At 72.9% G+C, this 57671-nt stretch carries 45 protein-coding genes (1 of these 45 only partly in view); 27 read left to right on the forward strand and 18 right to left on the reverse strand.

Annotation, left to right across the window (positions count from 1 at the left end; all coding sequences use genetic code 11):
• Nucleotides 1-47 precede the first annotated feature (47 nt).
• Together NLX94_RS24035 and NLX94_RS24040 are read left to right on the forward strand one after the other, a co-directional pair.
• Entirely contained in the window at nt 48-845 is a 798-nt protein-coding gene (locus NLX94_RS24035; RefSeq protein ID WP_254385092.1) for an N-formylglutamate amidohydrolase, read from the forward strand.
• A gap of 131 nt (nt 846-976) precedes the next feature.
• Complete coding sequence (locus NLX94_RS24040; protein ID WP_254385093.1) at nt 977-1711, forward strand: intradiol ring-cleavage dioxygenase; 735 nt, start codon at nt 977-979, stop codon at nt 1709-1711.
• On the opposite strand, the gene NLX94_RS24045 is transcribed toward NLX94_RS24040, so the two are convergent.
• Nucleotides 1704-2369 carry a GNAT family N-acetyltransferase gene (locus tag NLX94_RS24045; RefSeq protein WP_254385094.1) on the reverse strand — a complete coding sequence of 222 codons (666 nt, stop codon included), beginning with the start codon at nt 2367-2369 and terminating at the stop codon, nt 1704-1706. The genes NLX94_RS24040 and NLX94_RS24045 overlap by 8 nt on opposite strands.
• 158 nt (nt 2370-2527) lie before the next feature.
• Here NLX94_RS24045 and NLX94_RS24050 point away from each other — a divergent pair, with 158 nt between their 5' ends.
• Nucleotides 2528-2941: a cytidine deaminase gene (locus tag NLX94_RS24050; protein ID WP_254385095.1), complete on the forward strand. Its 414-nt coding sequence runs from the start codon at nt 2528-2530 to the stop codon at nt 2939-2941.
• A gap of 14 nt (nt 2942-2955) precedes the next feature.
• Here NLX94_RS24050 and NLX94_RS24055 read toward each other — a convergent pair whose 3' ends face one another.
• Nucleotides 2956-3972: an alpha/beta fold hydrolase gene (locus tag NLX94_RS24055; protein ID WP_254385096.1), complete on the reverse strand. Its 1017-nt coding sequence runs from the start codon at nt 3970-3972 to the stop codon at nt 2956-2958.
• Between the two features lie 145 nt (nt 3973-4117).
• Between NLX94_RS24055 and NLX94_RS24060 the strand changes: the two genes are divergently transcribed.
• The 8 genes from NLX94_RS24060 to NLX94_RS24095 all read left to right on the forward strand — a co-directional run bounded on the left by NLX94_RS24060 (nt 4118) and on the right by NLX94_RS24095 (nt 14306).
• Nucleotides 4118-4753 carry a TetR/AcrR family transcriptional regulator gene (locus NLX94_RS24060; protein ID WP_254385097.1) on the forward strand — a complete coding sequence of 212 codons (636 nt, stop codon included), beginning with the start codon at nt 4118-4120 and terminating at the stop codon, nt 4751-4753.
• 157 nt (nt 4754-4910) lie between these two features.
• The gene (locus NLX94_RS24065; protein ID WP_254385098.1) at nt 4911-6494 is read left to right on the forward strand and encodes an MFS transporter; all 1584 of its coding nucleotides are present in this window, start codon (nt 4911-4913) and stop codon (nt 6492-6494) included.
• 164 nt (nt 6495-6658) lie between these two features.
• On the forward strand, nt 6659-7618 hold the full coding sequence (locus tag NLX94_RS24070; RefSeq protein ID WP_254385099.1) for a fumarylacetoacetate hydrolase family protein: 960 nt from the start codon (nt 6659-6661) through the stop codon (nt 7616-7618).
• Complete coding sequence (locus tag NLX94_RS24075) at nt 7615-9540, forward strand: acyl-CoA synthetase (protein WP_254385100.1); 1926 nt, start codon at nt 7615-7617, stop codon at nt 9538-9540. Before NLX94_RS24070 ends, NLX94_RS24075 begins: the two co-directional genes overlap by 4 nt.
• A gap of 23 nt (nt 9541-9563) precedes the next feature.
• The gene (locus NLX94_RS24080) at nt 9564-10709 is read left to right on the forward strand and encodes a VOC family protein (protein ID WP_254385101.1); all 1146 of its coding nucleotides are present in this window, start codon (nt 9564-9566) and stop codon (nt 10707-10709) included.
• Complete coding sequence (locus tag NLX94_RS24085; RefSeq protein WP_254385102.1) at nt 10706-12337, forward strand: bifunctional 3-(3-hydroxy-phenyl)propionate/3-hydroxycinnamic acid hydroxylase; 1632 nt, start codon at nt 10706-10708, stop codon at nt 12335-12337. The genes NLX94_RS24080 and NLX94_RS24085 overlap by 4 nt, the downstream gene beginning before the upstream one ends.
• Nucleotides 12338-12425: 88 nt before the next feature.
• A complete protein-coding gene (locus NLX94_RS24090; protein ID WP_254385103.1) occupies nt 12426-13124 on the forward strand; it encodes a beta-glucanase in 699 nt (232 codons plus the stop codon).
• A gap of 117 nt (nt 13125-13241) precedes the next feature.
• Nucleotides 13242-14306: a WD40/YVTN/BNR-like repeat-containing protein gene (locus NLX94_RS24095; protein WP_374684019.1), complete on the forward strand. Its 1065-nt coding sequence runs from the start codon at nt 13242-13244 to the stop codon at nt 14304-14306.
• Nucleotides 14307-14312: 6 nt separating this feature from the next.
• On the opposite strand, the gene NLX94_RS24100 is transcribed toward NLX94_RS24095, so the two are convergent.
• The 5 genes from NLX94_RS24100 to NLX94_RS24120 all read right to left on the reverse strand — a co-directional run bounded on the left by NLX94_RS24100 (nt 14313) and on the right by NLX94_RS24120 (nt 22135).
• Entirely contained in the window at nt 14313-14978 is a 666-nt protein-coding gene (locus tag NLX94_RS24100; protein ID WP_254385105.1) for a hypothetical protein, read from the reverse strand.
• A gap of 13 nt (nt 14979-14991) precedes the next feature.
• Entirely contained in the window at nt 14992-16242 is a 1251-nt protein-coding gene (locus tag NLX94_RS24105) for a 2-isopropylmalate synthase (RefSeq protein ID WP_254385195.1), read from the reverse strand.
• Nucleotides 16243-16563: 321 nt separating this feature from the next.
• Nucleotides 16564-17250, reverse strand: coding sequence for a DUF4230 domain-containing protein (locus tag NLX94_RS24110; RefSeq protein ID WP_254385106.1), 687 nt, complete (start codon nt 17248-17250; stop codon nt 16564-16566).
• Nucleotides 17251-17308: 58 nt separating this feature from the next.
• Nucleotides 17309-18238 carry a hypothetical protein gene (locus NLX94_RS24115; RefSeq protein ID WP_254385107.1) on the reverse strand — a complete coding sequence of 310 codons (930 nt, stop codon included), beginning with the start codon at nt 18236-18238 and terminating at the stop codon, nt 17309-17311.
• 132 nt (nt 18239-18370) lie between these two features.
• Complete coding sequence (locus NLX94_RS24120) at nt 18371-22135, reverse strand: hypothetical protein (protein WP_254385108.1); 3765 nt, start codon at nt 22133-22135, stop codon at nt 18371-18373.
• A 135-nt stretch (nt 22136-22270) separates the two neighbouring features.
• On the opposite strand from NLX94_RS24120, the gene NLX94_RS24125 reads away from it, so the two are divergent.
• A complete protein-coding gene (locus NLX94_RS24125) occupies nt 22271-23176 on the forward strand; it encodes a D-hexose-6-phosphate mutarotase (RefSeq protein ID WP_254385109.1) in 906 nt (301 codons plus the stop codon).
• A gap of 49 nt (nt 23177-23225) precedes the next feature.
• Here the strand turns inward: NLX94_RS24125 and bla are convergent, their stop codons facing one another.
• On the reverse strand, nt 23226-24170 hold the full coding sequence (bla, locus tag NLX94_RS24130; protein ID WP_254385110.1) for a class A beta-lactamase: 945 nt from the start codon (nt 24168-24170) through the stop codon (nt 23226-23228).
• A 503-nt stretch (nt 24171-24673) separates the two neighbouring features.
• Between bla and NLX94_RS24135 the strand changes: the two genes are divergently transcribed.
• Nucleotides 24674-25078, forward strand: coding sequence for a transglycosylase SLT domain-containing protein (locus tag NLX94_RS24135; RefSeq protein ID WP_254385111.1), 405 nt, complete (start codon nt 24674-24676; stop codon nt 25076-25078).
• A 75-nt stretch (nt 25079-25153) separates the two neighbouring features.
• Here the strand turns inward: NLX94_RS24135 and NLX94_RS24140 are convergent, their stop codons facing one another.
• The 3 genes from NLX94_RS24140 to NLX94_RS24150 form a co-directional block, all read right to left on the reverse strand.
• A complete protein-coding gene (locus NLX94_RS24140; RefSeq protein WP_254385112.1) occupies nt 25154-28060 on the reverse strand; it encodes a LuxR family transcriptional regulator in 2907 nt (968 codons plus the stop codon).
• Nucleotides 28061-28155: 95 nt separating this feature from the next.
• On the reverse strand, nt 28156-29004 hold the full coding sequence (locus tag NLX94_RS24145) for a dienelactone hydrolase family protein (RefSeq protein ID WP_302170417.1): 849 nt from the start codon (nt 29002-29004) through the stop codon (nt 28156-28158).
• A 363-nt stretch (nt 29005-29367) separates the two neighbouring features.
• A complete protein-coding gene (locus NLX94_RS24150; RefSeq protein WP_254385113.1) occupies nt 29368-30555 on the reverse strand; it encodes a CdaR family transcriptional regulator in 1188 nt (395 codons plus the stop codon).
• A 187-nt stretch (nt 30556-30742) separates the two neighbouring features.
• On the opposite strand from NLX94_RS24150, the gene NLX94_RS24155 reads away from it, so the two are divergent.
• From NLX94_RS24155 to NLX94_RS24175, 5 genes are read left to right on the forward strand one after another with little or no spacing between them, the layout of a single operon-like run.
• A complete protein-coding gene (locus tag NLX94_RS24155) occupies nt 30743-31540 on the forward strand; it encodes an ABC transporter ATP-binding protein (RefSeq protein WP_254385114.1) in 798 nt (265 codons plus the stop codon).
• Nucleotides 31537-32358: an ABC transporter ATP-binding protein gene (locus NLX94_RS24160; RefSeq protein ID WP_374684016.1), complete on the forward strand. Its 822-nt coding sequence runs from the start codon at nt 31537-31539 to the stop codon at nt 32356-32358. Before NLX94_RS24155 ends, NLX94_RS24160 begins: the two co-directional genes overlap by 4 nt.
• The gene (locus tag NLX94_RS24165; protein ID WP_254385115.1) at nt 32355-33245 is read left to right on the forward strand and encodes a branched-chain amino acid ABC transporter permease; all 891 of its coding nucleotides are present in this window, start codon (nt 32355-32357) and stop codon (nt 33243-33245) included. Before NLX94_RS24160 ends, NLX94_RS24165 begins: the two co-directional genes overlap by 4 nt.
• Nucleotides 33238-34380: a branched-chain amino acid ABC transporter permease gene (locus NLX94_RS24170; RefSeq protein WP_374684017.1), complete on the forward strand. Its 1143-nt coding sequence runs from the start codon at nt 33238-33240 to the stop codon at nt 34378-34380. Before NLX94_RS24165 ends, NLX94_RS24170 begins: the two co-directional genes overlap by 8 nt.
• Nucleotides 34377-35639, forward strand: coding sequence for an ABC transporter substrate-binding protein (locus NLX94_RS24175; RefSeq protein ID WP_254385116.1), 1263 nt, complete (start codon nt 34377-34379; stop codon nt 35637-35639). Before NLX94_RS24170 ends, NLX94_RS24175 begins: the two co-directional genes overlap by 4 nt.
• Before the next feature lie 83 nt (nt 35640-35722).
• Here the strand turns inward: NLX94_RS24175 and NLX94_RS24180 are convergent, their stop codons facing one another.
• Together NLX94_RS24180 and NLX94_RS24185 are read right to left on the reverse strand one after the other, a co-directional pair.
• Entirely contained in the window at nt 35723-36511 is a 789-nt protein-coding gene (locus tag NLX94_RS24180) for a GNAT family N-acetyltransferase (RefSeq protein WP_254385117.1), read from the reverse strand.
• 149 nt (nt 36512-36660) lie between these two features.
• Nucleotides 36661-36864, reverse strand: coding sequence for a cold-shock protein (locus NLX94_RS24185; RefSeq protein ID WP_243336897.1), 204 nt, complete (start codon nt 36862-36864; stop codon nt 36661-36663).
• A gap of 272 nt (nt 36865-37136) precedes the next feature.
• On the opposite strand from NLX94_RS24185, the gene NLX94_RS24190 reads away from it, so the two are divergent.
• Entirely contained in the window at nt 37137-37529 is a 393-nt protein-coding gene (locus tag NLX94_RS24190; protein ID WP_254385118.1) for a molybdopterin-binding protein, read from the forward strand.
• 41 nt (nt 37530-37570) lie between these two features.
• Here the strand turns inward: NLX94_RS24190 and NLX94_RS24195 are convergent, their stop codons facing one another.
• The gene (locus tag NLX94_RS24195) at nt 37571-38170 is read right to left on the reverse strand and encodes a hypothetical protein (RefSeq protein ID WP_254385119.1); all 600 of its coding nucleotides are present in this window, start codon (nt 38168-38170) and stop codon (nt 37571-37573) included.
• Nucleotides 38167-38541: a PadR family transcriptional regulator gene (locus tag NLX94_RS24200; RefSeq protein WP_254385120.1), complete on the reverse strand. Its 375-nt coding sequence runs from the start codon at nt 38539-38541 to the stop codon at nt 38167-38169. The genes NLX94_RS24195 and NLX94_RS24200 overlap by 4 nt, the downstream gene beginning before the upstream one ends.
• 153 nt (nt 38542-38694) lie before the next feature.
• Here NLX94_RS24200 and NLX94_RS24205 point away from each other — a divergent pair, with 153 nt between their 5' ends.
• The 4 genes from NLX94_RS24205 to NLX94_RS24220 all read left to right on the forward strand — a co-directional run bounded on the left by NLX94_RS24205 (nt 38695) and on the right by NLX94_RS24220 (nt 43707).
• Entirely contained in the window at nt 38695-39696 is a 1002-nt protein-coding gene (locus tag NLX94_RS24205) for a helix-turn-helix domain-containing protein (RefSeq protein WP_254385121.1), read from the forward strand.
• 10 nt (nt 39697-39706) lie between these two features.
• On the forward strand, nt 39707-40342 hold the full coding sequence (locus NLX94_RS24210) for a class I SAM-dependent methyltransferase (protein WP_254385122.1): 636 nt from the start codon (nt 39707-39709) through the stop codon (nt 40340-40342).
• Nucleotides 40343-40628: 286 nt separating this feature from the next.
• Nucleotides 40629-42728, forward strand: a complete 2100-nt coding sequence (locus NLX94_RS24215; RefSeq protein ID WP_254385123.1) for a glucose PTS transporter subunit IIA — start codon at nt 40629-40631, stop codon at nt 42726-42728.
• 127 nt (nt 42729-42855) lie between these two features.
• Entirely contained in the window at nt 42856-43707 is an 852-nt protein-coding gene (locus tag NLX94_RS24220; RefSeq protein ID WP_254385124.1) for a PRD domain-containing protein, read from the forward strand.
• A 24-nt stretch (nt 43708-43731) separates the two neighbouring features.
• Here the strand turns inward: NLX94_RS24220 and NLX94_RS24225 are convergent, their stop codons facing one another.
• Nucleotides 43732-47556 (reverse strand): WD40 repeat domain-containing protein, encoded by a 3825-nt coding sequence (locus NLX94_RS24225; protein WP_254385125.1) that lies wholly within the window; start codon nt 47554-47556, stop codon nt 43732-43734.
• A 227-nt stretch (nt 47557-47783) separates the two neighbouring features.
• Here NLX94_RS24225 and NLX94_RS24230 point away from each other — a divergent pair, with 227 nt between their 5' ends.
• The 3 genes from NLX94_RS24230 (at nt 47784) to NLX94_RS24240 (ending at nt 52603) form a co-directional block, all read left to right on the forward strand.
• Nucleotides 47784-49424, forward strand: a complete 1641-nt coding sequence (locus NLX94_RS24230) for a phospholipase A2 (protein ID WP_254385126.1) — start codon at nt 47784-47786, stop codon at nt 49422-49424.
• A gap of 110 nt (nt 49425-49534) precedes the next feature.
• The gene (locus NLX94_RS24235; RefSeq protein WP_254385127.1) at nt 49535-51976 is read left to right on the forward strand and encodes a proprotein convertase P-domain-containing protein; all 2442 of its coding nucleotides are present in this window, start codon (nt 49535-49537) and stop codon (nt 51974-51976) included.
• A 177-nt stretch (nt 51977-52153) separates the two neighbouring features.
• Entirely contained in the window at nt 52154-52603 is a 450-nt protein-coding gene (locus NLX94_RS24240; protein WP_254385128.1) for a hypothetical protein, read from the forward strand.
• Nucleotides 52604-52679: 76 nt separating this feature from the next.
• Here NLX94_RS24240 and NLX94_RS24245 read toward each other — a convergent pair whose 3' ends face one another.
• Together NLX94_RS24245 and NLX94_RS24250 are read right to left on the reverse strand one after the other, a co-directional pair.
• On the reverse strand, nt 52680-55022 hold the full coding sequence (locus NLX94_RS24245) for a M9 family metallopeptidase (RefSeq protein ID WP_254385129.1): 2343 nt from the start codon (nt 55020-55022) through the stop codon (nt 52680-52682).
• Nucleotides 55023-55197: 175 nt separating this feature from the next.
• The gene (locus NLX94_RS24250) at nt 55198-55842 is read right to left on the reverse strand and encodes a dihydrofolate reductase family protein (RefSeq protein WP_254385130.1); all 645 of its coding nucleotides are present in this window, start codon (nt 55840-55842) and stop codon (nt 55198-55200) included.
• A gap of 199 nt (nt 55843-56041) precedes the next feature.
• Here NLX94_RS24250 and NLX94_RS24255 point away from each other — a divergent pair, with 199 nt between their 5' ends.
• Nucleotides 56042-57671: the 5' portion of a serine/threonine-protein kinase gene (locus NLX94_RS24255; RefSeq protein WP_254385131.1), read on the forward strand. 305 nt of this gene lie beyond the right edge of the window; 1630 of the gene's 1935 nt are visible here — the first part of the coding sequence; it begins with the start codon at nt 56042-56044; its stop codon lies off the right edge, out of view.

Consider the following 57671-nt stretch of genomic DNA (forward strand, 5'->3'; position numbering starts at 1 on the left):
CCGGGCGGCTCGCCTCCACGGGCCGGCCATCGACAGAGGAGCTACGCGTGAACCATCGGCCCGAGCCTTTCGAGATCCTCCCCGGCGCAGCCACGTCGCCGGTGATCCTGCACGTGCCGCACTCCTCGCGGGTCATACCGGAGTCCGTCCGCCGGGGAATCCGTCTCTCCGACCGCGCGCTCGACCGGGAGCTCGACCACATCACCGACTCCCACACCGCAGAGATCGCCGCGGCGGCCGCGGCCGCCTGCGCCGTCACGCCGTGGCGGTTCGTCAACGGGCTGTCCCGGCTGGTCGTCGACCCGGAGCGGTTCCCCGACGAGCGCGAGGAGATGCTCGCCGTGGGCATGGGCGCGGTGTACACGCACTCCACGCACCGGGAGCGCCTGCGCCCCGAGGGGTTCGACGCCCGCCCCTTGCTCGACCGCTACTTCCACCCGTACGCGGAGGCGATGACGCGGGCCGTGGAGGACCGGCTGCAGGCCGCCGGACGAGCGGTGATCATCGACGTTCACTCGTACCCGACGGAGCCCCTCCCGTACGAACTCCACGGTGAGGGCGACCGGCCGCCGATCTGCCTGGGCACGGCCCCTTTCCACACCCCGCCCGCCCTCCTGGCCGCCGCCGAGAAGGCGTTCGAGGGCTTCGGCGGCACCGGGCTCGACAGTCCCTTCGCCGGCACGTACGTGCCGCTGGAGTACTACGGCAAGGACGACCGGGTGGGCGCGCTGGTGATCGAGATCCGCCGGGACACGTACATGTCGGAGCCCGGCGGCCCCGCCGGCCCCGGCCTCGCCGCGCTGGCGGAGGCCCTGACGGAACTCGTGGACGAGCTGGCGACCTGATCCGGTCCGGGCGGGGGATCGCGGCGCCCCGAGGCGTGTCGGTCCTGGTCCGGGCCGCTGCCGTCCGGCACGGTGGGCGCGGCCAGTGGCCGTCCGCCACGACGGCCCCAGAACCGTGCGAAGGGGTGCGCATGACGGAGAACGGCACCTCCCGGACCAGCCGCCGCACCCTCCTGCTGGCCGCCGGATCGGCCGGCGCCGCCGCACTGGCGGCGGCCTGCTCGGGTCCGGCGACCACCCGGGGTGCGGCGGGCCGGCCCGAGGGCCCCGCGTCCCCGGCCTCGAACGCGACCCCGACCGCGACCGCGGCCGCAACGGGATCGTCCAGCCCGGCGTGCGTGCTGACCACGGAAGCCGGCGAGGGCCCGTACTACCTCGACCTGGACCGGGTGCGGTCCGACATCACGGAAGGCCGGGCCGGCGTGCCGTTCCGCCTGGACCTGACCGTGCTCCAGGCATCGGCCGGCTGCCGCCCGGTCCCCGGCGCCGCGGTCGACATCTGGCACGCGGACAGCTCGGGCACCTACTCCACCGGCAAGGACACCTTCCTGCGCGGCACCCAGCTCACGGACGCCGCCGGGCGGTGCACCTTCCGCACCGTCGTGCCGGGCTGGTACCGGGGTTTGGCGCCCCACATCCACTTCAAGGTGCGCCCCGACCGGGACACCGAGACGACCTCGCAGTTCTTCTTCCCCGAGGAACTCCTGCTGCGCGTGTACGCGCTCCAGCCCTACGCCCGCCGCAAGGCCCCGGCCCACCCCAACACCCGGGACGGCCGCTACCGGGACTCGGGCGCCGCGATGACCCTGAACCCGTCACCGGACGCGGCCGGCTACCGGGCGGCGTTCACCGTCGGCATCAGCTGACATCCGCCGACGGCTCGTACCAGAGGCTCGTCATCGGGGAGTGCGCGGTCCAGCCCAGCGCGGAGTAGAGCGCCCGGCCGTCGGGCGTGCCGACCAGGAGGCCGGTCCGTGCACCGGCTTCGTACGCGGTGTTCTGGAGCGTGCGCATCACCAGGCCGCCGAGGCCCTTGCGCCGGTGCTCGGCGGCGGTCTCGACCTGGTCGACCACGACATGGGCGCCGGCAGGGGAGCCGGCATGGGCGATCTGTCCCCGGGCGGCGAAGTGCCCCTCGCGCGTACGGACCAGCACCCGGCTGACGCCGCCCCGGGTCCAGCGGGTGAGCGCGTAACCGGCCGGCACCTCGGGGTGCTCCGGTACGAGGCGACAGGTCATCAAGAAGCCCGGGATGTCGCTCCGCCACCCCGGACCGACCCAGGGCAGGACCGCCTGCTCCTCGGCGAACAGCTTCAGCCAGGTCCCGGGCGCGCTCGTCGCGGCGGCGATCTTGCGCACATCGGCTTCGGAGGGTTCCGGCAGCACGTGCCGGGCTACGTGCTTGGGCTGCCCGACGTCGATCGTCCACCCCCACGGCTCGTCGATCGGGTCCGAGCCGCCGCGGGAGACCACCCAGCCGCTGATCCACATCCGCACGAGCTCACTGATCCCGCTGTCCGGCATCGCCGCCATCCCCCTCGGTAGGTAATAAGTGATAGCCCCAAAGGGACCTTACGTAACGAGGGTGAGTCTTGGCCATAGACGGGGTGATACCCGCTTGCGCAAGATCGCCACGCGGGGCAACGTGGCCTGACATCGCACGAAGGCAGGAAACAGGAAAGATGACCGCGCAGGCTCACCCCGCAGACCACGAACTAGTCCAGGCCGCGGCCGACGTCGCGCGCACCCGATGCCGCGGCGACAACCACACCATGGCGGCCGCGGCCCGGGCCCGCGACGGCCGGATCATCACCGCGGTGAACGCCTATCACTTCACCGGAGGCCCCTGCGCCGAGCTGGTCCTCATCGGCACGGCAGCGGCGCAGGGAGCCTACGAGCTGGACACGATCGTCGCCGTGGGCGACCGCGACCGGGGGGTCGTCCCCCCGTGCGGCCGGTATCGGCAAGTCCTCCTCGACTACTTCCCCGCCCTGAAGGTCATCGTCGGCCAGGGCGACCGCGTCCGAACCGTCCTCATCGCCGACTTGCTGCCCGAAAGCTACGTATGGGCCGACCACCAGCTCGACGCCGGGTAGGTGCTCCCGGCCGGCTACTGCGTGAGGAACGCGCGGAGCACGGCGACCGTCTCCTCCGGTGCCTCGAAGGGCCAGAAGTGGCCCGAGTCGAAGAGGTGGACGCCGCTCCCCTCCGGGAGTTGCGCGAGGACGTCCGGATCGGTGTAGAACTCGCGGGGCTGCAGCGGGTCGCCCGCTCCCTGCAGGAGCAGGACCGGGCACCTCCACCGGGGGATGAGCCGCGTGCGCCGCTCGATCCATTCCTGGCGGAACGAAGAGGAGTGGAAGTAGCGGGGGACCGCCGTGCTGATCCCGTCGTGGCCGAACTCCTGCACGGTGCGCGCGAGGTCCGAGGTCTTCACCGCGCGCTCGGTGAGCAGGAGGTAGGCGGTGGCCACGAACCGGCGGGCGTCGGCCAGCATCGAAGGAGCCTCGGGCGAGGTGAACATGGCCTGCTGCGGGTGGAGTTCGGGGTTCAAGTGCCAGAGGTGCTGCTGTCCCCGGCCGTAGCGGACGACGCGGTCGCCCGACCGGGCCACGAGATGGTCTCCGACCGGAGTGCCCCGGTCGTGCGTGATCAGACTGAACCGCTCGATCCGGAGCTGGTCCAGGAGGGCCTCCAGCTGGATGGCGACACCTTCTTGGCGGAAGTCGCCGGTGCCCTTCTCCGACTGGCCGTAGCCCTTCAGATCGATGGCCAGGCAGCGGTGGTCGGAGCCGAGCGCTTCGAGCGCGTAGTGCCACTGCCACCAGGAGTCGGGCACGCCGTGGAGGAACACCACGACGGGACCGTCCGCGGGTCCTGCCTCGACGTAGTGCCAGCGCACGCTTTCGCCGTCGCCGGGAGCCTCTGCGATGCGGTGGGTGACGGTGACGTTCCCGAGCTGCTCCTGGTCGCCGTCGGCGTCGAGGGCGCGGGGCGGTGTCTGTGGCAGGTCGACGATGAGCTCGTCGACCGTGGCGAGTCTGGAGAAGCCCTCCTCCAGTCCCGCGTGGACCCGTTGCGGAAGCGGGGAGTATGCGTGCTGGATCGCGTTGCCCTCGGACGGCATGGCCGGTCCTCTCTCGAAGTGGCTAACTGATGAAAGCATCAGTTACGCGAGAGTCGTCAGTCAATGGGTCGCGGCCATGTATCGGGGGAGAGGGTCGGGGCTTCCTGATACTTCCATCAATTGTGCTATCGACTAGAGTCGAGCCATGCAGCAGCCGCCTCCCCAGCCCGTCAATCGCTTCGAGCGCCGTCGGGCCCAGACCCGTCAGGCCCTCATCGGGGCGGCCCGCGCGATCCTCGCCGAGCGGGGCAATGCCGAGGTGAGCATCCAGGTCATCGCCGAACGCGCGGACGTGGGGTTCGGCACCTTCTACAACCACTTCGAGACCAAGGAAGCCCTCTTCGACGCGGCGGTCGCCGACGCGCTGGAGGAGTACGGGCAACTGCTGGACGCCGCGACGGGGTCGATCGACGATCCGGCCGAGACCTTCGCGACCAGCGTCCGGCTCGCGCTGCGCCTGGCGGCCAGCCATCCGGAGATCACGGGAATCCTCCGCTTCCGAGGTCTGCAGCACGTGCACAGCGGGACCGGTCTCGGCCCGCGCGCCCTGCGCGACCTGGAGGTCGGCAGGGCGTCCGGCCGGTTCCGCGTCGCGGACGCGCAGGTCGCGCTGAGCGCCGTCGGCGGGGCCGTCCTCGGGATGGTCCAGCTGGGAGCCACCACCGACCTCGCCGAGGCGGCGGGCGAGCAGACGGCCGAGATGATCCTGCGCATGCTCGGCGTGCCCGCCGACGAGGCCCGCGAACTGGCGACCCGACCCCTGCCGGCCTTGGGGCGGTAGGGCGGGGGCGCCGCCCCGAGGGCGGGGCCGGGCGCGAAGCAGAGTGACGAGCGGGTGGAGTGGACTCCACCCGCTCGTCGCGTTGTGGCCCCTGATCCCCTCCTCCTGAATGATGGATAAATCGTAACTGATGAATACCTCAGTTACGATGGATCCCATGAAGCCTGTAATCGGGGACACCCCCCTCCGAGTGGGCCGCGCCGGCACCCGTGGCGTTCTCTTCGCCATGTGCCTGTCGCTGGTCCTGGTCGTCGCGTCGGTCTCCGCGCTCAATCTGGCCCTGCCGGACCTCGCCGTGGACCTCGACGCCTCGAACTCCTCGCTGACCTGGATAGCCGACGGCTACACCGTCGCCCTGGCCGCGCTCGTCCTGCCCTTCGGCGCGCTCGGCGACCTGTTCGGCCGCCGCAAGATGCTGATCCTCGGCAATCTGGTGTTCGGGGTGGCGGCCCTGTTCGCCGCCTTCGCCGACTCCACCACTCACCTGATCGTCTGGCGCGTCCTGATGGGCGTCGGTGCGGCCATGATCATGCCGGGCACCCTGTCCACGATCACCTCCGTCTTCCCGGCCGACAAGAAGGACCGCGGGGTGGCCACCTGGTCGGGATTCGCCGCCGCCGGTGCCATCATCGGCATGCTGGTCGCCGGTGGTCTGCTGGAGCAGTGGACCTGGAAGTCGATCTTCGTCGTCAGTGCGGCCACCTCGCTGGTCTGCGCCCTGGCGGCCTTGTTCCTGGCACCGGAGACCAGGAGTTCCACGCCGGAGCCCTTCGACCGGGGCGGCTCCGTGGCCACCGCGCTCATGGTGGGCACCCTCGTCTACGGCATCATCGAGGGCAGCGACCGCGGCTGGACCCGGCCCGAAGCCCTCGTCGCCTTCGGTGTCTCCGCCCTCGCCCTGATCGCGTACGTCGCCCTCGGGCTGCGCAGCCGCCACCCGATCCTCGACCCGCGCCTGTTCCTCCTGCGCGGCTTCCGCGCCGGCACGATCGCGATCATGACCCAGTTCATGGCCGTCTTCGGGTTCTTCTTCGTCGGCCTGCAGTTCCTCCAGCTCATCCTCGGCTACAGCCCCCTCAAGAGCGCCGTCGCCCTCATCCCGGTCGCCGCCGTGGTCCTGCCCACCTCGCAGATCACGCCCCGGCTCGTCCGCCGGCTCGGCTACAAGACCGTGCTGCCCGTGGGTCTGCTGTGCCTGGCCGGCGGGATGTTCTGGCTGACCTTCCTGGATGCCGGGAGCGGCTACCCCGCCTTCCTCGTGGCCCTCGTCGTCGCAGGGCTCGGCATCGGCCTGATCGGCTCCGCCGGAACCAGCTCGATCGTCGACTCCCTCGGCCCCGACCGCCAGGGCGTGGCCTCCGCCATGAACGACACCACCCGTGAGGTCGGCTCCGCCGTCGGCATCGCCATCATGGGCTCGGTCTTCTCCTCCCAGTACCGCTCCGCCCTCCCCGACAGCATCATCCGCGGGCTCCCGGCCGACGCCGCCGAAACGGTGCGCCACTCCGCCGCCGGAGGGCTCCAGGTCGCCTCTCGCCTCGGAGAGCGCGGACTGCAGCTCGCCGACGGGGTGCGCGACGCCTTCATGAACGGCTTCACCGACGCCATGAGCGTCATCGCCGTGATCCTGGCCGTGGCCGCCGTCGCCTGCCTGGTCTTCGCCCCGGCCCGTCATCGGAGCCCCGCGGGCCCGGACGGGGAACCGCAGGCTGTCGGGTCATCCGCAGAAGCGCACTGTTGACAGATTGATCGGTCAAGACTGATGCTTTCATCAATTAAGTCGGGGGAGGCATCCGCCGCCTCAGGGGACGCCGATCCGGCGTGCCGCGCGCCTGCTCATCGCGTGCGTGCCCCCTCGCCGGGTCCGTCCGAGGACCCCTGGCCATTTCCGAGCAGGAGAATCCCATGAGCACAGCCGTTGTCCGGACGCATGAGGGCTGGTGGGTCCAGCGGGCCGACGGCCGGATCCGTCCGGTCGAGACCGACGCCGCCACCACCGCCGAGCTCCTGGCCGACCGTCCTGCCGTCGAGCGGGCCTCCCGCGCGGAGGGCGGCTGGGAGGAGCCCGGCCCGCGCGAGCTGCTCTCCCCGGTCACCACGCCGTGCCGCGTGGTCGCCCAGATGGTGAACTACCGCTCGCACGCGGTCGATTCCGGATTCGACCCCGACCTGGTCCCCACCGCGTTCTTCCGCAAGGCCTCCGGATCGGTGACGGGACCGGCCTCGGAGATCGTCCGCCCCGAGCACGTCCGGCTCCTGGACTACGAGGTCGAACTCGGTCTGGTCTTCGGGGCGCCGCTCCCCCTGAACAGCGACGTCACGCCCGGCTCGCTGCCGCGGTACATCGCGGCCCTGGTCGTGGCCAACGACATCAGCGCCCGCGACCTCCAGCTGCCCAAGACCCAGTTCTACGAGAGCAAGTCCTACCCGACCTTCACCCCGCTCGGCCCGCGCCTCGTCCTCGTCGACGAGCAGGACCTCGCGAGCCTGGACCGCCTGCGTCTGCTCTGCACGGTCAACGGCGAGGTCCGCCAGGACAGCACGCCCGCCGACATGATCACCAAGCCGGACCGTGCGCTGACCGCACTCGCCCGGTTCCAGACGATGGCCCCCGGAGACGTTCTGCTGACGGGAACTCCCGGGGGGACCGCCCTGCGCTCCCCGGGCAAGGCCCTCGAACTGATCGGCTCCCTGCTGCCGCCCGCGAAGAAGTGGCGGGCCTTCTTCGCCCGGCAGGAGAGGAACCCCGCCTACCTCAAGCCCGGCGACATGGTGACGACCTCCATCGCCGCCCCCGACGAATCCCTGGACCTCGGCACCCAGCGGACCCCGGTCCGCGCCGCGACCGCGAAGGAACGCGCATGACCACGCCCCCGCTCCCGCCCCCGGACCTCCTGTGGCCGGAGTACTCCACCCCGAGCTCGCTCGCCGCGATCGAACAGGTGGCGCTGGCGGACCGGAACCTGCCCGCCTCCACCTACGCCGTCCTGACCCGGGCCGCCGAACTCTGGCCCGACCGGCCGGCCATGACCTTCCTGCCGGGTGCCGACGCCTGGGAATCGGGAAGGACCCGTACCTACGCCGACCTGCGCGCGGAAGTCGACCGCATCGCCGCTCTCTTCCGCTCCCACGCCGTCAGCCGCGGGGTCACCGTGGGCCTGCTGTCCCCGAACACCGCCCTGCTGCCCTCCGCGTTCCTGGCCGCCCAGGCCACCGGCCTCGCGGCCCCGGTCAATCCGCACCTCCCCGCCGAGCACATCACCCGGCTGCTGGAACGGGCCCGGGCCCGGGTCCTGATCGCCGCCGGACCAGAACTCGACCCCGAGGTCTGGGCCACCGCCCGCACCGTGGCCGCGGAACTGCACGCGACCGCCCTGTACGCACTGAGGCCCACCGGCGCCGAAGGCGCCGGCCCCCGCCTGGAACCCCTGCCGGGAACCGTCGTCGGCCACCTCGACGCCGCAGCGGCCGGACTCCCGGACGCGGCGCATCCGCAGCCGCCCACGGCCGGCGACCTCGCGGCCCTCTTCCACACCGGAGGCACCACCGGCGCCCCGAAGCTCGCCGCGCACACCCACGCCAACCAGGTCGTCGACGCGTGGAGCATCGCGGCGAACTCCCTCCTCGGCGAGGACTCCACCGTGTTCGCCGGACTTCCCCTTTTCCACGTCAACGCCCTGGTCGTCACCCTCATCGCCCCCATGCTCCGCGGCCAGCACGTGGTGTGGGCGGGCCCGCTCGGCTACCGGGAACCGGCCCTCTACAGCCGGATCTGGAAGATCATCGAGCGCTACCGGATCTCCGCGATGTCCGCGGTTCCCACGGTCTACTCCGTCCTGGCACACGTCTCCGTGGACGCGGACATCAGCTCCATGCGGTTCGCCGCCGTAGGCGCCTCGGCCCTTCCCGACACGGTCCGCACGGCCTTCACGGCCAACACCGGAATCGAACTCTGCGAGGGATACGGACTGACCGAGGCGACCTGCGCCACGGCCCGCAGTTTCACCGGCGCCGACCGCCGCCCCGGGTCCGTCGGACAACGCCTGCCCTACCAGCAGGTGCGGACCGCGCTGGTCGACACCCAGGGCAACTGGCTGAGCCTGCCCGACGGCGCACCGGGCGTGCTCCTGGTCAAGGGCCCCACCGTGTTCCCGGGTTACGTCACCGGCCACGGCCCGACCGGCCCGCGCCTGGACAGCCAGGCGACCGTGCGCGACGGCTGGCTCAACACCGGCGACCTCGCCCGGGTGGACAAGGACGGGTTCATCCACCTCCTCGGCCGCGCCAAGGACCTGATCATCAGGGGCGGACACAACATCGACCCCGCCGCGATCGAGGACGCCCTCCTGCAACACCCCTACGTCACCGGCGCGAGCGCCGTGGGCCGCCCCGACCCCCACGCCGGCGAGGTCCCCATCGCCTACGTCACCCTCGCCCCGGGCGCGCCCGAGGCCATGACCGGATCCGGCGCACTGATCGCGCACGCCAGGACCTTCCTGCAGGAGAAGGCAGCCGTGCCCAAGGACGTCATCGTCCTGGACAGCCTGCCGGTCACCGCCGTGGGCAAGCCCACCAAAGTCCCGCTGCGGATGCGCACCCTGACGCAGACCGCCCTCGACGAACTCGCCGCCATCGGCCTGCCCTGCCGGCCCGACCGCGTCCGCTGCCACCTCGACGGACCACGACTGACGGTCACCGTCCCCAGGCCCGCCGACATCGCCGACGCCGACCGGATCGCCGCCGCCCTCGGCCGGTACACCTTCGACTGGACCTTCACCGAGCGCTGAGCGCCACCCGTCTGGAGCCACCCATGACCACCAACCCCACTCCCACTCCCACCCCGCCGGATCCCCACCAAGGGCTGCACAGCCAGGACGGAGCCCGCCGCGGCGAACACCCCGGACGGGACCCGCAGCCCGTCATCAAGGTCCTCGACCTGGCCTGGCTGGAGTTCGTCAAGCCCGACCTGGAGCGGGCGGAAACCTTCGCCCGGGACTTCGGCTTCGCCGTCGCCGCCCGGACCCCGGGGGCCCTCTACCTGCGCGCCACCCTGCCCGGACCGCACTGCCTCGTCATCCGCAAAGGCCCGGTCTCCCGATTCCTGGGCCCGGCCTTCCTCGCCGCCGACCACTCCGACCTCGACCGCCTCGCCGAAGCCACGGGCCGACGCGTCCACGCGCTCCACGAATACGGAGGCGGTCGCGCGGTGGACCTCCTGGACCCCTCGGGCATCCCCGTCCGGGTCGTCCACGGCGTCACCGACCACCCGGCCCTTCCCGTCCAGCAGCCGCTGCCGCTCAACTCGGGCGGAAGCCGCGTACGGATCAACGTGACCCAGCGACCGCCCCTGGAGCCGGCCCGCGTCGAACGCCTCGGCCACCTCGTGCTCTCCACCCCCGTCTTCCGGCGCGCCCTGGACTGGTACCTGCACCACCTCGGCCTCATCGTCAGCGACTTCCTCCACCTCGACGGACAGCGCGAGCGCGGCCCCACCATGGCCTTCCTCCGGTGCGACCGCGGCAGCCTGCCGGCGGACCACCACACCCTCGCCCTGCACCTGGGCCCCGACACCGGCTACGTCCACTCCGCCTACCAGGTCGCGGACTTGGACGCCCTCGCGGCCGGCGGCACCTACCTCGCCCAGCGCGGCTACCGCCGCTCCTGGGGCATCGGCCGCCACATCCAGGGCAGCCAGATCTTCGACTACTGGCGCGACCCCGACCGCTTCCTCGTCGAGCACTTCACCGACGGCGACCTCTTCGACCACACCCTCGAACCCGGCTGGGCCGCCATGTCCGCCTCGGGACTGGCCCAGTGGGGACCGCCCGCCACCCGGGACTTCCTCGGAGCCACCCCCTCACCCGCCCTGCTGCGCACCGTGCTCACCGCCCTGCGCCAGGACAACGAGCTCGACCCGGCCCGGCTGACCGCCCTGATGAAAGCCATGAACTCATGACCCGCCTCCCCGGCGAACGCCGGGCGGCAGGCCCGGTCGCCGTCATCGGAGCGGGCCCGGTAGGGCTGGTGGCAGCCCTCCTGCTGGGGCGATACGGCGTGCCCTGCGAGGTGTTCGAGCGACACGGGGCCCCCTACCCCCTGCCCCGCGCCGTCCACATGGACGACGAGGTCGTGCGGATCCTCCAGGCCGTCGGAGCGGCGGAGCCCTTCGCCGCCCGCAGTCGCCCGGCCCTCGGCATGCAGCTCGTGGACTCCCGGCACCGCGTCCTGGCCCGGTTCCTGCGCGATGCCCCCACGGGAGCCCACGGATACCCCCAGGCCAACATGTTCGACCAGCCCGAACTCGAAGAAGCCCTCCGCGACCTGCTCGAACAGCACCCCTCGATACGCCTGCACGGGAACACCGAGGTCCTCGGCCTGACCCTGCCGCCCTCCGGTACCAGCGGTCCCGCAGCCCTGCGCGTCAAAGACCTCGCCACCGGGGCCGAACGCACCCTGCACGCCGCCGCAGTCCTCGGATGCGACGGCGCCACGAGCCTGACCCGCCGGGCCATCGGCTCCCGGTCGCAGGTCCTCGGCACACCTCAGCACTGGTTCGTGGTCGACGTCCGGTGTCCCGTCCCGCTCCCCGCCTGGGACGGCGTACACCAGGTGTGCGACCCCGCGCGCCCCGCCTCCTACATGCGCATCGGCGAGGACCGCTACCGCTGGGAGTTCCGCCTCGCCGACCAGGAAGCCGAAGCGGCCATGGCGGACCGTGTCCGCACCCTGCGGCTCCTCGCGCCGTGGACCGGGCCGATCCCCGAGCGCCATCTCGATGTGGTCCGCACGGCCCGCTACACCTTCCGCGCGCAGGTCGCCGACCGCTGGCGCCACGACCGCGCCTTCCTCCTCGGCGACGCCGCCCACCTCACTCCGCCCTTCATCGGCCAAGGCCTCGGTGCGGGCCTGCGCGACGCCCACAACCTGGCCTGGAAACTCGCACGGGTGCTCAACGGGCACAGCCCCGAATCCCTCCTCGACACCTACGAGAGCGAACGCCGCCCGCACGCGGTGCACCTGGTCCGCACCGCGGTCCTCATCGGCGGGGCCATGACCAGCGCTCACCCCGCCGCCCGGATCGCACGCCGCGCAGGTCTCGCGATCGGCCGCCATGCCCGGCTGCCGGCCCGCGCCGTGCCGGCCACCCTCAGCCCCGCCCTGCGCGGAGGAACGCTCGCCGGGCGAACCCCCGTCCCCACACGGGGCCCGCGCCCGGGCGACCTCGCGCCCCAGCCCCCGATCCGTACACCCGACGGACGCCCCGCACGCCTCGACGACCTGCTCGGCGACGGTTTCGCGCTCCTCGCCTGCCGACCCCTCACCCCCGGCGAGGACCGTCTCGCACGTGCCGTGCCCGCCCGGATCCTCACCGTGCTCCCGCCCGGCGCCGCATGTCCGGGCACCGCGAACACCTCGTACGCGATCGACACCACGGGCGCGCTCGGCAACTGGCTCCGCGGAGGCGCGGTCCTGCTCCGCCCGGACCGGGTGGTGCTCGCCGCCCAGCACGGAGAGGGGGAGTCGCTCGTAGAGTCGGCGCACGCGTGGGCCCGGGTACTGGCACCGCCCGGCCCCGCCGCGTAGGAACGCAAAGTGTTCGCGCGGTCGCGATGCGTGAGAATCCAGGTGTGCGGGGGCTCCTGGCGGGCAGATAGCCCGCATGCTCTCGGACATGATCGACCGGTTGAGGGTCCTGCCCCGCCCACGCCGAACTCCCGTCTTCACCGCCGACTTCACCTCGCCCACCCAGTGGATCGCCGGCCGCTCCTGGGCCTATCCCGACGGCGGCCCCGTCAACCCGGGCGACAACAAGCTCGACCACCTCACCGACGACCCCGCCTACAGCCGTGGCGGGGTCTTCCGGGCGACACCGCGCTCCGACGGCAACTGGGACTGCGGGCTGCTCACCACCGAGGGCAGTGACGAGGGCTTCCAAGTGCGCACCGGAGACGTGCTGGAGGCCCGGGTGAAGCTGCCGGTACAGCTCGGCGCCTGGCCCGCCATCTGGACCTGGCGCGACGGCGGCCAGGAGATCGACGTCTTCGAGTACCACCCCGACAACCCCGACCTCCTCGAACTCTCCAACCACGTCCGGGAGGCCCACCGCTACCACCGCGACCCGGCGGTCCGGCCCGGAGCGTGGATCGACGTGAAGGTCGAGTTCGGGAAGGGCTCGGTCGTCTGGTGGGTCAACGGCGACCGGGTCTTCAGCGACGGCAGGGGAGTGGGCCGTCGCTGGTCCGCCTACCTCATCGTCAACCTCTCGGTCTGCGCGGGCCGGTACCACCCGGCGCCGGAGTCCGGGGTCGCGGAGCTGTCCTACGAGGTCGCGCAATTGCGGGTGTACCGGACGCTCCGGGGGCTGTTCTAGAGCGGCGACGCAGCGGCGGCGGCCGGATCCGAGGGGCAGGCGGTGGCCGGGACACGCCCTGGACGCCGAATCCGGGGTGCGTTAGCTTCCGGCGCCATGAGACTTCTGGGAGTTGGCATGTGCGCGGCGGCTCTGCTGCTGGGGGTGGTGGCCGCCCCGGCGCAGGCCGCAGACGGGTCACGGGACCTCCGCAGTGCGCGCTGGGCACTGAAGGAGACCGGCAAGGACGCCCGCTTCCGGGGACTGGCGGCCGTGAGCCGGTCCACGGCCTGGGTGGCCGGCTCGAAGGGGACCGTACTGCGCACCTCGGACGGCGGCCGCAGCTGGCGCGACGTCTCACCGCCCGGGGCCGTCGCGGAGGGACTGGAGCTGCGGGACATCGAGGCCTTCGACGCGCGGCGCGCCGTGGCCCTGTCCATCGGCGAGGGCGAGGCCTCCCGGGTGCTGCGCACCGAGGACGGCGGCGCCACCTGGACGGAGACCTTCCGCAATCCCGACCCGCGGGCCTTCTACGACTGCCTCACCTTCTTCGACTCCCGCCACGGGCTCGCGATGAGCGACCCGGTGGACGGCAAGTTCCGCATCCTGTCCACGGATGACGGCGGCCGCAGCTGGCGGGTGCTGCCGAACGCCGGGATGCCGGACGCGCTGCCGGGCGAGGCGGGGTTCGCGGCGAGCGGCCAGTGCCTGGTGTCCGCCGGGCCGCGCGACGTCTGGCTGGCCACCGGCGGGGGCGCGGTCGCGCGGGTGCTGCACTCGGCGGACCGCGGCCTGACCTGGCGGGCGGCCGAGTCCACCCTCCCCGGGGGCGACCCGGCGCGCGGGGTCTTCGCCCTCGCCTTCAGGGACCGTACGAAGGGCCTGGCGGTCGGCGGCGACTACCGCACCGGGCAGGCCTCCCCGCAGGCCGCGGCCGTGTCCTCGGATGCGGGCCGGAGCTGGCGCCCGGCGTCGACCCCGCCGCCGGCCTACCGTTCGGGCGCGGCCTGGTTCCCGTACGGGGCCGGCGCGGCCCTGGCGGTGGGCCCGACGGGCACGGACGTGACCGGGGACGGCGGTCGCACCTGGCGGGCGCTCGACCCGGGTTCCTTCGACACGGTCGCCTGTACGGCGGACGGCGCCTGCTGGGCGTCGGGGGAGAAGGGGCGGGTCGGGCGCCTGGAACGGGCGCGCCGGGGCTGATCGGTCTCACCTGCCGCCGTGCGCCGCCCGCAGGTGTGCCAGATAGGCCTCGGGTTCGGGGCCGTGTGCCTGGTCCTGGACTCCCCGCCGGACGTGCGCCAGGTCTCCGCCGGAGCCGATGCGCAGCATGGTGGTGGCCGCGTGGGGAGTGCCGGGGCGGCGCAGTGCGTCGGCGTCGACGACCGGGATGCCGGGCCCGAACATCGCCGTGGCCCGGGCCGCGGTGTCCGCCGGGGGCTGCCCGGTCCGGTTGGCGCTGCTGACGTAGAGCTGCGGAAAGCCCGTCAGCAGGGCGGACAGCGGCCCCCAGTGTGCGCCGAACAGCAGGAGGTGGCCGTCGCGGAGGGCGGGTCCGGTCCAGGGCGACGGCCGCGCGTCTGCGCGTACGGGCACCAGGAGCGTGACCCGCTCCTCGCGCAGCAGGGCGAACGCGGTGCGGAGCGCGGCCGGTGGCAGGGCCAGTTCCGTGCCGAGGTCGTGCCAGACGGCGTCGTCGTGGACCCAGAGGGCGACTTCCTGGCCGGTCGGGCGGCCCTTCGCGTCGTTGACGGCCCCGGGAGTGGTGGCGGCGACGACGTAGGTGAGCGGGCTGGGGTTGGGCAGGATGACGGCCCCTCCGGCCCGCAAGGCGTCGGCGGCGGCGCCGGTGTCCGGGAGGCGGGTGTCCGACATGCGGTGAGTCCGATCAGGGTGCGGGTGCGGGCGTTGGCGTGGGCGTGGCGGTGGTGAGGGCTTCGAGGTACGCGCCGAAGTCCGCGTCGGGGACCTCGGCCTGGTTCAGGCGGTAGGCGCGGTCCTTGACCCAGGCCAGGGCCTCGCCGGTCCGGTCCGGATCCAGGTGGTGGCCCAGGCGCTCGGCGACCGCGCGCAGCACGCGCCGGCTGGCGAGGTGGGTCAGCACCACGGTCGGCGCGAGGCCCAAATGGTGCTCGGGGTCGTAGGGCTGGAAGGTCCGCGGGTGGGTGAAGGGGGTTCCGGTGGAGATCGTGGCGACCCCGCTGCCCACGATCGGAGTGGTGACGGTGAGCGGCACCCCGGTCTCCGCGGACACCATCCGGGCGATGCCCGGCAGCCGCGTCAGATCCGGCTGCGTCCACCACGGCTCGCAGTCGGGCCCCAGGACGTACGCGGCCTTGGCCGGGTCGTGCGCGAGGAGGAAGAGCAGCTGTTCGGTGGCGACCATTCCGCTGCGCTCGGCCATGCCCAGCCAGGAACAGGCCGCGACCCGCGCACCGCTCTCGAGGGCGGCCAGGGTGTTGGCCAGGCCGAGGCCGAGGTCGTTGTGGAGGTGCGAGACCAGGACCGTGTCCCGACCGGCGCCGGCGGCGACCCGCCGGAAGAGGTCCCGGGTCTGGCCGGGCAGCAGGTCGCCGACCGTGTCGGCCAGCACGATCGTGGCCGCCCCCTGTGCCGTCATCCGGCCCGCGTACTCGGCCACCAAGGCGTGGTCCGCGCGCGGCGCGTCCACCAGGCACACGTCCACCGCCGTGCCGTCGGCGCGGTCCACGGCCTCCTTGACCACGTCCAGGCCCCGGTCCAGGGCCGTGCGGGCGTCACTGTGCACCAGGGCGCGGGCCGTGGCCTCCGAGGCGGCCACGATCACCATGATCCGCCCGTGCGCCGCACCGCGTACCGCGCTCAGCGCGAGCCGTACGTCCTCCACCGTGCCCCGGCAGATCGCGGACGGGCTCACCGACTCCTGTGCTTCCAGAGCTACTTGCCGGGTCGCCTCGTATTCCTGACCGCACACGGAGGGGAACCCCGCGGCGAAGACCACGTGCCGGGGGCCGTCGGCCCCGAACACCGCCCCCTGCTCGCGGGCGAGCCGCACCCGGAAGTCGGCGCTCATCAGCGTCTTCGCCTGTGCGCCGTCCCGCGCCGACTCCTCGAAGAACACGACCCGTCCGGCCCGTGCCGACTCCCGCACCACGTCCACGTCTGACAACGGTCAAGCTCCCCTTCAAGCGCGGCACTTGAGCGCCCGCGTGCGCCGTGGAGATCCACTGGGAGGGATCGTACGGGGCGGGGCATCCCCGGTTGCGCGATACACGGATGTTCGAGTCGGTGATCGAAATGGAGATGCGTCCGGGATCGCCCATGTCGATCACCCGATAAAGTCCCCGCTCGACGACGACTCGGTACGCCGGCTCCGGAGGCCGTCGAGATGTTCGGGGACCTGGCCGACCTGGCGACCACCGTGGCTTCGTTTCCCTGGTGCTGCGTCAGACGTCAAGCTGAAGCCGCGCGTTCGGCAGCGTCACACGTAGCCGACCGTGACCTCCCGGAAGCCCAGGGAGCGGAGCAGGCCCTCCAGCATCGTCGTGGTGTTCTTCTCGGTGCGCTCCACGAGCCCGCTGTCGCGAGCCGCTTCCGTGATGTGCTGAACGGCCAGGCGCTGTACGGCCTGTTCACCGGCCGGATTGTCGGTGAACAGGTCGCCCAGCCGGTCCAGCAGGCCCCGCTGCTTGGACACGGCGTAGGAACGGTCCAGATCCAGCGCCGCCGTGCCGAGAACGGCGTGGGGCAGGCGGAGCGAAACCTTGGTGCGCTCCTCGTTCACGGTGACGGCCTGCTCGCCGAGCCCGCCCAGGTCCACGTAACCGCTGACGGAGCCCGCTCCGACGTAGAGGGTCCGCGTTCCCCGGACGGAGTCCGGCAGGAAGGCCGCGTCCTTCTCCAGGTCCACCACGACCTGGAAGTTGCCGGCGGCCCCCTCGTAACGGTGCATGTCCTGGATGGACTTGAGCAGGACCGGCCCCGAGCGGTCCACGGTGTCCTCGCGGAACAGGTCGCCGAAGCCGGGCAGGAGACTGAAACGGCCGGCCAGGACCAGGACCACCGCGAGCACTGCCAGCCCGGCGACGGCCCGTCCCCACCACGGCAGCCGCCGCGGCTCTCTTCGCGGTGCGGGTTCGCGCTCCGCGTCGTGCGATGAGTTGTCCATGTCCTGCGGATGCCCAACGCGCGCGGCCCCACTCCCCGGAGCCGGAAGAGGCCCGGGGCTACCAGGTGCCGCCCGGTGCGGCCTCGGCGTGGGCGGAGCGGCCGGGGGCGAAGGACATCCGGTTCCAGGTGTGGCGGCGGCCGCGGATGGCCACCGAGTAGGCGTACATGACCTCGGGGTCGCACATGCCGGGGAGGTAGGAGTCGCCGAAGTGGTGGGCGTCGAAGCCGGCTTCCTTGGCGTTGAGGGCGAGCTGCGGCACCACGTTCGCGTGCGAGCCCTCCTGGCTGGTGCCGATGGCGCCCATGACGATCGCGCCCGCGTCCTGGACCGCGGCGACGGCCGTCGCGGCCAGCTCTCGGGTCATGCCGGGCAGCGTGCCCGGCAGCGGGGCGACCACGCCGTCCGCTCCGGCATCGACAAGGGCGGTCAGCCGTGCGGGGGTGACGCGTTCGGGGCAGCCCGCGTGGTGCATCTTGCCCGACCACAGGGCCGCGTCGTCACCGAGCCCCTTGCGCAGTTCCTCGGTGACCCGCGCCATGCCGTCGTAGGTGCCGCCCGTTCCGGGGTTGGCGGTGATGCACAGCAGTGCGGCGCCCATGTCGATGAGGCGCCGGGCGTGCTCGGACGTGGCGCGGCGGATCTCCGGGACGTCGCCGGGCTCCAGGTTCACGCCCACGGGGCGACCGATCAGGCGGGCGAGATCGGTGAAGGACGTGAAGGTCCCGAGTCCGGGCATGACGAGACGCTCCCCGTCCCAGGCCCGCTCGATGAGGTTGAGTATGACGATGTCGGCGCCGAAGGCGGCGACCAGCTCGGCGTTGTGCACGCCGCGGCCGTCGGGGTGCGGGGAGAGCGCGGCGCGCTCGGCGAAGACCTCGGCCACCATGGTCCGGCCCTCGGCGGCGGCCACCGCCCGGGTCAGATCGCGGCCGCGCAGGGCGGAGAGCGCGTCGCGGTCGAGGTCGAGGATGCGCTGAGTGGTCATGCCTACGACCCTAGCCAGGGGGGAACCCACCCCCGAGCCGCCGATGGTCCCCCCGAGCAGGGCCCTTGGCCCCGGCCCCCGTTCCCACTGCCGCACGGCCCCTGCGGCGTCGTGAGAGAGGGGCGCGGCCCCTCAGGTGCGTTCCCACGTCGTGAGTGCCTCGTCCGCCGCGTCGCGGACCTCCGCGACGGAGTGGGCTCGCAGGTCTCGCAGCACCCTGAGGGCCGGGCCGAGTTCGCCGCCCGTCGACGACGCCCGGCTCGCGTGGTCCTCCGCCAGCGCCACCGCGTACAGGCCCGCGAACAGCCCGTCCCGGGGCGGGAGCGTGCCGTTCCGGCGCTGCGTGAACCACCGCGGCCCCGACGCGCCGGTCGCCAGCGCCGCGTCGCGCGCCTCCGCCAGCTCGGCCGGGGAGACCCGGGGCGAGCGGCGGGCCAACGCCACCGCCGTACGGGCCGCGAGCAGCGGCCGGTCGCGTACCGCCCGGGCCTGCGCCCGTAGCTCCCGGGCCCGCTCGGCCGGCGGAACGGCGGGGTCCCACAGCGCCGTCCGGGCCGCCACCGCCCACCGCAGGCTCGCGTCCTGCTCCGCGATCAGCGCGATCGCGTGCTGCCAGACGGGCCGGCAGGCCTCGGGCAGGCCCTGCCCGGCCGTTCGTTCGAGGCACCCCGCCAGCACCGCGATCCGGTGCAGGGCGTTGCGCGGGTCCCGCTGCGCCGATTCGGCCGGCGCGCCCCGCCCCCGCGCCCGGGCGTCCGCCCCGGCCTCCCGTACGTACCGGCCCAGCAGCGCCGCCGTGACCGCTTCCAGCGGCGGACCGTACGTGTCCGGGTCGACCCGTGCCGCGTCCACGACCGCCTCCACCGCGGCCCGCCACACGACGGCGTGGCTCCGGGGCTCGACCGCCAGGCGCGACAGCAGGCCCGCGTCCACGGCGGACGGCACCTCGAGGGCCCAACGGCGCAGCACTCGGCAGGCCTCGGCGACCGTCCGCGCGTCGGGCGCCTCCTTGGACGCCCCGTCAGGGGCCCGGCCCGCGCCCTCGGGGGAGGCGCCGTGCGCGGGCTCCTCCGTGAGGAACCGGTGGCACACCTCGGCCACGAGTTTCCCGTAAGGCTCCCGCGCCGCCGCCGGCAGGGCGAGCGGGGCCACCCGCAGCAGCGCCTCCCGCTCCGCCCTCGAACCCTCCCGCGCCGTCGTACGGAGGCACGCCTCCACCGGCCCCAGCGTCACGAGCTGCGCCGCTCGCGTCACCGCCGCCGCCCGGACGTCCCGGTGCTGCCCCGGCGCAGAGAAGGCCGCCACCAGCAACTCGCCCGCCAGCGCCGCCGGCAGCCGGTCCGCCGCCAGCCGGACGATCTCCTTGCGGCTCGTCACCTTCGTGCCCGTGGCCCGCTCCAGCACGGGCCGGAACCGCTCCGCGAGTTCCGCCGGCGGTACGTGCGCGCAGACCCGTCCGATCCCGTACACGGCGACCCGCGCCCGCTCGCCGTCGGCCCGCGCGAGCAGGTCGGGCAGGACCAGGCCGGGCCGGTCGGCGCCGGGCAGCGCGGCGAGGGCCGCCTCGGCCGTCGGTACGTGTTCCGATTCCGCGGCCTCCCGTACCGCCGCCAGCCCGCCGCCGCCCGGCACCGCCGCGAGCTCCCGCAGGAGCACGTCACCGGGGGACCGCTCCGGATGCGCCCGGGCCCGCAGCCCGGCCGCGAGCCAGTCGGCCACAGCTGCGCACGTCGCGTCGGTCCACCGGTGCGCGTAGGCCCGTACCGGGGGCAGGACCTGCCGCAGGGACCCGCCCACGATCCGCTCCGGGTCGTAGAAGCGGCCGCGGGGAGGCGAGTCCAGTGGCGTGGAGGCGAATGCCGGCAGCAAGTCGTCGGCCTGCCGCGCCACGAGCTCCACCACACGGGGCAGCACGACGGCCGACGGATCCGCGGCGAGCAGGGTGCGGATGCGCTCGGCACGCGGACCCGCCGAGGCCAGCCACAGCACACAGGCGCGTTCCGCCGGCCCGCGCGCGCCGGTCAGCGCGATCCGCTCCACGACCTCCGCCAGCCAGGGCTCGGCCCGCTCCCAACGCGGGTCCGGCGAAAGGGACTCGGCGAGGGAGAGCGCGGGGACGGGATCGCCCGCATCGAGGGACTCCGTCACCACGGGACGCACGGCGTCGAGCAGCGCCCGGGCCGCGGCGGCCGGCGGCTCCGTACGCAGGGCCTGCGTCACGAACCTGCCGAACCCGCCGCCGGGCGTGTCGGGGCCGTCGGCGCGGACCAGCGTACGGACCGCCCACGCGGCGAGCGCAGACAGCGCGGCATCCCCGGTTCCGGAGGGCTCCGCAGCGGAGCGCGTCCCGTCCGCGGTCGTGTGCAGCAGGCTGCCCGCGAGACGGGTGAGGGCGGCGAGCGTGCCGTACGAGAGGTCCCGCGCGGCGAGCGCGTCCGAGGCGATCCGCTCCAGCGCCGGCACCGCGGCCGCAGTGAAAGTCCACGTGGGCAGGACGCTCAGAGCGCCCAAGGCGGTCTGGCGCACCGGGTCCTGCTCGGAGCGCAGGCGGGTCAGTTCCGTCAGCACCTCGGTGGTCACCTCCGGACGCCGGGCCCGCGCGGCCGCGTGCACCAGAGCCCGCCAGGCGGCCGCGCGCCCGTCGGAGTCCGCCCGTCGGGTGTCCGCCCGGAGCGCCTCGGCCTCGTCCTCGTACGGCAGGAAGGCCCTCAGCGCCAGCAGCTCGACCGGCTCGGCGCCCCGGGTCCGCGCCCGTTCGAGGGCGTGGAGAGCGAAGGGCGCGGCGTCCCGGGCGGGCAGTAGGCGCATCAGCTCGGCCGGGAGCACCGCCGTCTCGGAGGCGGCGGAGGCGTTGGAGCCGGCGGTTGCGGAGCCCTCTTCCGCCCGGACCGCGTCGAGCACCGCCCGGCGCCGACCTGGCGGGAGCGCGGGCAGGAGCACCGCGAGCACGGGCGCGGGGACCGCCGCCGCACGCACCGCTGCGACGAGTTCGTCCTCGGGGACGGCGGTGGCGAACCGGCGCGCGCCGCTGCCGGACAGGGTCCTCGGCGCGAGGACGAGACGGCCCTGCCCCCACAACCGCGCCGCGAGCCGGGGCCGGTGGGCGACCAACGCGGGCAGGTGCGGAACCAGCCCGGCCGGGAGCCGCTCGGGGCCGACCCGCTCGAACAGGTCCAGCGTCGCGCCCGGGTCGACCTGCGCCAGCGCGGCCAGCGGGTCGCGGGCCGCCAGCAGCCACCAGAGCTCGCGGGCGGCCGGTGCCTGCGCCTCGGCCTCCCGTACGACCGTCTCGTACACGACCTCGGGCACCCGGCGCGCCAACGGCAGCCAGGAATGCAGGGCGTGCCGGAGCTCCGGCAGCAGACGCCGTACCGTCGCGGGGGAGCAGGCGGGCAGCAGCCGGGCCGCCTCGCGGTCGCCCCAGGTCGCGCGGACGGAGTCGATCAGGGCATCGGGGAGCGAGCCCGGGGCGCGGTGGAGGGAGGCGACGAGCTGTTCCCTGGCCGCGGCCGTGACCCGGTCGGTCACCAGGACCTCGGCGGTCGGACGTATGCGGCCGGTGCGCAGCGCGGCCAGCGCCTGGACGCGTACGGCCCCGTGCGGGTCGGTGAGTCCGGCGACGAGCAGGTCCGCGAGCCGCTCACCGTGGGCCGGGTCGCAGGGGACGGAGCGTGCGCAGATCAGGGCCGTGGCCCGGGTCTCCGGCACGTGCCGGGCGGGGTCGGCGAGCTCCGCGAGCAGACCGGGCACCTCGGCCGGGGGCAGCGCACGCACCTGGGCGACGGCAGCGCGGATCCGCTCGCGGTGAGCGAGCGGAGCGAGCGAGGCGAGGAGCCGTGCCGCGGCCTCCCGACCGGGCCTGGCTGAAGGGTGCGGGGGCTGCGGGGAGGTGCTCATGCGGCCATCGTGCAACAAGGGGTGGACGAGGAGCGAGGCAATTGAAGGACACCGGCCACAAGCACCACGAAGAGAACAAATCTCCCCAACCATGGTGATTTGACCGGGTCGATGCCGTGCAGCAAGGTCGGGGGCATGGATCAGATCTTCGAGAAGTTCCGGACCCTGCCCGTCGAGGAGCAGCTCTCCCCGTCCCTCACCCGCCGCAGGTACGCGGACTTCCCCGTCCTCGTCGTGGACCACCCGCGCGCGGGACAGGCCTGTCTGAGCCTCCAGGGCGGACAGCTCGTCACCTGGCGCCCGGCCGCGGCCCGTCCCGGCGATCCCGGCGTGCTGTGGTCCGCCGACCCCGGCCTGTGGCGGCGCGGAACCGCCGTGCGCGGCGGCGTCCCGCTGTGCTGGCCGTGGTTCGGCCCGAACGGCCCCGAGGGCTCGCCCTCGCACGGGTTCGCGCGGACCAGCGACTGGGAGCTGACGGCGTGGGAGGAGGAGGCGGACCGGGTCGTCGTGGAATGCACGCTGCGGCCTTCGCCGGCGACCCTCGCGATGTGGCCCGAGGAGTTCGTCCTCGTGGCGCGGTACACCCTGACCGACACCTGCCTCATCGAGATCGAGGACCGGGGCGACCACACCACCACCGCCGCCCTCCACACCTACGTACGGATCGGCGACCTCGGCCGGGCCCACCTCGCGGGCCTCGGCCCCGAACACACCGACGGGCTCACCCGGCGCCGCTACGAGGAAGAGGACGGCACGCTGACCCCCGTGGACCACGTCGAGCGGTTCCAGACGGCGCCGGCGCCCGTCACCACGGTGCGCGACGAGGTGCTGGGCAGGGTCGTCGCCCTCACCCATCACGACCACAGCGACGTGGTGGTGTGGAACCCGGGCGCCGAACTCGCGCGGGGCATGGCCGATCTCGCTCCGCAGGAGCACCGGCACTTCCTGTGCGCGGAGACCGCCCGGGTGGGGCGGCCGCTGGTGGCGGAGAAGGGGAGGCCGGGCCGGCTGGCGGTGGAGCTGCGGATGTCGGAGGGCTGAGAGCGGGCGACTCCGGCCGGAAACGACCCGCCGGCGGCTCAGGTGTGGATCAGCTCTCGGTCAGCGCCGTGGCCAGGAGCGCGGCGGTCCGGGCGATGAGGAGGTCGTCGGCCGGGTCGCCGGGGTGGGGCCGGGTCGTCAGGACGGCGATGACAAGGCCCGGCCGGCCGGGGGGCCAGGCGACGGCCACGTCGTTGTTGGTGCCGTACGCGCCCGCGCCGGTCTTGTCCGCGACGGACCAGGCGTCCGGCAGGCCGGCCCGCAGCCGCTTTCCGCCCGTGGTGTTGCCCAGCAGCCAGCCGGTGAGCCGCCGCCGGTCCGCCGCTCCGAGCACGGTGCCGAGGACGAGGCGCCCGTAGGTCCGCCCGATCGCGTACGGGGTGGTGGTGTCGGTGACCCGCCAGGGCTCGGCGCTGTTCAGGTCCGGTTCCCACCGGTCCAGCCGGGTGACCGTGTCCCCGGTCGAGCGGGCGAAGCGGGTGACGGCGGCCGGGCCGCCCAGCTCGCGCAGGAGGAGGTTGGCCGCGGCGTTGTCGCTGAAGCGGATCGCGGCATCGCTCAGCTCCGCGACCGTCATCCCCCGGGCGAGGTTCTCGGGCCGCCCGGTGACCGGGGCGTGACCGGAGGCGGCGGCCTCGTGCGCGGTGTAGTGGACCCGCTTGGCCAGGAACTCCCCGTCCCGGTCGAGGTCGCGCAGCACGGCGGCCACGGCCAGGGTCTTGAAGACCGAACAGAGGGGGAAGCGCTCCTGCGCCCGGTACTGCACGGTGCGGCCGGTGGCGGTGTCGTGGGCGTAGACGCCCAGGCGGGCGTCGTGCTCCCGTTCCAGCTCCGCCAGCCGACGGGCGACCGGGCCGCTGGCGGAGGGGGCGCCGGATACGGCTGGTACGACGGCCGAGACGCTCCCGCCCGCCGGCAGGGAGGCCGCGAGCGCGCCTCCGGCCGCCAGGGTGAGCAGGGCGCGCCGGGACGGGGTCTTCCCTGTGGTGTTCACGGTCCTCCCCTTCCTCTCCGGCGGTGGCGCGAAACGGAGGGTTCCGTGCGAATGCGGCCTTCGACGCGCCCGTGACCTTCGATCCGGGGGCCGGACCGGCGCCGAAACCTTCCCCGGAAAGGGACATGACCGGCCACGGAGGGTGAGATCCGGGCCTCCCGGCGGTGACCCGCCCCACAGGACCTAGGTCACATACGAACCGGGATAGTAGTCCTTAAGCATCCCATATGCACCCCTTCATGCCGCCTCTCACCTGCGCGGATGCTTGCCCGGGTCTTCGGGGGCCGTTCCTCCCCGGCTGCGAGGACCACTAGTAAGAGGGGTCGTTGCCAGACGCCGTCTACCCCCGTAGAACTGGATGAGTCGCAGGGCGGACGGAGATCCCCCGGGTTCACACCCGGTTCTCCTGCTCCCGCCGCCGATCCCCTCTCCTCCGCGTGAGTGGCTCACGCACGTCTCCGGCGTGCCTGTGACCGTCCTTGTCCCCTTCGGAAGGTCAGTCCGTGTCCAACGCCGTCATCCGCCGCATCGCCGCTTCGAAGAAGACCCTCGCGGGTACCGTCCTCGCCCTGGGCGTCGCCGGTTCCATGCTGGCCGCGGTTCCCGCGCAGGCCGCCCCGATGAGCGCCAAGGCGATCGCCCAGCAGATGATCAAGGACCCGGCCCAGTTCGCGGCGTTCAACAACATCGTGTCCCACGAGTCGGGCTGGGACTACACCGCGACGAACGCCTCCTCCGGCGCCTACGGCCTGGTCCAGGCCCTCCCGGCCTCGAAGATGGCCTCCGCGGGCTCGGACTGGAAGACCAACCCGGCCACCCAGATCAAGTGGGGCCTGGACTACATGAACTCCCGCTACGGCAGCCCCGCGGGCGCCTGGACGTTCTGGCAGAACAACCACTGGTACTAAACCACCAGCGGAACACGAAGACACGAAGCGCCCGACCGGTACCCCCGGCCGGGCGCTTTTGCATGCCCCCATCCCTCACGGCCGCGCTCCGCCCCTTTCGGCGCGGTCCACCAGCCGCGAGAGCTCCGTCCGCGAACGCACTCCGAGCAGCGCGAAGACGTTGCGCAGGTGATGGTCCACGGTGCGCGGGCTGACGGAGAGGGTCAGTGCCACCTCCCGGTTGGTGGCGCCCTCGGCCACACAGCGTGCGATCCGCAATTGCTGCGGTGTCAGCAGGGCCAGCCCGCCCTCCGCTGCGGGGGCGGGTGCCTCACCGGTCGCCCGCAGTTCGGCACGGGTCTGATCGGCCCAGGCCGGGGCCCCGCAGCGCTCGAAAGTGACCAGCGCGTCCCGCAGCCGGTTCTTCGCCTCGGCCGGACGGCGCCGGCGCCGCAGCCACTTCCCGTACAGCAACTGGGTGCGGGCCCGCTCGAAGTCACCGTGCACCGTCTCGTGCAGGTCCAGTGCCAGGGAGTAGAGCGCGTCGGCCGTGTCGTTCGGCGGGGCGATCAGGGCGCGGCACCGGGCCAACTGAGCCGGTGCCTGCGGGTCGGTGCCCTGGGCGGCCCAGAGGGTGAACTCCTCGACGGCCGCCTTCGCTTCCGCGGAGGCCCCTGACTGTACGGCCGCTTCCACGAAGCACGGCAGGGCGAGCATGCGGACGGCGAAGTGGCCGCGCCCGGGCCCCGGCCGGGTCAGCGGGCCGAGCCGGGCGGCGGCCTCGAAGGGCCGGCCGCGGCACAGGTCGGCGCGCGCCGAGGCCCACTCGGCCAGGGTGACGGTTTGCAGCAGCCCGTGCGGGCGTGCGATCTCCACGGCGGCTCCGGCGTGCGCGGCGACGGCTGCTGCGTCGTCCTCGACCGAGGCGACCAGGGCCAGGATCGCGTGCTGACCGGCGGCCACGTTGCGCTGGCCCGCCCGGTGGGCGGCGCGGAGACCTTCCTGCGCGTGGGCCCGCGCCCGCGCGTGCTGACCGGCCCGCAGCTCGGCGTACGCGAGGTGTTCGAGGATCCGCGGAGTGAGCGAGGCCAGCCCCCGCGACCGGGACACGGCCAGGGCCCGCGCATTGGTCCGGCATGCCGCCGCGATGTCGCCGAGCACGAGCGCGGCGACCCCGGCCCGCAGCAGCCGGGTGGGGTCGTCGTCGTGCCGCGCACGGTCGAGGACCCGGCGCAGGGGCGGTTCGGCCTCGGACAGGTGCCCGTCGATCGCCGTGCGCAGCCCCGCTCGGTAGTCGAGCATCGGATGCCGAGGAGCGGCGGCGGGCTGTGGCTGTGGCTGTGACTGGGTCTGGGTCTGGGGATACGGATGGGGGCCGGATCGTACGGACGCCACCACACGCCGGACCGGCGAGAACGGGTCGGCCGGCCCCGTCGGCGCGTAGGCGAAGGCGGAGTCCCGTGGTGGAGCCGCGAGCGGGGCCTCGGCGAGGGCCGCGATGCAGGCGGCGGCGTCGCCCGCGGCCCACGCCGCGTCCATCGCCTCCATCCTGGCTTCCAGGGCCGCCTCCGCGTCGGTCGGGTCGAGGCGCTCCGCGGCCATGAGCAGCGCCTGGTAGGCGTCGCCGACCGGGCCGTCCCGCAAGGCCATGCTGCCCCGGACGAGTTCCGTGCGGCCCTGCACCGCAGCGGGGGACGCGCCCTCCCGAGTGGCCGCCAGCAGCAGGTGCGCCCTGCGGGGATGTCCCGACAGGCGGGCGTAGTCCGCCGCGGCGGTGAGGCGTGCGGTACGGGCATCCCCGTGGGCGGTGAGCTCGGCGGCCCTGGACAGGGCGGCCGACCGTTCCATGCCCGACGTCGGCGTGCCGGGAGCGGCCGCATCGACGAGGCCGGCTGCGAGGACGGCGTCGGGCCCTCGCACGGCCAGGGCGAGGTGGAGGAGGTGGCGCAGACGGAAGCGGTCGGCGTCGATGACCGAGGCGAGCAGGGCGTGGGCGGCCCGGCGCTGCGAGGACGGCGCGCCGGAGTAGACGGTCCGGCGGAGCAAGGAACCCGCGAAGGTGATGCGGTCCCCGTCGTGGTGCACCAGCCTCGCCGCCTCGGCAGGGTCCAGCGCGGCCGGGTCCAGTCCGGCCTTGCGGGCGGCGCGCAGGACCAGGGAGGCATCCGCGCCCGCCGCGTCGGGATCGGGCTCCTGCGCTGCCGCCGCGAGGAGCAGGAACTGCCGGGCGGGAGGCGGCAGCGGGGCGAGGCGGCTCCCGAAGGTGGCCCACAGGGCGCCACCGTCCGTGAGCGGGCGGGGCAGCGGCCGTCGGCCGCCCAGTTGATCCGGCGTCAGGCGCTGGGCCAGGGCCGTCAGAACGGCGGGATTTCCCTCGGCCTCGGAGAGCAACTCCACACGCACGGCGGGATCCAGGCACCCCCCGGTGAGGTCGCGGAGCAGGGCGGCCGCCGCGTTGTCGTCCAGCGGGCCGAGACGGACCACGGTCCACCCGGTGAACTCGGTTTCCTCCGCGCGGTGTTCCGCCAACGAGAGCAGGAGTCCGATCGGGCGTCCCGGGTCGGGGTGCCGCGCGGCGGCGCCGAGAACGGCCCGCGAGGGCGCGTCCCACAGGTGTACGTCGTCCACGCAGACGAGCAGCGGCTCTCCCCCGGGGAGGAGCTGCCTCAACAGCGTGGGCAGTTCGTCCGTCCGGCCCGCTCCGAACGAGACCGGCGGCGGTGCCGCGCCCCGCACTCCGGCCGCCTCGCCCAGCAGCGCGCGCAGGCCGTCGTAGGGCCGGAGGTTCCGGGGGAGGGGTCGGGGACGCAGGACGGGCCCGAGCGTGAACTCCCGGGCGGCCCCCGCCAGCAGCGTGCTCCGGCCCAGGCCCGGCTCCGCCGCGAGCAGGAGCGCTCCGACTCGTTGGGGCCGGAGCTGGTCCGACAGGGCTGCCACCGCGGCCAGTTCGGTCGTCCGGCCGTATATCCGGCAAGGACTGTCCACACCTGTGTGTCCGGTCACGCCGGTGAGGTTACTGCCGTGGAAACAGGGGCGGAAGACCGGACGCAGCAGGTGGGAGGCCGCAGCGTACGGGCCTCCCACCTGCCGGGTCAGGCTCAGGAGGTATGGGGGCAGTTGCCCCGGTACTCCTCGATGGTCAGGCTCGGGCTCGGCACCGGGCAGAGGAACTGCTCGTAGCGGGTGTCGTTGTCGATGAACCGCTTGAGCCACGAAATGCTGTACTTCGCGATGGTGGTGTCCGAGCTGTTCGGGGTGAAGTGCGTGGCGTTGTTGAGTTCCAGGTACGCCTTGTCGAGCGAGCCGGGGAGGCTCGTGTAGAAGGGCTCCGAGTGCGTGAGGACCGGTGCGACCGTGTCGCCGTCGGCCCCGACGATCAGGGTTGGCGTCTGGATCTCGGGCCAGGACTTGTCGGTGTTCCAGCCCGTGAGCGCGATCGCCGCCTGCAGCGAGGGCCGGCTCTTGGCGGCCTCCAGGGTGCCGCCGCCGCCCATGGAATGGCCCATCACGCCGAGCCGGCTGCTGTCGATCCTGGTGCGGACGGTGCTGCGCTGCGTCAAGTAGTCCAGGGCGGAGAGCAGTTGGCGGCCCCTGCTGTCGGGCTGGTCGAGGGTGGTGAGCGTGTCGATGGTCAGGACGACGAAGCCCTGGGAAGCCAGGCGCGGGCCCAGCCAGGCGATGGAAGACTGGTAGGCCGTGAAGCCGGGTGAGATCACCACGGCGCCGAAGGTCCCGTCCGCGGTGGAGGTCGGATAGTAGATGGTGCCGCCGCCGAAGCCGGTGACCACCAGGGAGGAGACGTTGGTCTGCGACACCGAGTAGGAGCCGCGGAGGGCCTCGATGCTCGACGTGGTCGGCGCGGGGCCGCGCTCGTACGGGTTGGCCGCGGCCTGCGCCCCGGAGGCCGTGAACGTGGCGAGTGCGCCGATGCTCACGAGCGCCGCCAGTGCGGCCACGAGCGAACGGAGCCGCGTTCCGCCGCCGGCGGGGCTGTCGACGGCGCCGTGGTCGGGGGCGGCCTGGTGGGTGTTCTCGGTGTGTTCCTGCTGCACGACGGAGTCGTCCTCTCGGTCGTGGCGGAGCCGTCCCGGCGGTGGCCGGTACCCGGCTGTGCGCCGAGGTCCGTGCCGCCTGACGGTGGTTCCCGCCGCTGTCGCTGGCCGGACCACTGTCACGGCGCACCCCGCGACCGCACATCGGTGGAATCACCGGTCTCGCCGAGGGAAGCCCCGATCACGTCGGCGGACGTACCGGGGCGCCGCCGGACGTACCGGCTTCGTAGGTGGCGGACCGCCCGCCGGTCGGCGTCCTCAGCCGCCCGACAGCCGGTACGCGTCCCGCGCCAGGGTCAGCGCGATCAGGTCCCGGGGGCGGGACAGCGACTTCGACGTCAGGTGCTCCAGCCTGCGCAGCCGGTTGAAGACCGTGTTGCGGTGGCAGTACAGGCGGCTCGCCGCGCGGCCCGCCGACCCCTCCGCCGACAGCCAGGCGTCGAGGGTCTCCAGGAGCATCGCCCGGTCCGCCGGGTCCAGGTCCAGCAGCGGGCCGAGCACCGCCTGGACCAGCTCCGCCGACAGCTCGGGCTGGCGCACCACCAGGGCCGTGGGCAGCCGGTCGGCCAGCTGCACCAGTACCCGTTCGTCCTGCCCGCAGGTCCGCAGCGCCGTCTCCGCGAGCCGCCGGGCCCGGCCCAGCTCGGCCAGTCCGTCCACCACCGGGCTGATACCGCCCGGCCCCGGGCAGCGGTCCTCGAGCTCCGCCGCCAGATCGGCCGGCGAGGAGTCGCCCAGCGCCACCACGGCGAGCTCCCGCTCCGTGCGCATCCGCCAGAACAGCCGCATCCCGCCCGCCGTCACCACCCGGTGCACCGCGTCGCCCCGGTCGGCCGGCAGCACCACCACCGCGTACCGCCCCTGCTCCGGCAGGTCCAGGGCCAGCGCCACCTGGGCGGCCAGGGCCGGCGCCGTGTCCCCCTCCAGCAGGGCGTCCAGCAGGGCCTGCGCCCGCTCGTCGCTGCGCCGGCGCATTTCCACCTCCGCGGTGCGGTACGCCTCCGCGGTCGCGGCCGCCTGCTGCTCGATCCCCGCCCACATGGCCCCGGCCGCGCGGGCCAGTACGGGCAGCGCCTCCGGGTCCTTCTCGGTGACGATGTCCAGCAGCGCGTCCCAGGTGAGCCGGCCCGCCCTGCGGTAGGCGTAGAGCAGCAGGTCCAGCGGCAGTCCCTGCTCGGCCCGCCGCCGGCCCAGCTCCTCCGCGTACGCGAGGTCCTTGCGCGGGCCGGTCCGGGGCGCGGCGAAGGCCTCGATCCCGTAGTGCATGGCCTCGCTGACCTGGCTCCAGTGCTCGTCCCGCGGAACGGCCAGGTCGAACAGCGGGGAGTGCTTCGTCAGATCCCTGATGAGCTGGTCGGTGAGCCCGGGGATGTCGGCGATCAGCACCTCCGCCGCCGATACCAGGACCGACCACTCCTGTTCCGTGCGCGTTCTGCGTCCACCCATGGCCGCTGAGGATGTCACCCCGTCTCCGCCGCCGTAAGGGGCCCGCACGACAGGTCTGTGCTCGTGCACAACACGCCCCTGTCCGGGCTGGTCATCGGCAGCGATTCCGGTTCTGCCCGTGGACGCCCGCCCCGGCCCGGTGCTGGTCTGTGCGCCAGCACAAGGCCGCCCAGAGGAAGGAGAGGACGTGGGTTCGCTGCACGTGCGTGCGCTGTCCATCGGCTACGGGCCGGTCCGGGCCCTGCGCTCCGTATCGCTCGACGTGCCCGCCGGCGCGGTGGTCGTCGTACTCGGCGGGAACGGTGCCGGGAAGTCCACGCTGCTGCGCGCGGTGTCCCGGACGCTCGGGTTCCACCGGGGCGCCGTCACCGGCGGGAGCATCACCTTCGACGGGCGGCCGCTGGACGGGCTCACCCCGGACCGGGTCGTCGCCGCCGGAGTGGTTCAAGTACCCGAGGGGCGCCAGGTGTTCACCCGGATGACCGTCGCGGACAACCTGCGCGCCGGGGCCCTGGGAGGCCGTGCGGGCTCCCGCGCCGACACCGCGCGCTCCCTGGCCCGGGTGCACGAGCTGTTCCCCGTACTGGCCCAGCGGGCGCGGCAGCGTGCCGGGCTGCTGTCCGGCGGAGAACAGCAGATGCTGGCCCTGGGCCGGGCCCTGATGGCCCGCCCGCGCCTGCTGCTCCTGGACGAACCCACCCTCGGGCTCGCGCCGAAGATGGCCGCCACCATCGCCGAGACCATCACCGAGATCAACGCCTCGGGCGCCTCGGTCCTCCTCGTCGAACAGAACGCGGCCCTGGCCCTGCGGCTCTCCTCCCACGCCTACGTCCTGGAGGTCGGCGAGGTGACCCTCGACGGCCCGGCCGCCGAGCTGGCCGCCTCGGACGAGGTACGGCGCCGCTACCTCGGCATCACCGACGAGGCCGCGCCGGAGCCGGGGTCCACCGGGGCACGGCGGGAACTGCGCAGGTGGTCGGCATGAACGCGAACTCCGGCATGAACGCCACCCCGCACGCGGACACCGCCCCGCCCCCGCTGACCGTCACCGACGTCACCGTCCGCTTCTCCGGCCTCACCGCGCTCGACTCGGTCTCCTTCACGGTGGACCCCGGAAGCGTGCACGCCGTCATCGGACCCAACGGAGCGGGCAAGTCCACCTGCTTCAACGTGCTGTCCGGGGTCTACCGGGCCACCGGCGGAAGCGTCCGCTTCGGAGACACCGAGCTCACCGGCCTCGCCCCGCACTCCGTCGCGGCCCTCGGAATCGCCCGCACCTTCCAGAACCTGGCCCTGCCCCCGCACACCACCGTCGCCGACAGCCTCCTCCTGGGGCGCCACCGGCTGATGCGGACCGGCTTCCTGGCCGCCGGACTGCGGCTGCCCGCCGCCGCCCGCGAGGACCGCCGGCACCGCGAACGGGTACGGGAGATCGCCGAGTTCGTCGGCCTGGAGGGCGACCTCGCGGCGCCCGCCGGCTCCCTCCCGTACGGCAAGCAGAAACTCGTCGAGCTGGCCCGGGCCCTGTGCATGGAGCCCCGGCTGCTGCTCCTCGACGAACCCGTCGCCGGCATGACCGCCGACGAGAGGCAGCGCACGGCCGCCGTCATCGCGGGCGTCCGGGACGGCCTCGGCATATCGATCGTGCTGGTCGAACACGACATGGGGGTGGTGATGCGGCTCGCGGACGCGGTGACCGTACTCGACTTCGGCAGGCGCATCGGCGGCGGGACTCCCGCGCAGGTGCAGAACGATCCCGCGGTGGTCCGCGCGTACCTCGGAGAGGAGGAGCCGGCCGCATGACCACCTTCCTGGAACTGCTGCTCGGCGGGCTCTCCATGGGCTCCGTCTACGCGCTGATCGCCCTCGGCTTCGTCGTCATCTTCAAGGCCACCGAAGTGGTCAACTTCGCCCACGCCTCCCTGCTGCTGGCCGGCGGGTACGTCACCGCGACCCTCCACGAGGAACTCGGGTTCTGGGGCGCGCTGCTGGCCGGCGCCCTCTCGGCGGCCGCGGTGGGGGCGGGGATCGAGTTCCTGGTGATGCGGCGCTACCGGGGCCAGGACCAGAGCGTGCTGGCCATCGTCACCATCGGCGTCGACATCCTCCTCATCACCGACCTCACCCGGCGCCTCGGCACCGACGTGCTCTCGCTCGGCGACCCGTGGGGCGACCGCGTGGTCCACCTCGGTGCGGTCACGGTGCCCCAGACCCGGATCGCCGCCATCCTCGCCGCCGGGCTGCTGATCACCGTGTTCCTGCTCGTGTTCCGGCACACCTCCTGGGGCGTGGCCATGCGGGCCGCCGCCGAACAGCCGGAAACGGCCGCGCTGATGGGCGTACGGCTGGGCCGGGTCTCGCTCGCGGCCTGGGCCGTGGCCGGGGCCCTGGCCGCCGTCGCCGCGCTCTTCCTGACGGTCTTCCCCACGCCGGGCCTGGAGCGGGCCACCTCTCTCGCCGCCCTGAAGGCCTTCCCGGCCGCGATCCTCGGCGGCCTCGACTCCACCTCCGGCGCCCTGGCCGGGGGGCTGATCGTGGGCGTCACCGAGGCGCTGGCCACCGGCTACCAGGGCCAGTTGGCCTTCCTCGGCCGGGGTATCGGCGACCTGGCCCCGTACCTGGTGATGGTCGCGGTCCTGCTGATCCGTCCCGCCGGACTCCTCGGTACGAAGGAGCTCGCCCGTGTCTGACACCCGCAGCCCCGTGCTGCAACCCGAGGCCGCAGCCCCGGTGGCGGCCCCCCGGCCGCGGCTGCTCGGCGCCCGTACCGCGGCCGCGGCGGCCGCCGGACTGGTGCTCCTCGCGCTGCCCTTCTACCTCGACCGGTTCTGGCTGCAGGCCGGGCTGTTCGCCATCGCCGCCGCCATCGGGGCGATCGGGCTCAACCTGCTCACCGGAGCCACCGGCCAGCTGTCGATGGGCCACGGCTTCTTCCTCGCGGTGGGGGCCTACGGGTACTGCGCGCTCGCCGGGGACGGCAGCACGGCGGGCGGTCACACCCTGGTCGGGCTCGGCCTGCCCAGCTGGCTCGCCGCCGTCCTGGCCGTCGGCCTCGCCGGGGCGGCGGGTGGCATCTTCAGCCCCATCGCCGGCCGCCTGCGCGGCGCGTACCTCGGCATCGCCACGCTCGCGCTGATCTTCATCGGCCAGCACGTGCTGTTCAACGCCACCAGCGTCACCGGCGGGTTCAACGGCCGGGAGGTGGAGCCGCTGTCCCTCTTCGGCCTCACCTTCGACGACACCGAGACGGTCATCGCCGCCGTCCCCTTCCAGTCCGCCGAGAAGCTCTGGTACGTGGGCCTCGCGGCCCTCCTCTGCGGAGCCCTGTTCGCGCGTGGCGTCCTGCGCGGCCGGCCCGGCCGGGCCATGAACGCCCTGCGCGACCACAGCATCGCCGCCGGGGTGATGGGCGTACCGGTCGCCCGGTACCGGGCCGCCGTCTTCGTCCTGTCGTCCATGTACGCGGGGCTGGCCGGAGTGCTGCTCGCCCTGGTCTTCCAGCGGACCGTGCCCGACTACTTCGGCATGGTGCTGTCCCTGGAGTACCTCGCCATGATCGTGATCGGTGGCCTGGGCACCGTCGCCGGAGCCGTCGTGGGCGCCGTCTTCGTCTCCCTCCTGCCCCAGCTCCTCACCCGCTACAGCGACGCCCTCCCGCTGGTGTCCGCCCCCGGAACCGGCGGGGTCTCGCCGGGCGAGGCCTCGCGCTACCTGTACGGAGCCGCCGTCGTGGTGGCCGTCCTGTTCCTCCCCGGCGGCCTCACCGGCATCACCCGGATCGTCCGGGCCCGAACCCGCACCACACCCCCGAAGGAGCGAACGTGAACAGAAGAAGGCACGCCGCCGCGGTCCTGGCGGCCGTACTCGTGGTGACCGGCGCCGCCGGGTGCAGTGGCAAGGCCAAGACCGCCGACGGGGACAAGCCCGCCGCGGGCGGGGTCAAGGCCGGAGCCGGGGTGAGCGACAAGACCATCAAGCTCGGCGCGCTCACCGACATGACCGGGGTCTACGCCTCCCTCGGCAAGAGCGTCACCCAGGCCCAGCAGCTGTGGGTCAAGCAGACCAACGCAGCGGGCGGCATCTGCGGCCGCACGATCGAGCTGACGGTCCGCGACCACGGCTACGACCCGCAGAAGGCCCTCGCCGCCTACACCGAACTGGAGCCCTCGGTCCTGGGCTTCGCCCAGTTCATCGGCTCCCCGTTCGTCGCCGCCGTCAAGCAGCGGATCGACGGCCAGGACAAGGGGCTGGTCATCCCGCAGGCCTGGTCCGCCTCGCTGCTCGGCAGCCCGTACATCCGTACGGTGGGTGCCACGTACGACGTGGAGACCATCAACGCCGTGGGCTACCTCCTGGACCAGAAGCGGATCGCCTCGGGCGACAAGATCGGGCACGTCTACTTCGAGGGCGACTACGGCGAGAACTCCCTGACCGGCGCCAAGGCCATCGCCGCGGAGGCGGGGCTGACCGTCGTCGAGCAGAAGATCAAGCCGACCGACAACGACATGACGGCCCAGGTCGCCGCGCTCAAGCAGGCCGGGGTCAAGGCCGTGGTCGTCAGCGCCGGCCCCCGGCAGGCCGCCTCGCTCGTCGGAGTCGCCGCGGCGGGCGGCTGGAACGTCCCGATCGTCGGCAACAACTCGGCCTTCGCGCCGCAGCTCCTGGCCACCCCGGCGGGCGCGGCCCTGCAGAAGGACTACTACGTCGCCTCCTCGGCCCTGCCGATCGGCTCGACCGAGGCGGGCCCGGCGGCCCTGGCGGCCGCGTACAAGGCCGAGTACCCGGACTCCGGCCTGGACAACGGGGTGGTGGCCGGCTTCACCGCCGGCGCCCTGTTCGGCGAGGTCCTGAAGAAGGCCTGCGCCGACAAGGACCTGACCCGCGAGGGCGTCCGGGCGGCCCTGCTGAGCCTGAAGTCCTACGACAACGGTTTCGGCGTGACGCACGACTTCTCGGACCCGAAGGCCCCCTCCACCCGGCAGAGCGTGATCTTGAAGCCCGACGCGACGGTGCCGGGCGGCATGAAGGTGGTCAAGGAGGCCGCCGCGGCACCCGCCGCGACGAAGTTCACCCCCGGTTCCTGAGCGGCCGGCAGGAGACCGTGCGGTGCCGCCCCGGCCTGTGCCGGGGCGGCACCGTCCGCGCGTCCGGCCGGCTCGCCGGCTCCCTAAGGGCGTGCTGTGAAGAGGGCTTCCGTGAACTCTGTGACCTCGCTGAAGCCGAGCCGGCGGTAGAGGCGCACGGCGGTGGAGTTGTCCGCGCGGACGTTGAGCCCGATGTGGTCCACGGTCTTCCGCAAGTGCCGGCACAGCTCGGCGACGCAGGCACCGCCGGCGCCCTGTCCGCGCACCCGCGGATGGGTGGTGACGTTCCCGATCGCGGCGACCCGGTACGGGGCCGAGTGGACGTGCACGCCCGCCACGGCGACCAGCCGGCCGTCCTGCCGGGCGCCGAGGTACTGCCCGGTGTCGAGCATGCGGTCGTCGAACCAGTTGCCCGGATAGGCCTGTTCGAACAGGTCGAGCAGTTCCGGGAGGTCCTCCCGGGTCAGCGGGGCGGGCCGCCAGGGCCCGGCGGGATACCGGTCGGCCACGGCGGGCTCGGTCAGCGCCATCCGCAGCAGGGTGGAGTGGGATCGCACGCTGTAGCCGGACTCCAGTACCTTCGCGGTGTTTCCGGTCAGGTGCCCGAGGAACCGCCGGGGGAGTACGGGCAGCAGCGCCTCGGCCAGCTCCTCCAGGGCGGCCGCCTGCCCGGGGCGGGTGAACCCCAGCAGCGTAGGCACGTCGCCGACCGCGTAGAGCAGCGCCACCGGCCCGTCCGGGGAAAGGGTGTACCAGCTGGTGTGGGGCCACGGCAGGTCGTCGAGGTCGCCGAGTTCCATCAGGTTCATGGCCGGGTCCCGTTCGAAGCGGGCGGCCAGTTCCGATCGGTCGTGAAGACTGTGGAGGATCACCCGGACAGAGTACGTCCGGGCCCGCCGGGCTCGACGGAGAGGTGGGCCGGGCCGCCGGCGGAGGCCGCGGGTGGCTGTGGATGCGAACGCGGACGCGGATGCAGCGACGCCCCGCACCGATGCGGTGCGGGGCGTCAGACTGCTGCGGTTCAGAGGGGACGGATGTCCTCGGCCTGCGGGCCCTTCTGGCCCTGGGTGACCTGGAACTCGACCTTCTGGCCCTCCTGGAGCTCACGGAAGCCCTGGGCGTTGATGTTGGAGTAGTGGGCGAAGACGTCGGGGCCGCCGCCGTCCTGCTCGATGAAGCCGAAGCCCTTTTCCGAGTTGAACCACTTCACAGTTCCGGTGGCCATCTTTTTGCTCCCTGTCGGGGACGAGGGCCCTCGCTGGTGAGGACCCTTGGGTGTGGGGTGCTTGCCCTGGTCCTCCGACGCTTGGTGAAGCGGTACTTCGGACACACGACTGCCGATCACGAGGCATGATCTACCCACTTGCACGAGGAGGGCAAACCGATGATCGGTTTGCCCCGGAACGAGCACTCCGCCGCAGGTCGCCGGGGCCCGCCACCGCGCGGGGCGGGAGCTGGTCAACAGGCCCGCCGGGATCTGCCCCTAGGGTGGGGCCCATGGAGTCTTACACGATGGGGCAGGCCGCCGAGCTGCTGGGCGTGAGCGTGGACACGGTGCGCCGGTGGGCCGACGCGGGCCGTTTCCCGACCCACCGGGAGGGAACCCGGCGCATCGTGGAGGGGCCGGACCTCGCCGCGTTCTGCGTGGAGGTGGCCCAGGAGGGCGCCGATGACGACGACGCCCCGCACACCTCGGCGCGCAACGCGTTCCCGGGGATCGTGACCGCGATCAAGCTGGGAGAGGTCTCGGCGCAGGTGGAGGTCCAGGCGGGCCCGCACCGGGTGGTGTCGCTGCTGACGCGGGAGGCCGTGGAGGAACTGGGCCTGCAGCCGGGCGTGACGGTGACGGCCCGGGTCAAGTCGACGAGCGTGCACGTCGACCGCGCCTGAACGCCTGTCCGGCGCTCACCCGCGGTACCGGAAGCACCGCCTCAGGCGCGGCGGACCCGCCACAGCCACGCAGTCGTGCAGGTCAGCAGGACGAGCGTCGCCAGGTTGGCCAGGTGGGCCGCGGTGTCACCGGCCGGGGCGGCGCTGGACCATGTCCAGACGCTGATGGCGACGGTCGGCAGCACGGCGGTGAGCAGCACTCCGGCCGTCTTCTGGACGGCGGTCCAGTGCACCGAGGTGCAGAGGAGCACCGCGCCGGTGACGCGGAACACGGTGCTGGAGAACCCCGCCGCGGGGACGTCGGGGAAGAGCGCGGCGACGAGGAAGGGGAGGGTGAGCATCAGGAGCGGGACCAGGGGGTGCACCTTCCCGCGCCGGACGGACACGCCGGCGCCGCCGGGGGCCGGTGCCGCGACGGCCCCGTTCCCCGCCTCGGCCAGGGCCGTCGCCGCGATCGTACGGGGGTCCCCGAGCTCTCCCAGGACCTCGCCGATCGCGACGTGGGGGCGTTCGGCGCGGGTCACCTCGATGTGTTCGGCGAGGTCGGCGAGGAGCTCCCGGCGGCGGTCGGCGGGAAGCGTGGAGGCCTCGCGTTCGACGGCGGAGAGGTAGTCGCGTACGGGGTCGGCCGAGGTCTTCATGCGGAGTCTCCGGTGGCGTGGTGCGGGGTGGTGAGGAAGCCGTCGACGGCGTTGCGGAAGCCGGGCCAGACGCGGGTGAACTCCTCGAGCGCGACACGGCCGCTGTCGGTGAGCGCGTAGTAGCGACGGGGTGGTCCGGAGGCGGACTCCTGCCAGGTGGTGGTGACCAGGTCGTCGCGGCGCAGCCGGGAGAGCAGCGGGTAGACCGTGCCCTGGCTGGTGGCCAGGGTGCCGGATTCCTCCAGGGCGTGGAGGAGTTCCACGCCGTACCGGGGCCGGTCCCGCATCAGGGCGAGTACGCAGTACTCCAGGACCCCCTTGCGCAGCTGGGCGGCCGCCCGGGCCTGCTTGGTCGAATCACCTGGTTCCATGCGATGCAAGATACCTGGTGAGGCGACCAGGCGGAAGGTGCGCGTGACCTCGCCGGATTTCTGTGGCCGATACTTGCTCGGGTGACGGGGGGAAGCACGGTCGCGGGTCAACCGGTAGGGCACGGGAACCGGTTCACGGCCAGGTCAAAGGGTGTGGGTGATCGCATGGGCATGTCGGTGCTGTCGGATGCCGGCGTGGCGCGTGAGGACAGGTTCGACTGGTTCTGCGAGGCGGTGTCCAGCGATGTGATGCCGATCATGCTCAGCACCCGGCACACGGCCGACTTCCGCGCCAGGATCACGGACCTGGACCTCGGGGTGGTGCGGTTGTCCTCCGTGGCCTGCTCGTCGGTCCTCTCGCGGCGCACCGCCGCCCATGTCCGGCGCGGTGATCCGGAGAACCTGCAGCTGGCCCTTGTCACGCAGGGCTCGTTCAGGATCTCCCAGCGGGGCACCGATTCGGTGATCGCGGGGGGACTCGTGCTCACGGACACCTCGCGGCCGAGCGCGGGGGTCTGCGCGGGCGGGCGGATCGAGTCGATCGTGCTGCAGATTCCCCGGCCCGCCCTGGGGCTGCGCCCGGACCGGGTGGACCGCCTCCTCGCGCGGAGCCTCGCCGCGGACGTGGGCTCGGGGGCCGTCTTCGCCGACTTCCTGAAGACGCTGCTCACCCATGGCCCGCGCTGCGGCCCGGAGGAACTGCGCGGAATGGGCTCCATCGCCCTCGACCTGGCCACCGCATGCCTCGCGCAGCAGCTCGGCGACCTCGGCGAGGCGCCCGCCGAGGTGCGCGCGCAGGAGGCCCTGCGGCGGATCCACCGCTTCGTCGAGAACAACCTGGGCGACCCGGCCCTGACGCCCCAGGCGATCGCCGACCGGCACAACATGTCCCTGCGGGCCCTCCACGCCCTCTTCGCCGACCAGCCCCTGAGCATCGCGGCCCACATCCGCGAAGGCCGGCTGGAGCGTGCCCGCGCCGACCTCGCGCGCGGGGAGCTGAGCGACCAGCCCGTCCAGGCGATCGCGGCGCGCTGGGGATTCTCCAGCGCCACCGCGTTCAGCCGGGCGTTCCGGGAAGCCTACGGAACGACCCCGACCGAGCACCGCGCGTCGGCCCCGGCCGCCCCCGCCACGCCGGACGACGCCGGATGTTAGTTTCGCTCCCATGATCGATCACCAGGCCGAGACCAGGGCGGCCTACGACGGAGTCGTGGACCTGTACGCGTCGATGTTCGCCGACCGGCTGGAGACGCATCCCTTCTCGCGCGCCATGATCAACACCTTCGCCGAACTGACGCGCGGGTCGGGGAACCGGCGAGCGGCGGACGTCGGCTGCGGTCCCGGACATCTGACGGCCATGCTGCACGACCTGGGCCTGGACGCCTTCGGGCTCGACCTCTCCCCAGCCATGGTCGGCCACGCCCGCCGGGCGCACCCGGCGCTGCGGTTCGACGAGGCACGGATGGAGGCCCTGCCCGTCGGGGACGGCGAGCTCGGCGGCGTCCTGGCCCACTACTCGATGATCCACACCCCGCCGGAGGAACTGCCCGCGCTCCTTGCCGAGCAGGCGCGCGTCCTGGCGCCCGGGGGCCTGCTCCTCGTCTCGTTCTTCGCGACCGGGGGAGCGGACCCGGTCCGTTTCGACCACAAGGTGACGCCCGCCTACAGCTGGCCGGTGGACCGGTTCGCCGCACTGCTGTCCGGGGCGGGCCTGAACGTCTTCGCCCGGCTGATCCATGACCCGGCCTCCGAGCGCGGCTTCCTCGACGCCCACCTGCTGGCCCGCCGCCCGGCGGTCTAGACCGACCGGCTGCCGGAAGAGGTCCGGATCACACTCGGGACCCGTCCTCAGCAGGCATTTCCCGGTGTTAAGATTTTGTTTGATCGATCTCGATCGCAGGATTGTTACTCCCCGAGGACACCACCTTCGTCGCCCCGCGACGCCAAGGCGGTGCACCGCTTGAGGGGAGGCAAGGCCTGGGTAGCGCCGCGTGCGCGACCCGGGCCTTTTTTGTTGCCCGGATCCGGGCGGGAGAGATCGCGAACCGAAGCAGGATGGCAAGAGCCCCAGGATGCAAGGACGCATCATGAACACACCCGTAGCCGGACCCGGCACGCTGGCGGAGCAGATCCTCCGCGGCGTCGGCGGAGCCGAGAACATCGAGAGCCTCACGCACTGCGCGACGAGGCTGCGCTTCCAGCTCCACGACGGTTCGAAGGCCGACACGGCCGGGCTCGACGCCCTCGCCGGCGTCATGGCCACCGTGCCGCAGTCCGGTGACCGCCTGCAGATCGTGATCGGCGGAGCCGTCGCACGCGTCTACTCCGAGATCATGAACCTGCCGTCCATGGCGGGCGGGGGCACCCCCGGCCCGAAGTCCGACGCCGACGTCAAGGCCGCGATGCGGGCCAAGAGCCGTGGCCGGTACGCCTGGGTCGACAACTTCTTCGAGTACCTCTCGGACTCGTTCCGCCCGCTCATGGGCGTCCTGCTGGGCTCCTCGCTCATCATCGCGATCGCCTCCGTCCTCGACGCCCTGGGCTTCGTCGACTTCCGTGCCGCGGACAAGTCCGCCACCTGGGTGTTCGTCGACGCCATGTGGCGCTCGGTGCTGTACTTCCTGCCGATCATGGTCGCCTACAACGCGGCCAAGAAGCTGAAGGTCGACCCCTGGGTGGGCGCCGCGGTGATGGCCGCGGTGATGACCCCGAACTTCACCGGCATGCTCAACCCGAAGTCCGGGATCCCCGGCATCACCTGCACCACCAACGGGACCCTCGGCACCCAGGAATGCGTCGCGCACGTCTTCGGACTGCCGATGCAGCTGAACGACTACGGCGGCCAGGTCTTCGTGCCGCTGCTGATGGTGGCCGTGCTCGCCCTGGTCTACAAGGGACTGCAGCGCATCTTCCCGGAGACCGTCCACCTGGTCTTCGTACCGTTCTTCAGCATGCTGATCATGATCCCGATCACCGCCTTCCTCATCGGCCCGATGGGCGTCTGGGCCGGCAACGGCCTCGGCTCCGGTCTGTCCTGGCTGAACGGCAACGCCCCGATCGTCTTCGCGATCATGATTCCGCTGCTGTACCCCTTCCTGGTGCCGCTGGGCCTGCACTGGCCGCTGAACGCGCTCATGCTCGTGAACATCAACACCCTCGGCTACGACTTCATCCAGGGCCCCATGGGAGCCTGGAACTTCGCCTGCTTCGGCGCGACCGCCGGTGTGCTGCTGCTCTCCATCCGCCACCGCGAGAAGGAGATGCGCCAGACCTCCGTCGGCGCCCTGGCCGCGGGTCTGCTCGGCGGCATCTCGGAGCCCTCGCTGTACGGCATCCACCTGCGCTTCAAGCGGATCTACCCGCGCATGCTCGTGGGCTGCCTCGTCGGCGGCGTGATCGTGGGCGTCCTGGGCGGCGTGGACACCAAGGCCTTCGCCTTCACCTCCCTGCTGACCATCCCGGTCTTCTCCCCGATGGGCACCTACGCCATCGCGATCACCGCGGCCTTCTTCGTCTCGATGGCCCTCGTGTACTTCTCCGACTTCCGCACCCCGGAGGACCGCGCCCAGGCCAACGCCCTGCGCGACGCCGCCGAGGCGGCCGCCCGCGGGGAGGCCGCGCCGGCCGATGACCGCGAGCTCGCCACCGTCGGAGCGGCGGCGGCCACCGCGGGCGCTTCCACCGGATCCGCCCCCTCCGCCGCCCCCGCGGCTCCCGCCCCCACCCTCCCGAAGGGCATCGAGCTGGCCGCACCCGTCGCGGGCCGTGTCGTGGGCCTGGACGAGGTCGGTGACCCCGTCTTCGCCTCCCGCGCGCTCGGCGAGGGCGTGGGCATCGAGCCGGCCGACGGCCGCGTCGTCGCCCCGGTCGACGGAGAGCTGATCATCGTCGCCGCCACCGGGCACGCCTTCGGCATCCGTACCGCGGACGGGGTCGAGGTCCTCATCCACATCGGCATCGACACCGTGCAGATGAAGGGCGAGGGCTTCGAGGTCCGCGCCGAGGCCGGACGCCAGGTCTCCACCGGTGACCTCCTCGTCGAGGTGGACCTCGACGCCGTCCGCGCGGCGGAGCACCCGACCGTCACGCTCATGACCGTCACCAACACCGCCGACCTCACCTCGGTCGAGCCGCACACCGGGCAGACCGTCGCCGCCGGGGCGCCCGTGGTGACCGTACGGCGGTAACGACCGCCACCGGAACGACGCGGGCACGCGCCACCTCGTGGGGTGCGTGCCCGCGTCGTACCCGGAGTGCCAGACAATGCGGGATCATTGGGCGGTACCGGACCGCGAAAGAGAAGGAGAGCAGGCGTTGAAGGCGCTGCGTGTCCTCAATAACAACGTGGTCCTCGCGCGCGACGACAAAGGCCAGGAGGTCATCCTCACCGGCCGCGGCATCGGGTTCAGCTCACGCCAGGGCAAGCCCGTCGACCCCGCGCTGATCGTGCGCGTCTTCGTCCCGGCGGACGGCCGCGACCCCGACCACCTGAGCGAGGTCCTCGCCCTCATCGACGAGGACGTCCTGCGGGCCGTAGTGATCGCCCTCGACGAAGCCGGCATCGAGGGACGCGAATCCACCCGGCCGACCCTCGCCATCGCCGTAGCCGACCACGTCGTCGGCGCGCTCGACCGGGCCGCGCGGGGCATCGTCATCGAGTACCCGCTGCGCGCGGAGGTCCAGGCGCTGTACTCCACCGAGTACGCCCAGGCGCAGCGCCTGCTGGCGGCCATCAACGAGCGCGTGGACCCGCGACTGGAGGAGTCCGAGGCGATCGCGCTCGCGCTGCACCTGGTCAACGCGGGTTTCGCCACGGGTGACCTGTCCTTCACGTACACGATGACCGGGGTCATCCAGCAGATGCTGGCGGTGGTGAGGGAGCGGTACGGGCTGTCCGTCTCCCAGGAGTCCATGAGCGCGGCACGCTTCATCACCCACGTGCGCTACCTCTTCGTCCGCATCCAGCAGCACCGGCAGCTGAAGGGGCACGAGACCACGATCGGAGAGGGCATCCGCCGGCACTACCCGGAGGCGACCCGCACCGCGCAGCAGCTGGCGACGATCGTCGAACTGCGGCTGGGCCAGCACCTGAGCGAGGACGAGGTCTCCTACCTGGCCCTGCACGTGGCCCGCATGACCACGGAGCCGGACGGCACCGCCGTCTAGGCCGGACGCCGTCACCTGGTGGCGTCACCGGGCGGCGCGGGTCGTCCGCGGACAGGTCTCCCGGTACGCCGCTTCGCGGATCCGGGTCCGCCACTGGGCACGGTCGAGCCCGCCGCCGAGGCGGGAGCACAGGGCCGCCGCGACGTCCTCGGGAGCGATGGAGTGCTGCAGCGGCGGGGTGTTGCGGCCCTGGGAGCGCAGCGTCAGGCCGTCGCGTCCGAAGGCCAGGTCCCTGACCTCGTCCCCGGGGCCCAGCAGGGCCGTGCCCAGGGCCTTGCGGGATTCCACGTCCCACAGGCGGATCCGGCCCAGTCCGTCGCCGGTGGCGAGGGTGCCGCCGTCGGGGGAGAACCCGAGCGCGGTGATGGGCACGGGCTCTCCGGCCGCGGAAGGCAGCCCGTCGTCGAGTACGCCCAGCCGCTGGGTGAGATCGCCGTCCCACAGCGTGACCCGGCCGACGCCGTCGGCAATCGCGAAGAACCGGCCGTCCCCGCTGAACGCCAGCGCGAGCCCGAGCTCCCGCTGCGAGGCCGTCCGTTCGACACGGCCCTCGGGGAGCCTGACCACGGTGCCGCCACCGAGCACGAGCAGCTTCCCGTCGGGTCTGACGGCCATCGTGGACGGCCCGTTGGGGAAGTCCGCGATCTGCTGTCCGCTCGTGAGCTCGACCAGTATCGACAGGTCCCCCGAGAGAATCGCGTACACGGCCGTCGTCCCGTTCCGCCGGACCGGTGCGAGGGCGCTGACAGTCCTGGCGACGATCGCGTCGTAGGGCACGGGCTCGACGGGGAGGGCCCGCTGTCCCCGGACGTCCCACAGTCGGATCACCGAGCCCTGGGCATCACGCGGTCCGTAGGCGAAGAGGGTTCCGTCGGAGCTGAAGGCGCCCAGGGCCAGATCCGTGACCCCCTCGGGCGGCGCCGCCGGCAGCCTCACCGACGGGAGCCGTACGCCCGGTCCGGGGGCGCTCCCGCCGACCGGACGCTGCTCGAAGGAGTGCTCCTTGCCCTCCCTGCGCATGGTGATCGTGTGAGTGCCATCCGGGCCGGCGTACACGGGATCGGCGGAGAACCGGGCCCACGGTGTCCGCAGGGCCTGGCCGAGCGCGATGGTGGCCACGCCCAAAGTGCCCGCCCTGAGGTACCGGAGCTTCCCCTCGGCGGCGTCGAAGCGGACGTTCGAGGGCATCTCGTTCGGCAGCAGCCGGGAGAAGACGAGGGCGTTGCCCCGGTGGTCGTCGGTTCGCCAGAGCAGGACGGCGTCCTTGCGGAGACCGGCGAGGAAGGCCCCGTCGGAACTGAAGGAGATGTCGGTGACGTCGCGCGCCGCGATCAGATCACGGGAACGGCCGGCCCCGGCCTCCAGGTCGATCAGCTGCACTCCGGCGGTGAGCTTCAGGGCCAGCATCCGGCCGTCGGGGCCGAAGTGGAGCGTGCCGGCCGGACACGCGCCGCCGGGGATGCGCAGCAGGTGCGGGTCGGGTGCCGTGACCTTCTCGCGCCGGGCCACGTCCCAGACCTCGACGGCGCCGCCGCTCGCGCAGAGCGCGAGGCGCCCGCCGTCCGGGCTGAGGGCGACGGCGTCGCCGTTCTCGGCCGCGTCCGCGGCGAACACCAACTTCCTGCTGCGGACGTCCCACACCTCCGCCCGTCCCCGCACGGCCGCAGCCAGTAGCCGGCTGCCGTCACCCCAGGACGTGCTGGTCACCTCCGACGCGTTCTCGCGCACGATCGTGTCGTAGGTGCCGCTGTCGGTGGTGAGGTCCCACAGACGGATCTCGGCCGGTCTGGAGGACGGCCCGTCGACGGCTCCGCCCTGCCACGTCGACGCGGCCCACTGCCCGTCCGGACTGGGCCGCAGCGGGCTGGAGGCGACCACCTCCTCCAGGCCGGCCCGCCCGGGGGGCGGTGCCGGCTTGGGGGCGCCGGGCACGTTGTGCACGGACACCCGGCGCCGCGTGCGCAGGTCCCACCGCTCGACCTCGAGCTCCTTGTGCAGGGTGAGGGTGGTGCCGTCCGGGCCCAGCCAGGCGCTCTGGCGCTGCACGTCACCGGTCGCCACCTGGATGTCGGGCTCCGCGCGGTGGGTGTGGGCCGTGTACAGGGCCGCCTTCGTCTCCGGCGTACGGGCCATGCTCCAGGCCGCGAGGCCGAGCCGGGCCGCGGTGTCCGGGTCGGTGGCCCGCAGGCTGTCCGCGACGGCCGCCGCGTGCAGGGCCGCGGTCAGGAGCCGCCGGTCCCTGCCGGAACGATTCTGCTGCCAGGCGACGGTCCCCGCGAGGAACGCCAGTACGGTCAGCAGCGAGATCGTCGCCCGGGCCGCCCGCCGGCGGCGGACGGTACGCCGGTGGGTGGCGGTGCCGGCGGCGAGGAAGTCCGCCTCCAGGGGCGTGAGTTCGCTCCGGCCGTCTGCCGCGGTGAGCTCGTGCAGCTGGGTGAGGCGTACCGGGGCCACGCGTACCCCGGGGTCCCGGCCGACGGACTCCCACGCGCCGGCGGCCTCGGTCAGCCATCGGTGCAGCCGCAGCTTCTCGCGGTCCGCCTCGATCCAGCCGTTCAGCCGGGGCCAGGCCGTGATCAGCGTTTCGTGGGCCAGGTCGACGGTGTCCTCGTCGAGGGTGATCAGGCGGGCCCGGGCCAGGATCTCCAGGACCGCGGACGTCCGGCGGCCGTCCCCGACGGCTTCGAGCTCGGCCCTGGTGGTGGGCCGGCGCGTGTCGGGGGCACCGTCGCCCGGGGCGATCAGCCGGAGCATCACCTGCCGTGCGGTCCCGGCCTGCCGCGGGTCCATGGCCTCGTACGCCGCTTCGGCGCTCTGGGCGACGGCGCCGCGCATGCCCCCCGCCCGCTCGTACGCCTCCAGGGTGAGGGTACGGCCGCGGCGGCCGCGCCAGGTCTCCAGCAAGGCGTGCGAGAGCATCGGCAGCCCGCCCGTGAGGGTGGCGACCTCCTCGACGAGGGCTTCGGTCAGGGCCCGTTCGACGAGGAGCCCGCAGGCCGCGGCGGGCTTGGTGATCGCCTGGCGGAGCTCGGCCGGGGTCATCCGGCCGACGGGCAGGCTCGCGTCCCGGACCGCGGCCGCGAGGCCCGCGTGATCCAGGCAGCGGGCGTAGAAGTCCGCCCGGACTCCCAGCACCACGCGCAGCCGCCCGCCCGGGTTCCCGGCCTCGAGGAGGGCGTCGATGAACTGGGCTCGCTCCACCTCGTCGTGACAGAGCGTGAAGAGCTCCTCGAACTGATCGACCACGAGCCAGGTGTCGCCCGCGGTGTCGGCGGGGACGAGGGCGGAGCCGTGGGTGCCGAGCGGGTCTTCCCCCGGAGTGAGGATGCGGATCGCTCCCGGACGCGGCAGCCCGGGGGTTCCGGCATCGCGCAGCCGGGGAATGAGCCCGGCGCGCAGTAAGGACGACTTGCCGCTGCCGGAGGCACCGAACACCGTGACGACCCGGTGCCGGGCGGTGAGGAGCGCGAGGTCGTCGACCAGCCGGTCGCGGCCGAAGAAGAGGGCGTGGTCGTCCGGCTCGAAGCGGGCCAGGCCCCGGTACGGGGAGGGCTCCTCGGCCCGCTCCGCCGCCCGGGCGGTGCTGAGCTCCCCGGACACCAGCCGCCAGCGCGCCTCCCACTCGGCCGGGTCGCCGCCGCAGGCGGCCACGTACGCCAGTGCGACGGGCAGCGTCGGCAGTTGTTCGCCGCCGGCGGCCCGGGAGAGCGTGGCCACCGAGTAGGGGCCGCGGCGCGCCATCGCCTGGTAGGTGGGCCCGCCGGCCTCCTGGCGGAGCTTGCGCAAGGCGAAGGCGAAGCCCTCCACCGGTCCCGCCGCCGCGTCAAGCGGCTTCTCCTGACGCCCCACAGCCGTCTCCCGACCATCCGCCCGGTGCTGCCAGCAAGGACCCAACCGTGCCGACCGGCCGTGCCACAAGGCCGTTTCGCGCCGAGCCGGGCCCGGGGGTTTTGTTTCGCCGCTGGTGAGGGGCAGCGCAACAAACCCGCGACCCGGAAGGCTGGGCGCGCAAGGCCGGACCGGGCCCTCGCCCGAGGCGCCCGCCGGCACGACCCGAACTCTCCCGAGGGGGACCCTTGCGACGATTAGCCATCTCCGCCGCGGCGGCGCTTTCCGTGGCGCTCCTGCTCCCGCAGCAGTCCACGGTGGCCGCGACGACCGATCAGACCGTGGCCGCCAGTGAGACCCCGACACCGGACCAGCCCCAGGACACCGGAGGGGTTCAGCAGCTGGGCCCCGGCGTCTACTACGCGCAGAGCGGCTCCTTCCAGATCGCCGAGACCGACGCCGCGGCCGGCGCCGTCGGCCGCCGGCACAGCGTCACCCTCCAGGACGACGGCATCGCCAGGCCGGAGAACGCGCCCGAGTCCCGCAGCGACATGGGCGTCTTCGGCCCCAGCTGGGAAGCCGAGTTCCTGGGCGGCACCACCAACCGCAAGCTGCAGCAGCAGGGCGACGCCATCGTGGTCACCGACCTCGGTGTGGACGAATCGGTCCGCTACGCCCTCACCGACAGCGTCTCGTACCCGGACGGCGGCGGGGTGGGCACGTACCGGAGCGCCGACGGCTCCCGGATCACCGAGACGACGAACTGGGACGACACCACGGGGGACATGGTCACGACCATCGTGGAGACCCTCGAGGTGGACCTCTCTGCGACCGAGGCGGGCGACGACACCTTCGCCGGGGCGAGCGCCGACGAACTCAAGCCCACCTACACGTGGAAGCAGGCCGCGCCCGGATCCGACAGCTGGCGGGTGACGGGCGTCGGCAACCTCGCCCAGGGCACCTCCACCGTCGGCTACGACACGCAGGGGCGCGTCTCCTCCGTCACCGAGTCGGCCGCGGACCCCGAAGCCGTGGAGAACGTGTCCGTGAGGTACGCCGAAGCCACCACGGCCACCGGAGCGGTTCTCGGCGACTACGCCGGGCAGGTCAAGGAGATCACCGTCACCACCGGCGCCACCGTGCAGACCGTGGCGAGCTACACGTACGACAGCTCCGGCCTGCTGCGCGAGGTCACCAACCCCGTCGCGAGCAGCGAGCCGGACAAGACCTACACCTACGACACGAGCAGCCGCGTGTCCGAGATCTCCTCGGCCGACAAGGGGAGCTGGGACCTGGCCTTCCCGGCGGGGTCCGCCGCTCCGGACGCCGAGGCCGACGGCCCGGCCAGGCCGGCGGAGGACTCCGTCCTCGAGGGTGCGGAGGGCATCAACGACCCCGGCGCCACCGGCCCGCCGGCCTCCGACGTGCCGGGCGACGTCAGCGGAGCGAACGCCTATCCCGGCTACTGCTACACGGCGGTCTCGTGGCTCAAGTACACGATGAGCGGCTGCGCCGCGTGGGTGGCCCACAACGGCTGGCGCGCCCCGCAGTGGAAGCAACTGCCCGGCGGGCGCTGGGTGGTCGGCATCAGCTACGACCACTGCACCTCGTCCCCGGACAAGCCGTCCGGCTACGACTTCCGGTCCGCATGCGACATGCACGACTACGGCTACGGGCTGATCGGCAACACGTACAAATGGTACGTGACCCCCTACCACCTCGACCGCTACCGCAAGTCCGAGGTGGACGACGTCTTCTACACCACGCTGCGCGACTACACCTGCTCCGCCTACTGGCTGAAGAGCATCTGCCGCGGCATCGCCTGGACCTACCGCAAGGGCGTCAACTACGGCAACCCGGTCAACGGCGCGAACGCGACGCGCCCCTGACGTCCCGGAGCCGGGGCCGGGTGATGAACCGTTCCGTCATCCGGCCCCCGCTCCGCGTCCCCGCACCCGTGCGCCCCCAGACTCCCGGACCCGCCGATCTCAGGAGAACCGTGAGATTACGCATACCCGCCATGGTCGTCACCGCCGTGACCGCCCTGGCCCTCAGCACCCTGCCCGCACAGGCAGCGCCCCCGGACGACTTCCCGCCCGACCCCGTCGGCACGGTCGACCCCGTCGACCCGGCCCTCTACGACGCGGTCGCGGGCGGCAGGGCGGTCCGCGTCAACGTCGTCACCGAGACCCCCGCGGACCTGTCCGCCACCGCCGACGCGGGCGAGACCCTGCACACCTTCAGCGAAGTCCCGGTCCAGACCCTCCGCGTGGACGCGGCGGGCCTCGACATGCTGTCCGGCATCCCGGGCATCCTCAGCGTGACCGAGGACATCCCCGTACCGCCCTCCCTGAACGAGACGACCTCGCTGATCGGCGCCGACAAGACCGCCCAGAGCGGCTACGACGGCTCCGGCAGCGCGATCGCGATCCTGGACACGGGCGTCGCCCAGAACCACCCGTTCCTGCGCGGCCGCATCACCGACCAGGCCTGCTTCTCCACCACCGACGCCTCCTACGGCTCCACCTCCCTGTGCCCCGGCGGCGCCGACGAGCAGACGGGCCCCGGCAGCGCCGACAGCGAGAGCGGCCCCTGCGCCACGATGGGCGTCGCCTGCTCGCACGGCACGCACGTGGCCGGCATCGCCGCGGGCAACGGCAAGGACCTGGGCGGAGCCCTCCGGGCGGGCGTCGCGCCCGGGGCGGACATCGTCGCCATCCAGGTGTTCTCCAGGTTCACCTCGGCCACCTACTGCGGGGCCCAGCCGTCCTGCGTGATGAGCTTCACCAGCGACCAGCTCGCCGCGCTGGAAAAGGTGTACGCGCTCAAGCAGGCCGGCAAGCCGATCGTGGCGGCCAACATGAGCCTGGGTGCGGGCCGGTTCACCGCGGCCTGCGAGACCGACGCCCGCAAGGCGATCATCGACGGTCTGTACGGCGCCGGGGTGGCGACCGTCGTCGCCTCCGGCAACAACTCCTATACGAACGCGGTGAATTCCCCGGGCTGCGTGGCGTCCGCGGTCACCGTCGGCGCCACGACCGACGCGGACCAGCTCGCCTCGTACAGCAACCGGGGCCTGCTGGTGGACCTGTTCGCCCCCGGTCACGGCGTGATCTCCTCCGTCCCCGGAGACACCTACGGGACGAAGAACGGCACTTCCATGGCCGCCCCGCACGTCGCGGGCGCGCTGGCGGTGCTGCGCAAGGCCGCTCCGCAGGCGCCGCTCGGCGAGCTGGTCCAGGCGCTGGCCGGCACGGGTAAGAACATCACCTACACCGAAGGCACGACCCCGCGCGTCCAGCTGGACCGGGCCGTCGCCCAGGTACGCGCCAACGCACTGCCGGACCCGGCGGCGAAACCCCGGCCGACGACGGTCGTGAACACCAAGCAGGTCGTGATCCCCGGTATGGGCAGGGGTTCGGTCCTCGAAGAGGTCGAGGTCACCGTCCCCGGCAACGCGCCGTCGGACCTGGAGGTGGTGTACGGGGTCGAAGGCGTCAGCCGCGGCACCCTCGGCGTCGACCTGATCGATCCCGACGGCAAGGTGTACGTACTGGCCACCGCGGACCCGCCCGACACCGCCGCCGCGGAGAGCGGCGACGACGAGCTGAGCACGCCTCAGCGGGCCGGGCCCTTCTACTTCTCCTCGGTGATCGACGCCGGCGACTCGCCCGCGTCCGGCACCTGGAAGCTGCGCGTGGAGAACGGCAACACCGAATACGACAGCCGGCTGGTGTCCTGGTCGCTGGTGTTCCCCAACGCCGCCGCCGGGGGCCAGCCGGTGGCGGTCCCCGACACCGGGGCCGCCGTGGCCTCCCCCGCCGTGGTGTCCGCGGTCGGAGGCAGGGCGTCGCGGGTGACGCAGATCCAGATCGACTTTACCCACGAGCGGCCCGCCGACCTGGCGTTCCGCCTCCTCGCGCCGGGGGGCAGGACGTACGAACTGACGGGCGGCAGCGACTACGGAAATGCGGGTGAGGTGACCCGCTACTACGCCGTCGACGCGGGGGAGTCCCCGGCGGACGGCACCTGGACACTGGAGGCCAAGGACGCCGTCACGGGGGCGGCCGGAACTCTGAGGGGATGGAAGATCGTCTTCCCGTCCCTCGACAACGCGACGAGCTTCGCCGTCCCGGACAACGGCTCCGTCATGTCGATGACCGACTTCTGGCGAATTTCGGGCTCCGCGCCGAACAATCTGCGGGTCTACGTGGACATCACCCACGAGCGGCACGGTGACCTGAAGCTCGACCTCATCGGCCCGCGCGGTGAGGTGTATCCCCTGAAGGCCCCAGGTACACAGCCCGGAGGCAGGCTGAAGCAGGTCCTCGAGGTGGTGGACACCGGCGCCTCACGCAGCTACGGCAGGTGGGACCTGAAGGTCACGGACACGGTGAGCGGAGCCACCGGCACCCTCAACAACTGGACCCTCGTCTTCTGACGAGACCCGGTGAAACGACCCCGGCGGCCGGCAGGCCGCCGGGGTCGTCGTGATGAGGCCCGGTGGAGTTCATACGGCGAACATCCTCCCTCAATGTGTGTCATGTGAAATATCACATGACACAACACCGGTCGGGAACCCTCGGACGGTGTTCCAGCACAAGGAGAAAGAACCGCGATGAACCGCTCAGCCCTCCTCGCAGCCACTGCCCTGGGTCTGGCCCTCTGCACGATCACCCCGGCCACCGCCTCCGCCGCCCCGCAGACCGAGACGGTCACCTCCTGCGGAAACTCCGGCCTCCAGGCGGGTCTGGCCACACGCGTGTGCGCGGACATCACCGGCACGACCGTCACGTTCCACGGGAGGGTCGCACTCGCCGGGCCGCCCTCCCCGGGCAGCCCGCAGCCCCAGGCCAGGGAGTTGCTCACCACCCTCACCGTCGAGATCCTCGGAGCGGCCCCGCCCCAGACGCAGTTCAGGCCGGCCCTCTTCACCGGAGCCGCCCTCGTGGTGGGCGCTCCCGCTGTCACCGCTCCGTGCGGCGCGACCGTCCGCGGCACCTTCGGCGTGGCCTCGTACCCCCACGCGGCCCGGCCGGTGGTCCACGAGGTCACCCTCAGCTGCTGACACTCCGGCACGCACAACACCGGAGCCCCGGGTCGCCGACCCGGGGCTCCGGCCCTTCAGGACCCGGTGGACCGGATCACCTGGACTGCGTGGAGAGGCTCACCCCGCTGAAGTCCTGCGCTGCGGCGAGGCTGAAGTAGACCCACCCGGACGGCGGGTTGTCGATGGTCAGGGTCTCGCCGTTGCCGGCGTTGGTGGACTTCGCCTGGTAGCTGCTCGTCGTGGCCCAGCTGCCGCCGCCGTAGTAGAGGTCGGCGTTGCCGGTGCCGCCACTGCTGGTGATGGTCAGCTGCGTGACGCCGGCCGGCAGGTACACGAAGTGGTAGCTGTAGTTCCCGCCGGCGGCCGTGAGGTTGTCCCGGCGGCAGTTCTTGTCGAACTGGCGGGCGTCGCCGAGCGTGCACAGCGGGGTGGTCGGGGCATCCGGCAGCGGGCCGCAGTCGCTGGTCGCGCAGGCGGTGGTCAGCCAGGTGTCGAAGCCGGCGTCGTAGCCGGTGCCGATGGTCTGCTTCAGGAAGGTGCGGGCACCGTTCCAGTCGCCGGCGCGGTACTTGTCGAGCACGGTCTGCACGTCGGCGGGGTGCGCCTGGAGCATGTAGCGGACCGCGAGGAAGCCCCAGCGGTAGACCCGGTTCGAGTTGACCTCGGGGTCCGCGTCCTGACCGTAGACGGTGTCGAACAGCTCGCTGAGCTTGTACGTCTTCTTGCCGGCCTCGGCGATCGCGTCGGCGTTGCGCATGCCCCGGTAGCCGAACGCGATGTTCTCGGCGATGCCCTCGACCCACCAGATGGTCGGCGTGACGATGCCGGCCTCGAAGTCGCCGGCCATGTTGTAGCGGCCGTCGAGGTAGTGGGTGTACTCGTGGTTGAGGTTCCAGATCTGGAACTCCGGGCGCAGCCAGTGGGCCTCGTGGGCGATGAAGCGGGCCTGGTTGCCGGCGGCGGCCGGGTTGCCCTCCTCGTACATGCCGCCGTTGTCGACGTCGATGTTGTAGATGGCCCAGGCGTACAGCGAGTAGTTGGTGTAGTCGTCGAAGACGACGACCTCCAGGTTCGTGTTCACGTCACCGGGGATCGCGCCCTTGTCGCCGATGATCCGGTGGAAGTAGGCGTCCTGGTTGACGAGGCTGGTGCAGGTGGCGGCCAGCTGTCCCGGGGACATGTCCTGGGCGCGGATCTTCAGGCCCGGGGTGCACGTGTGCTGGATCGGCAGGATCGCCGGGAGCACGCGGTCGCCGAGGTCGCAGATGGCGTAGGCCGCGCAGTTGCCCCGGTCGTACTGGCGCGTGTACCAGCCCAGGTTCATGGTGATCGGCGCGGTGGGGCCGACGTTCGGGTAACGGTTGATCAGGTCCTTCAGCAGCGGCCGGAGCCGGTCCCTCAGCTCGGGGACGTCGAGGGCGTGGCCGAGGTAGCGGCCGACGTTGCTGACGACGTCCAGGCGGTTCAGCTGCGCTTCGTTGCGCGTGATGAAGCCGGCCCAGGTGGTGAGGATGGAGGGGTCGGCCTTGAGGGCGGCCCGCCATCCGCGGTCGTCGTTCTTGGCCTTGAAACCGTTCTCGACGACCCACTCCACGTGCTGCATCGCGAGGTTCATCTGGCCGGGCCAGGTGCCGTCGTACCGGCCGAGCATCCACTTGAGGACGCCGGCGTAGCGGCCGGCCGCGTGGGTGCTGTCGATCAGGATGACGACCTCGTTGAAGATCTCACCGTTGGCGTCCGTGACGTCCTTGCTGCGCGGGGAGGCGAAGAAGGCGTCCAGCGCGCCGAGCGCGGCACCGTCGAGCGCGGCGCCGTAGGGGCCGACGACGGCCCCGTTGTTGTCCTGCACGTAGTAGCCGGCCCGCAGGAACAGGACCAGCTGCCCGACGGCCGCGCTGTTGCTGCCCGAGTAGGTGGCGGAGGCCTCGCGCAGGGCGCCCGCGACGGTCACCATCTGGGCCTCGTTGAAGGCCTTCCGCGCGTTCTCCCCGGTGAGGTTGAACAGCGGGTACGTACAGGTGATGCGGGGGAGCGCCTTGAGCTGCTGGACCAGGGCGCTGCCCGTCGCGTTGATCACGCCGGAGAGGTCGGGACACTCGTCCGCGGCGGCGGCCGAGGACTGGCGGTCGCCCTTGCCGGACTTGGCGGCCTGGGTGGGCTTCACGACCGGGGCGGGGACGGGGCCGGACTCCTCCGTGCTGTCCTGCGAGGAGATCCGGAAGCGGGAGCCGTTGCTCATCGCGTCGGGCGACTTGGGGACGGGGATCGACCGCGGCGCCGTGGCCGCGGTTGTCCGTGCGTACGTACCGGCCGGGGCGGTGGCGCCGGCGGAGGCGGCCTGGCTCTGTGGCGCGAACAGGCCGAGCGCGATGAAGACGGCCGCGCCCAGCGCGGGAAGTCTGCGCGAGGCGGCCTTCGATATCCGGAAGGGATGCATCTGCGGGGGCCTCCGGGGCCGTTGAAGCCGCGTGCTGGGTACACGGGCTGTTGATGTGTGACATGTAAAATTTCACATGTCGCACCGCACCGGAAGACTTTTGGCCAGATTGCTGCCTGAGGCCTGAGGCCTGAGGCTTCAGGCCTCAGGCCTCACGCAGGGGAAGCGCCGCCGGTCACTTCCGCCAGAACAGGTGGTGGGTCACTCCGCTCGGGCTGGGGACGACGTCGAGGTGGAAGCGGTCGAGCAGGTCTTCGGGGGAGTTCCAGAGACGCACTCCGGACCCGAACTTCACCGGCGAGACGGCCACGTGCAGGGTGTCGACGAGGTCGGCTTCGAGGAACTCGCGGATGGTGCTGGCCCCGCCGCCCAGTCGGACGTCCTTGCCCTGCGCCGCTTTCCGGGCCTCGTCGAGGACCGCGGCGGGGTCGCCGTCGACGAAGTGGAACGTGGTGTCGGACAGGGTGATCGAGGGACGCGGGTGGTGGGTCAGGACGAACACCGGGGTGCGGAACGGCGGCTCGTCACCCCACCAGCCCTGCCACTCGTGGTCCTGCCAGGGCCCGCGCTGCGGGCCGAACTTGTTGCGCCCCATGATCTCCGCGCCGATGTTGCGCGCGTAGTCCCGCGTGAGGTAGTCGTCCAGACCCCGGCTCCCCCCGGGCGCGGTCCGCATGGGCCAGCTCGCCGTGGCACCGGCCCAGGCGAACAGCCTCTCCGGCTGGACATGACCGAACGGCCGCTCGAAGGTCTGGTCGTCACCGGCGCCGATCCCGTCGCTGGAGACGTTGAAGTTCTGCACCCGCAGTAGTTGAGCCACGTGTTCCTCTTCCTCCTGTGTTGCGGACAACGCTAGTGAGACCTCCCGGGCCGGGATAACTCATCGCTGAGCGCGTGTCGGTGTCGGCGAAGGCTCTTCACGGCGGACCCGGGGCTCTCGCCCGGCGATACTGGGGCCAGCAGGGGATGGCGGGCAAAGCCGAAGTCCCTACGGCAGGTTCAACGGGGGCACACCGCACATGAGTACGCACATCCAGCCGGCCGCACCGGCCGACCCCTCGCGCATCGGACCGTACCGGGTCCTCGGGCGACTGGGTGTGGGCGGCATGGGCGTGGTGTTCGCAGCGGTGGACGGAGCCGGCCGCAGGACCGCCGTCAAGTCGATCCACCGGACCCTGGCGGGCGACGACCAGTTCCGCGCCCGCTTCCGGCGCGAGGTGGCGCTGCTGGGCAAGGTGCAGGGTCCGTGCCTGGTGCCGCTCGTCGGCGCCGACACCGAGGCGGAAGTGCCCTGGCTCGCCACGGCCTACACCCCCGGCCCGACCCTGGACCGGGCCGTCGCCGCCGGGGGACCGGTCTCGGGAGCCAACCTCCACGCCCTCGCCGTCGGAGTGGTCGCCGCCCTCGCGGCGATCCACGAGGCCGGTGTCGTCCACCGGGACCTGAAGCCGGCCAACGTCATCCTCGCGCCGGGCGGCCCCCGCGTCGTGGACTTCGGCATCGCGCACTCGCTGGACGGCACCTCCGTGACGCGGACCGGAGTCCTCACCGGCACTCCCGGGTGGATCTCCCCGGAGCACTACCGGACGGGGGTCGTGGGGACCCCCGGTGACGTGTTCGCGTGGGGTGCGCTGATCGCCTACGCGGCCACCGGGCGGCTGCCCTTCGGGGCCGGCGCCGTCGACGCCGTGGCGTACCGGGTGATGAGCGGCGAGCCGGATCTCGACGGCGTGCCCGACGACCTGCTGCCGCACCTGCGGGCGGCTCTGGCGAAGGAGCCCGCGGACCGGCCGCGCGCCGCGGAACTCGCCGAGTTGTGCGGGGCCCTCCTGGCCGGGCAGGCGACCGTGGTCCCGGCCCCCGTGGTCCCGGAGGCGCCGACGGCCGTCGCAGGTCTCGTGGAACAGCACTGGCACCTCCCGCTCCCGTCGGCCGAGGACCCGGCCTGGACCGTGCGGCGCCGTCCCCGCACCGCACGGGCGGCCGTCGCGGTCGCGGCGCTCCTGGGCCTGGTTGGCGGCGGCGCCGCCGCGGCCGTGTACGCCGGCTCCGCTCCCTCCGCACCGGCCGGCGCCCGCGACGACGCCCGCCCCGGGGTCGGCACAGAGCCCATGGAAACCCCTGCGCCCGGAGAGCCGGCCCTGCCCGTGTCCGGCGGCTCTCCCTCCGCGCCGGGGCCGGGAGCCGGCGCCCCGGGCTCCCGGCCCGCCGGCCCCGGCCAACCCGGCTCGCTCGACGAGATGCACTTCGTGGTTCCCGCCGGCTGGGAGACGAACGTCGAGTCGGCCACGCCGCGGATCCGGTGCCTGGTACCCCGGGGCGCCGGCTCCGACTGCACGGCGGGCATCGTCTTCGGGCATCTGGCGGACCTCTCCGACACGCCTCTGGAACGGGCCCAGTTGACCGGGATCGCCCCGTCGGAGAACGTCGTCCAGCAGGGCCTGGCTCCCGTCGCCGACCGCAAGGCCGAGTACCGCGTCGTCAGGCGCTCCGCGGACCAGGCCCGCCTGGGCTACGAGGGGCGGCCCATCGCGGAGCAGCGGATGTGGTGGCTTCCCGAATCGAAGTACCTCGTCTACACCCTCGGGCTGTCTCCCGCGTACGACAAGGTGGTGGACGAGTTCGTGGCCTCGATCACCTTCGGTACGG

Origin of the sequence: Streptomyces sp. TBY4 (assembly GCF_024213195.1) — a bacterium.
Lineage (GTDB): Bacteria > Actinomycetota > Actinomycetes > Streptomycetales > Streptomycetaceae > Streptomyces.

What these genes read in the sequence shown, in the direction of transcription:
- NLX94_RS24040 (WP_254385093.1), top strand. Translation starts at nt 977, where the DNA reads ATGACGGAGAACGGCACCTCCCGGACCAGCCGCCGCACCCTCCTGCTG.
- NLX94_RS24045 (WP_254385094.1), bottom strand. Translation starts at nt 2,369, where the DNA reads ATGCCGGACAGCGGGATCAGTGAGCTCGTGCGGATGTGGATCAGCGGC.
- NLX94_RS24050 (WP_254385095.1), top strand. Translation starts at nt 2,528, where the DNA reads ATGACCGCGCAGGCTCACCCCGCAGACCACGAACTAGTCCAGGCCGCG.
- NLX94_RS24055 (WP_254385096.1), bottom strand. Translation starts at nt 3,972, where the DNA reads ATGCCGTCCGAGGGCAACGCGATCCAGCACGCATACTCCCCGCTTCCG.
- NLX94_RS24060 (WP_254385097.1), top strand. Translation starts at nt 4,118, where the DNA reads ATGCAGCAGCCGCCTCCCCAGCCCGTCAATCGCTTCGAGCGCCGTCGG.
- NLX94_RS24065 (WP_254385098.1), top strand. Translation starts at nt 4,911, where the DNA reads ATGAAGCCTGTAATCGGGGACACCCCCCTCCGAGTGGGCCGCGCCGGC.
- NLX94_RS24070 (WP_254385099.1), top strand. Translation starts at nt 6,659, where the DNA reads ATGAGCACAGCCGTTGTCCGGACGCATGAGGGCTGGTGGGTCCAGCGG.
- NLX94_RS24075 (WP_254385100.1), top strand. Translation starts at nt 7,615, where the DNA reads ATGACCACGCCCCCGCTCCCGCCCCCGGACCTCCTGTGGCCGGAGTAC.
- NLX94_RS24080 (WP_254385101.1), top strand. Translation starts at nt 9,564, where the DNA reads ATGACCACCAACCCCACTCCCACTCCCACCCCGCCGGATCCCCACCAA.
- NLX94_RS24085 (WP_254385102.1), top strand. Translation starts at nt 10,706, where the DNA reads ATGACCCGCCTCCCCGGCGAACGCCGGGCGGCAGGCCCGGTCGCCGTC.
- NLX94_RS24090 (WP_254385103.1), top strand. Translation starts at nt 12,426, where the DNA reads ATGATCGACCGGTTGAGGGTCCTGCCCCGCCCACGCCGAACTCCCGTC.
- NLX94_RS24095 (WP_374684019.1), top strand. Translation starts at nt 13,242, where the DNA reads ATGTGCGCGGCGGCTCTGCTGCTGGGGGTGGTGGCCGCCCCGGCGCAG.
- NLX94_RS24100 (WP_254385105.1), bottom strand. Translation starts at nt 14,978, where the DNA reads ATGTCGGACACCCGCCTCCCGGACACCGGCGCCGCCGCCGACGCCTTG.
- NLX94_RS24110 (WP_254385106.1), bottom strand. Translation starts at nt 17,250, where the DNA reads ATGGACAACTCATCGCACGACGCGGAGCGCGAACCCGCACCGCGAAGA.
- NLX94_RS24115 (WP_254385107.1), bottom strand. Translation starts at nt 18,238, where the DNA reads ATGACCACTCAGCGCATCCTCGACCTCGACCGCGACGCGCTCTCCGCC.
- NLX94_RS24120 (WP_254385108.1), bottom strand. Translation starts at nt 22,135, where the DNA reads ATGAGCACCTCCCCGCAGCCCCCGCACCCTTCAGCCAGGCCCGGTCGG.
- NLX94_RS24125 (WP_254385109.1), top strand. Translation starts at nt 22,271, where the DNA reads ATGGATCAGATCTTCGAGAAGTTCCGGACCCTGCCCGTCGAGGAGCAG.
- NLX94_RS24150 (WP_254385113.1), bottom strand. Translation starts at nt 30,555, where the DNA reads ATGGGTGGACGCAGAACGCGCACGGAACAGGAGTGGTCGGTCCTGGTA.
- NLX94_RS24160 (WP_374684016.1), top strand. Translation starts at nt 31,537, where the DNA reads ATGAACGCGAACTCCGGCATGAACGCCACCCCGCACGCGGACACCGCC.
- NLX94_RS24165 (WP_254385115.1), top strand. Translation starts at nt 32,355, where the DNA reads ATGACCACCTTCCTGGAACTGCTGCTCGGCGGGCTCTCCATGGGCTCC.
- NLX94_RS24185 (WP_243336897.1), bottom strand. Translation starts at nt 36,864, where the DNA reads ATGGCCACCGGAACTGTGAAGTGGTTCAACTCGGAAAAGGGCTTCGGC.
- NLX94_RS24190 (WP_254385118.1), top strand. Translation starts at nt 37,137, where the DNA reads ATGGAGTCTTACACGATGGGGCAGGCCGCCGAGCTGCTGGGCGTGAGC.
- NLX94_RS24195 (WP_254385119.1), bottom strand. Translation starts at nt 38,170, where the DNA reads ATGAAGACCTCGGCCGACCCCGTACGCGACTACCTCTCCGCCGTCGAA.
- NLX94_RS24200 (WP_254385120.1), bottom strand. Translation starts at nt 38,541, where the DNA reads ATGGAACCAGGTGATTCGACCAAGCAGGCCCGGGCGGCCGCCCAGCTG.
- NLX94_RS24210 (WP_254385122.1), top strand. Translation starts at nt 39,707, where the DNA reads ATGATCGATCACCAGGCCGAGACCAGGGCGGCCTACGACGGAGTCGTG.
- NLX94_RS24215 (WP_254385123.1), top strand. Translation starts at nt 40,629, where the DNA reads ATGAACACACCCGTAGCCGGACCCGGCACGCTGGCGGAGCAGATCCTC.
- NLX94_RS24240 (WP_254385128.1), top strand. Translation starts at nt 52,154, where the DNA reads ATGAACCGCTCAGCCCTCCTCGCAGCCACTGCCCTGGGTCTGGCCCTC.
- NLX94_RS24245 (WP_254385129.1), bottom strand. Translation starts at nt 55,022, where the DNA reads ATGCATCCCTTCCGGATATCGAAGGCCGCCTCGCGCAGACTTCCCGCG.